Genomic DNA, 56,661 nt, shown 5'->3' with positions numbered 1-56,661 from the left:
CTCGCCCGAGGCCATGAAGACGATGGCGAAGTCGGCGAGATCGGCATGGCTGATGAAATGCTTGGTGCCGTTCAGGACCCAGTCGCCGCCGTCCTGCACGGCGGTGGCCTTCATGCCGCGCAGGTCCGACCCGGCGCCCGGCTCGGTCATCGCCAGGCAGTCCCATTTCTCGCCACGGATGCAAGGGAACAGATACTTTTCGCGCTGCTCGGGCGTTCCGGCCAAAAGGATGTTGGAGGGCCGCGCCACGCAGGTCCAGTGCAACGCATAGTTGGCGCGGCCGAGTTCCTTTTCGTAGAGCAGCCAGGTCACCGTATCCAAGCCCGCGCCGCCGACGTCCGCCGGCATGTTGGCGGCGTATAGGCCGGCTTCGATCGCCTTGGCCTTGATCTCCTCGATCAGCTCGCGGCGCAGCACGCCGGTGCGTTCCACCTCGCGTTCATGCGGGTAAAGCTCGTTCTCGACGAAGGCACGCGTCGTCTCGACGATGAGCTTCTGTTCCTCCGACAGCCCGAAATCCATGGGGTCAGCCTTTCTTCTTGCCGGTTTTTTTCTTCGGCTTTTCGGCTTTCTTCACCGGCTTGCCCGCCTTGGCCTTCTCGGCCGCCTTGGAGGCGGCCGGCTTCTTCGCCGCCAGCTTGGCCAGCTGCTTGGTATAGTCCTTGTGCAAGGCGCCGGCGCCCCAGCCCTTGCCCTTGTTCTGTTTCGACAGCGCGTCCATGATCGCGACCAGATTGTCGTCGCGGATCTTTTCCAGTTCGCGGATCGACAGGCCATGCGCCTGGTCGTCGGACTGCGTGGCGATCAGGTCGACCAGCTCGTCGTTGAACTCCGGCACATCCATCAGCTTGGTCCATGGCCACTTAAGGCACGGGCCGAACTGCGCCATGAAGTGGCGCATGCCCGCCTCGCCGCCGGCGACGCGATAGACCTGGAACATGCCCATCTGCGCCCAGCGCAGGCCGAAGCCGTAGCGCATGATGTCGTCGAGTTCCTCGACCGTGCAGATGCCGTCCTTGATCAGCCACAGCGCCTCGCGCCATGCGGCTTCGAGGAGGCGGTCGCCGACGAAAGCCTCGATCTCCTTGCGGATGACGACAGGCTTCATGCCGATCGAGGCATAGATCTCCTTGGCGACTTCGATTGCCTCGGGAAAGGTCTGCTCGCCGCCGACGATCTCGACCAGCGGCAAGAGATAGACCGGGTTGAACGGATGGCCGACGACCAGCCGCTCCGGATGCTTCTTCATTGCTACCTGCATGTCGGTCGGCTTGATGCCGGAGGTCGACGAGCCAACAATGGCGTTGGCCGGCGCATGGGCGTCGATCTCGGCCAGCACGCGGTGCTTGAGGTCGAGCCGTTCCGGCACGCTTTCCTGGATGAAATCGGCATCGGCCACCGCCTCGGCGATGGTCTTGGCAAAGGTCAGCCTGCCCTCTTTCGGCAGGCCGCCGGGCACCATCTGCTTGTAGGCGCGGCGCGCGCCCTTCATCACTTCGCTGACCTTGCGCGACGCCTCGGGATCGGGATCGAAGATCGACACGTCAATGCCGTTGAGCAGCAGCCGCGCCACCCAGCCGGCGCCGATGACACCGCCACCGATGGCGGCTGCCTTGTTGATGATGCTCATGCGGAAGCTCCGGTTCTTGTCGTGGCGGTTGTGGGATCGATGAGGGGCACGCGCTCGCCAGCGCGAATCACAGCAGGGTCGTAGGCCCTGCGGGCAAAGACTTCGAGCACGAAGGGTCGGAAGAATTCGATCGGCAGCGTGTCATAGTCGGGGTCGAAGCTCGACTGGTCCCAGCGTTCGCAGAACTGGTCGCAGTCGCCGAAATAGGCATGGCCGGCGAAGCGATCGCGGGCGTGGCGGTTGCCGCCGAGATGATGGGCATAATAGAGCCGCTGGAAGTCGCCGTGCTTCTCCACCACCCAGGTGCATTGCTCGCGCACGAAGGGCTTCAGGATTGAAGCGGCGTACTCATCGTGATTGTAGGGTGCGTAGATGTCGCCGATGTCGTGCAAAAGCGCGCAGGCGATCCAGTCGGTGTCCGCGCCATCGCGCCAGGCGCGCGTCGCCGCCTGCAGCGAATGGCCGAGCCGGGTGATCTTGTAGCCGGACAGCCCCTCATCGAGCTGGACCAGCGCGGCGAGCAGCCGCTCGCCGGTTCGGGCCGCGTAGTCGATTTCATGCGCGGTCAGGAACTCGTAGTCGTCCCGGTCGCCATCCTTCATCGCGGTGAATTTTACTGTTGCCATGCCGACCTCCCAGCACTTCGGTCTAAGCAGCGATGGGCGCCCGCTTGGTCAGGTTCAGCTTCTTGCGCACTTCCTCGGGTCCAAGGATCCTGGCGCCCAGATTGGTGACGATGCTGGCGGCACGCTCGACCAATTGCGCATTTGTCGCTAGCACGCCTTTGTCGAGCCACAGATTGTCTTCCAGCCCGACACGGACATTGCCGCCGGCCAGCACTGCGGCGGCGGCATAGGCCATCTGGTTGCGGCCGATAGCGAAGGCCGACCAGTTCCAGGTCGATGGCACATTGTTGACCATGGCCATGAAGGTGTTGAGGTCATCAGGCGCGCCCCACGGCACGCCCATGCAGAGCTGCACCAGGGCATCCGGGTTGAGTACCTTTTCCTCGACCAGCTGCTTGGCGAACCACAAATGGCCGGTGTCGAAGGCCTCGATCTCCGGCTTGACGCCGAGCGCCGTCATCATGCCGCCCATGGCGCGCAGCATGCCCGGCGTGTTGGTCATGACATAGTCGGCCTCGGCGAAATTCATGGTGCCGCAGTCGAGCGTGCAGATTTCCGGCAGGCACTGGCGCACATGTTCCATGCGGTTGGTGGCGCCGCCCATGTCGGTGCCTTTTTCATTCAGCGGCAACGGCGATTCCGGCGAGCCGAACACCATGTCGCCGCCCATGCCGGCGGTCAGGTTCAGGATGACGTCGACGTCTGCCGCGCGGATGCGCTCGGTCACTTCGCGGTAGAGATGTACGTCGCGCCTGGGCTTGCCGGTTTCGGGGTCACGGACATGGCAGTGGACGATCGCGGCACCCGCCTTGGCCGCGTCGATCGCCGAATCGGCGATCTGCTTGGGCGAGCGCGGCACATGCGGGCTGCGATCCTGCGAACCGCCGGACCCAGTCACGGCACAGGTAATGAAAACCTCACGGTTCATCGCAAGCGGCATCGAAATCCTCCCAATCAAGATTGCCACGCATGTCGCCCAAAAGTGGGAACCGGTTTGGGGACAACGACATGCACAAGAGCTGCCCCAACAATGCCTGACTTGTCGGAAACTGTTTTGCGTTTTACGAAGGGCATATGATCAAAAGCGAAAAACCATCGATCTTTCGCGCCGAGCGCTCGCCGCTCAAGGTGACGCTGCTGGTGTTTTCCGGATCGTCCATCATGTGTGTGGCGTCGGCCGTTGATCCCCTGCGCGCCGCCAACCGCATCTCCGGCGAGACCCTGTTCGATTTCAGGCTGGTCTCGGTGACCGGCGAGGCTCCAGTCACCACCTGCGGCCTGCCGGTGGCGGTCAGTGGCCGCTTCGACGCGGCTGAGCCAACCGACGTTCTTATCGTCGTCGCCGGCTTCGGCACCCAGAACTACGCGACATCGGCGCTGCTTTCAGGCTTGCGCCGGGCGGCACGGACGGCGCGCGCTTGCGGCGGCGTCGAGGCCGGCACCTGGCTGGTTGCGCGGGCCGGCCTGCTGGAAGGGCGCAGCGCCACCACCCATTGGGAAGACATGGAGGATTTTTCGTCGGCCTTCCCCGGCGTCGACGTCCGTCCGGACCGCTATGTCATCGACGGGCCGGTCTTCACTTCGGGCGGTGCCTCGCCGACCTTCGATCTGATGCTGCATCTCATTCGCACCCGCCTTGGCATGGCGGTCGCGCTCGATGTTGCCAGCGTCTTCATCTACGACCAGGCTCGTGCCGCCACCGACGCGCAGCCGCTGGTCTCGCTCGGCCGGCTCGACGGCTACGATCCGCGGCTGGCTCAAGCCATCCGATTGATGGAATCGCACGTCGACCAGCCGCTGACCATAGAAGCGGTGGCAAAACGCGCCGGCGTGACGGCGCGAACGCTGGAGAGCATTTTCCGCAAGTCGATCGGCGAGACGCCGGGTGCCTACTATCTCAGGCTGCGCCTCGGCGCTGCCCGCCGGCTGGTGGTCGATACGCGGGTGGCGATGGCCGATATTGCAGGGCGGACCGGATTTTCGTCCGCCGCGGCGTTTTCCAGAGCGTTTTCGAGAGCTTTTGGCGAGGCGCCAGTCAGAGTACGGCGCGGTTGGTGAGTATCCAGTCGGTCGCGGCGGCGAGGTCATCTACAACAGCCGTGGGCGCCGGATTGAAACGTGTTTCGTCGTTTGGGCGATACTTGCCTGTCCGCACAAGGAGCGCCGCACCAAGCCCGGCGCGCAGCGCGCCGGCGACATCGCTCTCGGCATCGTCGCCGACCATGACCGCATCGGCGGCCGAGCAGTTCATATTGGCAAGCGCCGAAAGAAAGAAGTCCGGCGACGGCTTGCCGAGCACGACAGGGCTTCGGCCACTGGCGAATTCGAGGGCGGCAACGAACGCGCCCGTGTCGAGGCTGAGCAGACCGTCTGCATCCTTGAAGGTGCGATTGGTTGCGAGCGCCACAAAATCGGCGCCGGCCACCAGTTCGCGGAACGCCCGGTTGAGCCTGGCATGATCGAAGGCTTCGCCTGCATCTCCGACGATGACGGCCCGACCATTTGCGCCGTCGAGTCCGGAAAACTCAGGCTCCAGGTTGGGATGGACGAGCAGATGCGGTGTGAGGCCGTGCCTGCGCAGCCATTCGACGGCGGCACGCGCCGGCGTCAGTAATTCCGCTTCTCCAACCTCGACGCCGAGGGCCGTAAGTTGCGCGATGATTGCCTTGTGTGGTGAGCGAGTAGTGTTGCTGACAAAGCGGAGCGGCAAGCCCGCATTGCGCAGGCGATCGATTGCCGAGACAGCGCCCGCTATCGGGGTGTCGCCATTGTAGACGACACCCAAAAGGTCCAGAAGCACCGCGCGTACCATCGGTGAAGGATGACGAAACAGGCTTCGTTCGTCAAACCACAGGGACCTTCAAGCGACATCGCGGTTTTCGTGGACAATGCGCGAGCGCATGCTCTTGGCCAGCACCGTTTCAAGTCGCGCTGCAACCGCGCGATCCCATTCGTTTGTGCGCTGCGTGCCGTCTTTCGGATGCGGCATTGCCATCAGCCGGTCGATGATCGATCCGGCCTCGCCAGGTGAGAGCAGGGCGTCGATTTCACGTTCGTTTTGCATATCGGTTCGCCTCCTTCTTCCTCTCCGCCACGAGCCAGTCTTATACGAGATACGTGACGGCTGTTTGAAGGCAAGAGCGAGGTTATTGAGGGGCGGCAAAGGGCAAAACCGTGTCGTCGGAGCCGGCCTTGCGCAAAGCCGTTCCTGCGTCTGGCCAGGCCAGCTCGCAGCTTCTACAGCCGCTTCTCGAACAGCACGGTGGTGAAACCGCTGTCCCATTCGTCATCGGGGTAGCGATCCTTCTCGACATAGCCGACAGCTTTGTAGAGCGTCTGGCTGCGCAGGTTGAACGTGTCGGTTTCCAGACGCGCCTGCCCAAATCCGGCGGCACCGATGGCCTGTTCGGCATCGGAAAGCAGCTTGCGGCCGACGCCTTGACCCTGGCGCCACGCTATCACGTGTAGGGCTTCGATGAAGTCTGCGCGCCAATGGATCAGCCCGGCGACGTCGCCGTCGATCTCGGCAACGGCAAATTCCGGCCAGCTCTGGTCGACATAGCGACCGCCAGTATCCGATTCGACGTAGCGCTGCGCCGATTCGTCAGTGATGTGCGGCAGCCATGTGCCTTCGAACGTTTCTTACAGCACCCGCTTCAACGCCGGGATATCGCTTGCCTGCGCCCGACGCACGATGATTAGATCCTCTGCCACTTTCCGTCTCCTGCCAGCCGCCGCGTGGCCTTTTCGGCGGCGCGGCACCTTGAAGTCGCCCAGGCCGACAAAGATGTGCGATCTTGGCGGCCTGCGCGAAGTGGCTGACTAGCAGGAGGCTCTTGCCGCGGCTTTCAGCCAGAGATGGTGGATGTCGGTCCAGAGATCGGGTTTCACACGTACCGGTTGACGATGTTTTCCAGCAGTTCCTGGCGGCCCGACCTTGGCTGCGGCTCGATCTTCTTCTTGACCACGCGCTCGGCGATCTCTTCCAGCGTGCGCTTGCCGGCAAGCATCGCCTTGCCCTCAGCCGTGCTCCAGCCGGCATAGCGTTCGGCCAGTGGCGCCGACAGGGCCTTGTCTTCGACCATGCGGGCCGCGGCCTTCAGGCCGCGCGCACAGGAATCCATGCCGCCGATATGACCGATCAGCAGATCCTGCGGATCGAGCGACTGGCGGCGCAGCTTGGCGTCGAAATTGGTGCCGCCGGTCTTGAAGCCCCCGGCCTGCAGAACCTGATAATAAGCCAGCGCCATTTCCGGCACGTTGTTGGGGAACTGGTCCGTGTCCCAGCCCGACTGGTAGTCGTTGCGGTTCATGTCGATCGAGCCGAAAACGCCGAGCGCATTGGCCAGCGCCAGCTCGTGCTCGAAGGAATGGCCGGCCAGGATGGCGTGGCCCTGCTCGATGTTGAGCTTGACCTCCTTCTCCAGTCCGAAGCGCTTGAGGAAGCCGTAGACGGTGGCGACATCGTAGTCGTACTGGTGCTTTGTCGGCTCCTGCGGCTTCGGCTCGATCAGGATGGTGCCCTTGAAGCCTATCTTGTGCTTGTAGTCGACGACGAGGCTGAGGAACCGGCCTGCCTGTTCCTGTTCACGCCCAAGGTCGGTGTTGAGCAGCGTCTCATAACCCTCGCGCCCGCCCCACAGCACATAGTTCTCGCCCTTCAGCCGCTTGGTGACGTCGATGCAGCTTTTCACCGTCGCCGCCGCATAGGCAAAGACATCCGGATCGGGATTGGTGGCCGCCCCCGACATGAAGCGGCGATTGGAGAACAGGTTGGCCGTGCCCCACAACAGCTTGACCCCGGTCTGCTTCATCTTGGCGGCGAAATAGTCTGCGATCTCGTCGAGGCGTGCTGCACTTTCGGAAAAATCGTTGCCCTCCGGCCGCACGTCGGCGTCGTGGAAGCAGAAATAGGGCGCGCCGAGCAGCGAGAACATCTCGAAGGCGACATCGGCCTTCAGCTTTGCCAGCTCCATCGTGTCGGTGCCGCCCGCCTTGGGGAACCACGGCCGGTCGAAGGTCTGGCCGCCGAAAGGATCGCCACCCGGCCAGGCGAAGGAATGCCAGTAGGCGACGGCAAAGCGCAGATGATCTTCCAGCCGCTTGCCAGCCACCACCTCATCGGGATTGTAGAACCGGTAGGCCAGCGGATTGGTCGAATCCGGCCCCTCGTATTTGATCTCTTTGATGTCGCCGAAAAAACCGCTGCTCATGATGTTGTCCTCTTTCGAATAGTTCGTCCTGATTACCTCAGGCGTAATTGGTTTCGTTCTTCCGCTGGCCGAAAAGGCTCATGTCAAAACCGTCAAACGAAGGAGACAGACCATGACCGACCTCAACACGATTGCCCAAAACTACATCAGTGCCTGGAACGAAAGCGACGCGAACCGCCGGGCCGAATTGCTCGAGGCGACCTTCACAGAGGACGTCAGCTATCGCGATCCGCTGATGCAGGGCGACGGCCATGAAGGCGTCGCGGCTCTGATTGACGGCGTGCAGCAGCGTTTCGCCGGCTTCCGGTTCTCGCTGAAGGGCACGCCGGACGGTTTTGCCGACAAGATCCGCTTCTCGTGGAATCTCGGCTCGGAGGGCACTCCCTCCATCATCGAAGGCACCGATATCGGCGTCATCGAGAACGGCCGCCTGAAGAGCGTTACCGGCTTTCTCGACAAGGTGCCGGCACAATAACGCCGTCCTGAAGGGCCGCGACGAGGGTGGGAAACCGCTCACGCCGTGGCCCCTTTGATGGCCGGATACAGCGCCCGGTAGCGTTGATAGGCATCCGTATAGGCGCCGCCCAGGGCTGCGTCCGGTTCGATCGTCGCATCGGTTGCTGGTGCCGTGCAGATGCTGAGCGGATCCGCACCCGTCGCCGCGATCAGCCCAAGTCGCGCCGCGCCAAAGGCAGCGCCGAAATCGCCGTCGGCGGGAATGTCGACGGGCAGGCCAAGCGCGGTGGCGATCGCTTTCAGCCAGTAGCGCGAGCGCGAACCGCCGCCGATCGCCGTCACCCGCGTCAAGGTCGTGCCGGCGGTGGCCAAGGCTTCGAGGCTGTCACGGAAGGCAAAGGCGACGCCTTCGAGGACGGCCTGCGTCAGCACGGCACGGCTCGATTCATGTGCCAAGCCTGCGAACGCGCCACGAATGGCGGAATCATTGTAAGGCGTGCGCTCGCCCGAGAGATAAGGCAGGAAGGACACACCGCTCGGGGCCTTCAGCGTATCGCCGAGTTCGGCGGTCAACTCACCGGCGCCTTTGCCCGTGATCTCCACCAGCCAATTCAGCGAATCGGTCGCCGACAGGATGACGCCCATCTGATGCCAGGTGTTCGGGAGCGCGTGGCAGAAGGTGTGGACAGCGCTTCCCGGGTTGGGCAGGTAGGAAGCATTGGCGGCAAACAGCACGCCCGAGGTGCCGAGCGAGACGAAGGCGTGGCCCGCGCCCACCGTGCCCATGCCGCAGGCCGACGCCGCATTGTCGCCGGCGCCGCCAGCGATCGGGATGCCGGCCGGCATGCCCCATTTTGCGGCAAGTTCGGCGCGCAAGGCGCCAGCCTTCTCCGTGCCCTCGACCAACGACGGCATCTGCTTTTCATCGAGCGATGTCGCGGCGAGCAGGTCAGCGCTCCAGTGCCGCTTGCCGACATCGAGCCAGGAGGTGCCGGCCGAATCCGACATTTCCGAAATATGTTCGCCCGAAAGCCAGAGCCGCAGGAAATCCTTAGGCAGCAGCACTTTTGCGACTTTAGCGAAGACAGCGGGTTCGTTGTTCTTCACCCAGGCAAGCTTCGGCGCGGTGAAGCCGGGAAACACGATGTTGCCGGTCAGCCGGCGAAAGTGTGGGTCGGCGTCAAGTGCGGCCGCCTCGGCATGGCTGCGCGTGTCGTTCCACAGGATGCAGGGCCGCAGCACCTTGTCGGTGGAATCGAGCAGGGTCGCGCCATGCATCTGACCCGACAGGCCGATGCCTTTCACCGCGGCAAGCTGCCCTGGATGGGAAGCCTTCAGTTCCGCGATTGCTTCTTCGCAGGCACGTATCCAGTGAGACGGGTCCTGTTCCGACCAGCCCGGATGCGGCCGCGATACGTCGAGCGATGCATGGCCGGAGCCGATGACGGTCTGGCCGGCATCGATCAGCAGCGCCTTGACGCCCGACGTGCCCAGATCGAGGCCGAGATACATGTTTTCCTCCCATGCCATTAATTTTTTCGGATCTCGAAAAAATCTGGCTTGGCCAGTTTTTAAGACAAGATCCGCTTCGGGTCAATTCTCTGACAAATCAGCGGTGCGTCGCGAAAGCAGCGCTGACAGCGGACTGCCGGGGCGCGCCATCGAGCGTTCTGCCGTGAGCTCCCTGGCCAGCGCACGGTCTCCGGCCCGCAGGGCGGCTTCGATCAGTGTCAGGTCGATGACGTCGCGCTGGGCATGGCTGCCGCCGAAACGGTGGGCGATCGCTCGGATCGGCCGGATCAGGCGAACAGTCTCGGCATAGTTCCCGGCGCCGAACGCCTTGATGGCGAGTGTCAGGGGATGCCCGACATCCCGGGTGAAAGCGGCGTTGTCGTCGCTGCCGCGCATGGCCTCGCGCTGTGCCTCTAGAAGGATTTGGGCAGGCGCGTCGAGCCCGGCGCCGACAAAGGCCATCATCGCGTGGGCATCGTTGAAGGCATAATTGCCTGCGCCGGCCTTGGGGGCCCAGTTGGCTGCAAGCTCTGCCCAGCGGTCGCCGGCATCGACGCCACCGAGATAGAGCCGCCATAGGATCGCCGAGGCATCGACCATGTTGAGCGCCAGTGCCGATCGCTCGCCATAGATCGGGCCGTCATAGAGTGACATGACCTCGTCGGCCTCGCCGAGGTCATAGTGGAACAGCGCCAGGTGCCACCAATTGTGCACCTTGAGGAAGCTCTCCTTCGTCCATGCTTCGGGATTGGCGCGCATCCAGGCAATGCCGTCGCTTTGCCGGCTTTGCATCTCCATGACATGGGCCACCGCATGCTGGGCCCAGCCGTCGCGCGGTTCCAGATCGACCGCGGCGCGGCCAAGCTTCTCGGCTCGTGCATAGTCACCCATCTCCTCCAGCCCGAAGGCCTGCATGCCGAGGATGGCGTGGTAGCCCGGCATGCCGCTTTGCCAGGATGGCAGGGCGCCGGCGATACGGTCGCGCAGCATGCGGGCATTGCCTGTGAAGAAGTCGATCTGATGCCCAGTCTGCAGCGCCACCACGTCAAGCGGGAAGTCGATGGCGATATCCCTGAGAATGCCGCCGGCATCATGCCAGCGCCCGTTGGCGAGATGACCAAGGGCTGTGACATGCGCCTGCTCGCGCGTGGTCGCGGCAAGCGGCAGTGCCGCCTCATGGCAAGCCTTGGCCACGGCCGTCGCCTCTCGCTCGGTGGCGAGGCCGAAGAGATAGCCCTTGAAGACGTGCGCCATAACGAAGCCGGGATCTTCCGCGATGGCGCGGTCGACGGAGGCTACGGGATCGCCGATGAAGCACTGCAGTTCTCGCATAGCCTGGCTGTAGGGCGTGAACCCCGCCTCCGTTGCGCCCGACAGTGTCAGGCCGAATGCGTCCCTGATTGCCATGCAATGTCCTCTGGTCAATCCGCGATGGGCCCTCGATCCTTAGGCCCAGCGCGATCCTAAAGCATGGGCCACAGACACGCCAACCCTGCAGTGCGCTGATCTACTCCAGTGGGTTTTGCAGTTTATCAACCATGAGGTACAGATCAGCCTTTGTAAAATCGAACGAATTGTGGCTTCATTGCGGCGCGGGCGAGGGCCTTTAAGTCGCGATCTGAGAGGGGACGCGATGCGGCACTTAGAAATGAAGCTTCCAAACAGCCGTTTGGAAGACATGTGTGAAACAATTGCTTATCTGCGGCGAAGGCCGCGCCAGATACATCCATGGTTTATTAGCGTTCTTGCAACTACGGCGCTGGCGTTGCTGCCCAATTCCGCGGCCTTCGCCGCATGCGTGCTCGTTCCGTCTCCTGGAAACGACACCTTCACATGCGACAGCGGTGATTCAGGCGGCAGCCTCACCGACAATGGCGGCGACAACGCGCTGAATTTTCCCGCCGCTGGGACCGGGCAGATATCCGGCAATGTCACCTTTGGCGTCGGCACGGACCGCATCGACATGCAGTCCGGCACCATCACCGGCACTGTCGATCAGGGCGGCGGCACGGATTTCTTCACCATTGGCGCCGGCACTGTTGCCGGCAACGTCCAGCAGGGCGCCGGCATCGACGACTTCAATATGAGTGGCGGCCAGGTCGGTTCGCTCAACCAGGGCGACGGCCTAGACACCTTCACCATGACGGGTGGGCGCATCGTCGATTTCTTCGACGATGGCGACCGTGCTGTCATGACCGGCGGCCGCATCGGCCGCGTCAACATGAAACTCGACAAAAACTATTTCAACATGTCGGGCGGAACCATCGACCGCAACCTTGTCACCGGCTTCGACCAGGACACGATCATCCTGTCGGGCGGTATCATCGGCGGCAACATCAGCGTCAGCGGCGGCAATGACAGCGTCACGGTCACCGGCGGCACGGTCGGCGGCGATATCCTGATGAGCTTTGGCGCCGACAGTTTCGTCTGGAACGGCGGCGGCATCATCTACGGCGCCGTCGATGTCGGCGGCGACAACGACACCGCCAGGCTCAGCAACCTCACCAACGCCCATCTCGGCGCCACGGATGCAATAACCGGGGGCCTCGGCACCGACGCGCTGACCCTCGACAACGTCAAGCTCGACGGCATCAGCCGGCTGCAGAACTGGGAAAGCATCATCGCCACCAACGATACCGAGCTGACGCTGGACGGCAATCTGGTGCTTGGCGACAGTGGCACCGGCACCGGCGCACTCAGCGTCGACGCCTCGAGCACGCTGTTTGGCGGCGGCGGCTTCAACGGCTCGATCCAGGCCTTTACGGCAGGCCAGTTGGCGCAGGTCACCAATGCCGGGCGCATCGACCTGACCAATGGCGGCTCCGGCGCGACCGACCGTCTGACGATTTCCGGCAACTATACCGGCATCGGTGGCCTGCTGTTCATCCAGACCGAGCTTGGCGATGATTCCTCCGCATCGGACAGGCTGGTGCTGTCAGGCGGGACGGCGTCCGGCTCGACCGGCATCTCGGTGATCAATCTCGGCGGCGGCGGCGCCGAGACCACGCAGGATGGCATCATGGTCGTCCAGGCGGTCAACGGCGCCACGACAGGCGCCACCACCTTCGCCCTCGACACGCAGGTCGCGGCCGGTGCCTTCGAATATTATCTGTTCAAGGGCGGCGTCAGCGCCGGCAGCGAAGAGAACTGGTATCTGCGCTCGACAGTGACGACGCCGACCCCACCGGCACCGGCACCGCCGGCGGTCGAACCGCCACCGCCGCCGGAACCTGGCACGCCGCCGCCGGAACCTGAACCGCCTGCGGTCGAGCCACCGCCACCGCCGCCGTCAGCGCTGCCGCCGACGCCGCCGCCGACCGAGGGCGACATCAACACCCCGCCGGTCGACCCGACGCCGCCGGTGCAGGCCAGCGATCCGGAACCCGCGCCGCCGCCCCCGCCGCCAGCGGCGCCACCGGCAGATCCACCGCCGCCGCCACCGGTGGTGCCAACCCAAGCCCCTGCGCTTCCAGCGCCGACGCCGCCTATTGGCCCGGCACCTGTACAGCCGGCGCCGCCGACGCCCGGAGCGACGGCCGTGCAAGCAGCCGCGATACCGCTCTATCGCATCGAGGTGCCGGTCTATTCGGCCCTGCCGCCGGTGGCCGAGCATCTGGCGATGGCAACGCTCGGCACCTTCCATGAACGGCGCGGCGAGCAAAGCCTGTTGTCGAACGCTGAACTGTCGCCGGTCTGGGGCCGCATTTTCGGCCAGGACACTGAGATGGGATGGTCGGGAACGGTGTCGCCGTCCTTCGACGGCACTCTGTTCGGCTTCCAAGGCGGCTTCGACCTGTTCGGCCGCGAGACTGCGTCAGGCGGGATCGATCGTGCCGGCCTGTTCGTCGCCTATGCCAGCATGAAGGGCGACGTGCGCGGCCAGGCGCTGGGATGGAACAATCTGTCCGTCGGCAGCATCGATCTCGACGGCACCAGCGTCGGCGGCTACTGGACCCGTATTGGCCAGGGCGGCTGGTACTTGGACGGCGTCGTCATGGCGACCTTCTTCGGCGGCAACGCAACCTCTTCACGCGACGTCGGCATCGACGTCGACGGCACCGGTGTCACCGCTTCGCTGGAGGGCGGCTATCCCATTGCTCTGGCGCAAGGCTGGACGCTTGAACCGCAGGCGCAACTGGTCTGGCAGCATTTGTCGCTCGACGACACCACGGACCGTTTCTCGTCGGTTTCCTTCGATCCCGACGACAGCGTCGCCGGCCGGCTGGGCGTGCGGCTGCAGGGCGAGACTGTTATCAACGGCATGGCGCTGCAGCCTTACCTCAAAGCCAATATCTGGCATGATTTCGGCGGCACCAGCCACGTCAATTTCGACACCACCGACATCTCGACCGAGGGTAGATCGACCTCGTTCGAGGTCGGCGGCGGCCTTGTTGCCAAGGTGACGGACAAGGTCAGCATCTTCGCCACCGGCGACTACACCACCAATCTCGGCGGCGACCAGCGCCGCATTCTCGAGGGCAATCTCGGCGTCAGCGTCAAATGGTGATGCTGACAAAGGCCCCGAAACTGTCGTTCGGGACCTTGGTTAAAAAGAGAGAGTAATTCCGGACAACTTTTCCTGGAATTGCTTCTAATTGCCCGAACGCATCGCCACTGTGGCGATGCCGGCGCCGACCAGCAGCGTGCCACCGGTGCGGTTGAAGATGCGGATTGCCTTGGGATTGCGCACGACGTTGCGGGCGCGCGCCGCGATCAGCGCATAGCCGAAGGCATTGGCGAAAGCGAGCGCCAGGAAGGTCGTCTCGAAGATCAGCATCTGCGTCCAGAAATCGGCGTGCCGGTCGAGGAACTGCGGCAGGAAGGCGACGAAGAAGGTGATGCTTTTCGGGTTGAGCGCGGTGACCAGCCAGGCATGCGCCATCATCTTTGCCGACGACACCGCGTCGGTGCGCGGTTCGGCTTTCAGCGCCCCACCGGCGCGAAACAGTTTCACGCCGAGATAGATCAGATAGCCGGCGCCGATCAGCTTCAGGATGGTGAAGACGGTCGCCGAAGCGGCCAGCAGCGCACCGATGCCCAGCATCGACAATGTCATCGCGGTGAAGTCGCCAAGCGCCACGCCGACTGCCATCGGCAGAGCAGTGCGCCAGCCCTGGCCCAGCGCGTAGGACACGACCAGAAGGATGGTCGGACCCGGAATGATGAGAAGGATCGTCGATGCGGCAGCGAAGGCGGCCCAGTTTTCGAAGGACATGCTCGTCTCCTTTGAGCGTAAAGAAGAGGATAAATCCTTGGCGCCGGGAGAATGTAAAGGGGCGATTTCCCTAATTTCGCCAACGGCAGATCGGTGTCAGTTCGCCCCGCTCGACGTGCCCACGATATCGGCCAGGCTGACATTGGCATTGAGAACGGTTGCCGCTGCGACAATGGCTGCGGCAAAAAGCTTGATGTCGGTTTTTAAGGTCTTGCACATGGATCCCCCTCGGTAGCTGCCTGAGAGGGGTAGGAAACGCCGGCGCCTTGAATATGACCTGACGGAAGTCTTTCTGTGCAGCAGCCCTTTGGTCGACGGCCGGGCGGCAGGTCGAACGCCCAGCAAGGCAACGCGCCAACGCAGGCAGTACAAGGCCTTCACGCTTTATCAACCATGAATGATGAAAATGGGTTCTATCCGGCCGGACCGTGCTTCCCGCCGACAGCGTAGGGTTGGGTATATGCTTGAGTTGCCGCCAGGTCTGACGCCGTCGCGAAACGGCGACGCAATCGAAACCGATCATCAACTTTCCCGCCGCGCCATCCTGTCCGGGGCAGGCGCGCTGGCGCTGCTCAGCGCCGCCGGTTGTTCGACCTCGGGCGGCGGCCTGCCGGCGCTGGAACTCGACGACACGGTCACCAGTTCACTGCGGCCGATCCGGCCGAGCATCAGCGTCGACAAGCACATCACCAGCCCGGACCTTATGTATGCCTCGCTGACGGATGGCGGCTTCAACGTGCCGGAAGTGCCCTATCTCAAGGTCAAGCCGGAATTCCGCCGCCAGATCGTCGTCGACACGACGGGCGAGGCGCCCGGCACCATCGTCGTCCATCTGCAGGAGCGCATGCTCTATCTCGTCCAGCCGGGTGGTGATGCCATCCGCTACGGCGTCGGCATCGGCAAGGACGGTTTCCGCTGGTCCGGCCGCGCCAACATCCAGTACGGCAGGGAATGGCCGACCTGGACGCCGCCGCCCGAGATGATCGCCCGCAAGCCGGAACTCGTGAAATGGCAGGCCGGCCAGCCTGGCGGCCTCACCAACCCGCTTGGTGCCCGCGCGCTCTACATCTACCAGGACGGCAAGGACACCGGCTATCGGATCCACGGCTCGCCTGAATGGTGGAGCATCGGCCAGGCGATGTCGTCGGGCTGCGTGCGCCTGATCAACCAGGACATCATCGACCTCTACAGCCGCGTCTCCAGGAAGAACCCGGTCGTCGTCATGTGACTTGCCGGCCGCCTGCGCGGCCGCCTTCATCTTTTGCATGGGCATGATCCCGAAAACCGGTTGCGGTTTTTCGCGATCACGCTCTGGTTTCTCCCGTTGCGCGATGCCGCAAGACAGGCGAATGTGCCTGCGAATTCATCGCTCGGGAGACGTCAGGAATGGCCGGAACTTTTGTTATCGCGCAGGGCGGCGGCCCAACCGCCGTCATCAACCAGACGGTGGTCGGGGCGACGCTGGAGATCCGCAAGCGGCATCCCGGCGCCAAGGTGCTGGGCTCCATCCACGGCGTGCGCGGCATCCGTGACGGCAATTATGTCGACCTCTCCGCCATTCCCGAAGACCGGCTGCGGCTGATTGCCGGCACGCCAAGTGCAGCCCTTGGCTCGACGCGCGACAAGCCGGATGCCGCCTATTGTGACGTGATCCTCAACGGCCTCAAGAAGGCCGGCGCCGATGCCTTCATTTATATCGGCGGCAACGACACGTCGGGCACGCAACAGATCCTGACCGACGCCGCCGGCGGCAAGATCGCCTTCGTCCATGCGCCGAAAACCATCGACAATGATCTTGAGGAAAACGACCACACGCCGGGCTTCATCTCGGCGGCCGAATTCGTCGCCGGCGCCTTCCTGTCCGTCGACCTCGATTTCCGCGCTCTGCCTGGCATCTATGTCGGCATCGTCATGGGCCGGCATGCCGGCTTCCTCACGGCTGCCGCTGCGGCCTGGCAACTCGACCCCGACAGCGGCCCGCACCTCGTCTATGTGCCGGAACGGCCGTTCTCGGCCGCCGGCTTCATCGACGACGTGCGCGCGACGCTCGATCGCCACAAGCGCTGCATCGTAGCGGTGTCGGAAGGTGTCAGCACCGCCGACGGCAAGGCGCTGGTCGAAAGCCTGGTGCCGCCGGAGAAGCTGGAGCGCGACGCGCATGGCAACGTCAAGCTGTCGGGCAGCGACCTGCCGGCAGCGCTCGAACGCGCGCTGGCCGAAGGCTTGCCCGGCAAGCGGGCCCGCGTCGATGCGCTCGGTTACATGCCGCGCGGCTATATCGGCGCCATCAGCGCGGTCGACGCGCAGGAGGCCTTCGATGCCGGCGCCTTCGCTGTCACCGTCGCCGAACAGGGCGGCGGCTCGGTGGCGCTGCAATATGACGGCACAAAGACGGTGTTGAAGAAGGTGCCGCTGAAGAACGTCGCCGGCAAGACCCGCCACATGCCCGACGATTTCATGAAGCCCGATGTCAATCAGCTGTCGGATGCCGGCATGGCCTACCTCAGGCGGCTGGTGCCGGAAAAGTACAAGGTCGGGAAGCCATTCGTCTGATGCAGGCATCACAGGTGATGCCCGGCTCACACGTGATGCCGGACTGGTTCAGCAAGAGCATCGTCGACGAAAAGACGACGATGCTGACCGAGCCGTTCGTGCATGGCTACGTCCGCGCCAACATGTGGCATCTGCGCGGCCGTGATGTCGACCTGCTGGTCGATACCGGCATGGGCATCTGTCCACTGGCGCCGCAGATCGAAACGCCGGCCGGCAAGCCGCTGCTGGTCGTCGCCACGCACATCCATCTCGACCATGTCGGCTCGCTGCACGAATTCCCGTTGCGGGCGGGGCCAAGGATGAGTGCAGCGCAGTTCGAGAGCATGGATGACGCCGCGACCTACGCCTACATGTTCCGCGATCTCGAAGGTGCCGTCTCCAAACTGCCTGCGCCGGACTGGAAGGCCGCCGACTATGCGATACCATCCGCGCCGCTGACACGGACGCTTGACGAGGGCGATGTGGTCGATCTCGGCGATCGTCAGTTTCGCGTGCTGCACCTGCCCGGTCATTCGCCGGATTCGATCGCGCTGTTCGACGAGGCCGATGGCCTGTTCTTCAGCGGCGACGCCATCTACGACGACACGCTGATCGACGACCTGCCGGATTCGGACCGAACAGCCTATCGCCGCACGATGAAGCGCCTGCTCGACCTGCCGGTCCGCATCGGCCATGGCGGTCATGGGACGAGCTTCGACGGCAAGCGCATGCGCGAGATTGCAACGGCCTATCTCGGGTGAACCGGCGGGGGCTGAAGCCCCGCGAGGCCGGGAAGGCCGTCTCGCCTGTCGCTTGACGACATTGTGACGGGCCGCCACCCGGAAATTAAATCTTCGTAAGGTCGCCTGAAAACCCTAAATCGGGCCAATCCATACCCTAGATGCAGGGCTGTCGATCCGGTCGGTTGCCATGCCAGGCGAGACGGGCAATCGCGACCCTCGACACGCCGGATGGCCAGTTTCCAAGGGAGACGGCCACAGCGCTGGATCAACTCTCGCCCGGACAAACGACCATGTCAGATATCCTTCGCAGACATCGCGTCGCGGCCTTGCTGGGCGCTGCGCTGATCATATGCCCCTTTGTCGTGTCTTTCGCTCAAAGTGCGAGCAACGCCGTTCCGACAACCCAGACACCTGTCGCCGGCATCACGGCTCCCAACGGCTCGTTCGCCCCGATCGTGGCCGCCGACAAACCGGCGGTGGTAACGGTCACCACAGTCATGAAGGCACAGCCGGAAAGCACGGACGACGGCATGCCGCTCGAGAATTCGCCGTTCGACGAATATTTCCGCCAGTTCTTCGGCGACCAGGGCATGCCCTCGCCAAGGACACCGCCGCAGGAACAGGCGCAGCGCGCCGAGGCACTCGGCTCAGGCTTCATCGTCGCTGCCGATGGCACCATCGTCACCAACAACCACGTCATCGATGGCGCCTCTTCGATCAAGGTGACTCTCGACGACGGTACCGAGCTTCCCGCCAAGCTCGTCGGCCGCGATGCCAAGAACGATCTCGCCGTGCTCAAGATCAAAGCCGACAAGCCGTTGCCGACCGTCAAATGGGGTGACTCCGACAGGCTGATGACCGGCGACCAGGTGCTGGCGATCGGCAATCCGTTCGGCATCGGCACCACGGTCACCGCGGGCATTGTCTCAGCGCGCGGCCGTGATCTGCACAGCGGCCCGTTCGACGACTTCATCCAGATCGACGCGCCGATCAATCATGGCAATTCCGGCGGTCCGCTGGTCGATGTGAACGGCAATGTCGTCGGCATCAACGCGGCGATCTATTCGCCCAATGGCGGCAGCGTTGGCGTCGGCTTCGCCATTCCATCCGACCAAGCCCAGAAGGTGGTCGCCAAGCTGATGAAGGACGGTTCCATCCAATACGGCTATCTCGGCGTCGAGATCCAGCCGGTGACGCCGGATGTGGCGAGCGCCATCGGGCTCGATCATCCTGGCGGCGCGCTGGTTTCGCAGGTCAATGACGGCTCGCCTGCCGCCAGCGCCGGGGTCGAGACCGGCGATGTCATCACCGGCTTCGCCGGACAGGATGTGAAGGATCCCAAGGATCTGTCGCGGGCAGTCGCCGACGTGGCGCCCGGCGCCCGGGAATCGCTTGAGGTCTGGCGCAAGGGCAAGGCGGTCCAGATTTCCGTCGATGTCGGCCGCAACAGCGACGATGTGAAGACCGCGTCGGTGACCGACGGGTCCGGTGCGCCCAGCGCCGGGCAAGGCAATCGAGTCCCCGCGATAGGACTTGGCCTGATGGACATCACGCCCGACATTCGCCAGCAGATGAACCTCGCCGACACTCAGCACGGCGCGGTGGTTGCCAGCGTCAATCCCGACAAGGCGGCCGCGGCTTCCGGAATCCAGGCCGGCGACATCATTATTGCCGTCAATCAGGTGCCGGTGAAGAGCGCCAGGCAGGTCACCCAGGCGATTGCCCAAGCCGGCAAGTCCGGCAGGAAATCGGTGCTGTTGCTGTTGGAGCGCGACGGCGGCCAGATTTATGTCGCGGTGCCGTTTGCCAATGGCTGAGACTTAGCGCTCAATCGAGCGATCGGCGGGATCGGTGACGACGATCCCGTCGATCCGGTCCGTCAAGATTTCAGTTGCCCGCCACGGTATCTTCGAGAAAACTGCATGAGGGCTGACACATGGCCTGATGCAGGGGGATTGCCGCAATGGTCACCCGAGGTTTCCTTTCAGGACGGCGCCCGCCGACCGACGGCGACGCGCGCATCCCTCCAGGGCAATATCTCGAGCAGGGATTTCCTGTCCTGTCAGCCGGCCCGACGCCGCGAGTGCGCACCGAGGACTGGTCGTTCACGCTGAAGCACGGGCCGCGGCCGATCAAGAAATGGAACTGGGCCGAGTTCAACGCCCTGCCATTGACCAAGATGACACGCGACATCCATTGCGTGACCGCGTGGACCAAGTTCGACACGCCATGGCAAGGCGTGCTGATCGACGATATTCTCGCCGATGCCGGCATCGCGCCGCCGACCGCCTTCACGCTGGCGCATTCGTTCGACGGTTACACCACCAACGTACCGACCAAGGACCTCGAAGCCGGCAAGGCGATGGTCGCGCTGTTTTACGAAGGCAAGCCGATCACGTCGGACCATGGCGGCCCGGCTCGGTTGCTGGTGCCGCATCTCTATTTCTGGAAATCGGCCAAATGGCTGAACGGCCTCCAGTTCACCGAGCGCGATGAGCCGGGTTTCTGGGAATTGCGCGGCTATCACATCTATGGCGATCCATGGCGTGAGCAGCGCTACACGAACGATCCATGAGCGACGCGCAAGCGCCGCAATCGCCATGGCAAACGGCCGGGATCGTCCGTATCGAAAGGCGCACGCCGCGCGTCACCAGCTTCTTTTTCCAGCCATCGCGGCCGTTCACCTACCGGGCCGGTCAGCATGTCGACGTCAGGCTGACAGCGCCGGACGGCTATCAAGCGCGCCGCTCCTATTCGATTGCCTCCGCGCCGGAGACGGACGGGGTGATCGAACTGGCGATCGAGAAACTCGACGATGGCGAGGTCTCTCCATTCTTCCACGAGATTGCGGCAGTTGGCGACGAAATCGAACTGCGCGGACCACTCGGCGGGCACTTCATCTGGCCCGATGACGATGGCGGGCCGCTCTTGCTGGTCGGCGGCGGCTCGGGCATCGTGCCTTTGATGTCGATGGTTCGTCATCGCGTCGCGCGCAATTCGACGGTGCCCGTCGCCCTCGTCTTTTCAGCCCGGGTCTGGGACGAAGTGGTCTTTCGTGACGAGCTGATTGCCCTCGACGATCGCAAGGACGGCTTCGACCTCGTGCTGACGCTGACGCGCGAAGCCGCGCGCCGTCCAGCCGATTATTCGCGGCGGGTGGATGTCGCCATGGTGGTGCAATCCATGGCTCGGTTGCCCGGACCGCCTGATGTCGCCTTCGTCTGCGGCTCCAACGCCTTCGTTTCCGCCGCCGCCCAGGCGCTGATGGATGCCGGCGTTGCGGCGGAAATCATCCGGACCGAACGCTACGGAGTTTGAACGGACACGGCCCTTCCGAGAGGTTTCTCGTAGCCGCCGTTCCGAGGCTCGGCATTCCGGGGCGGTCACGCCTCGATTTCGAGCGCCGAAAGCGGCTTTGAGCAACAGGCGAGGATGAAGCCGTCGTCGATCTCGTGGTCGAGGATGCCGCCATTGTGGCTCATCTCGACGGCGCCCGTGACCTTCTTCACCTTGCAGGTTCCGCACAGGCCGAACTCGCAGGCGGCGGGAATCCGCACGCCCGAAGCCCGCGCCGTCTGCAGCACGGTCTGGCCGGCGACGCATTCGGCGTCGACATCCGAAAGCGCGAAGCGGATCGGCGTCGCGGCTTCGACGGTGACGGCGGCGCCGTCTTCCGCCGGCGACGTGAATGGTGCCGGGATCTCCTCCACGACAGGCGCCGCAAAGCTCTCCTGATGGTACTTCGTCATGTCGAAGCCGGCAGAGTCCAGCATGCCGCGCACGGCGCGCATGAAGGGATCGGGGCCGCAGCAGAAGATTTCGCGCTCGCGGAAATCGGGCGCCAGCAATGGCAGCCGGATCGCATCGATGCGGCCCATATGGCCGAACCAGCCCTCGCGGCTCGACCGCTCCTCGATCATGAAGCCGAGCGACAGGCCGGGCATACGGCTGCCGAGCAGCTCGAGCTCCTTGCGGAAAATGATTTCTTCGGGGCGCCGCGCGCAATTGACGAAGCCGACATCGGTCCATGGCGCGCAGTCGTTCAGCCAGCGCAGCATCGACATCATCGGCGTCACGCCGGAGCCGGCCGAAATGAACAGATACTTGGCCGCCGGGTGGCTGTGCAGCGAAAAGTCGCCGGTCGGCCCATAGGCCTTCACATGCGAACCGGGCGTCAGATGGTCGAACATCCAGCGTGTACCGATGCTGCCCGCTTGCGCCTTGATCGTCACCGCGATCGAGAACGGCCGCGATGGCGAAGACGACAGCGTGTAGGTGCGCATCAGCGGCCCATCGGCGGTCGGCAGTTCCAGCGTCACGAACTGGCCCGGCTTGTAGCGGAACCAGGTCTGGTTGTCGGAGCGGAAGGTGAAGGTCTTCACATCAGGCGCTTCGTCACTGACGCCGATCACTTCCAGCACCTGGAGCCTGTCGTTCCAGGGCGTCATCTGGTCGAGATGGCGATAGAGGCCAAGGTCCGTCATCGCATTCATCCTCTTGTCCCTTTTATTCCGTGCGTGTCGTGATCCCAAAACCGCTGCGCACTCTTGGGCGACATGCACCAAGGCGCGTCGCGTCGAAACGGGTTCATGCGACGCGCTTCAGGTCTTGTTTCCTTGCATGTCGTTGTCTCAAAACCGGGGGCCATTTTTGAGCGACATGCACTAGGCAACGCTGCGCAGCGCCGGCCGGCCGCCTTCGGCAAGCCGCGGACCGATGAACGACGCGTACCATTCGACGAACTGGATCACGCCGCCCTCATGCAGCTCCGAATAGGGGCCTGGCTCGTAGGCGGGCGATAGGATGCCGAAGGCGTTTTCCTCGACGATGCGGCGGTCCTGGTCGTTGGTCTCGGTCCAGACATGGGTGAGTTCGGCGAGATCGTAGTCGACGCCTTCGACCGCATCCTTGTGGACGAGCCATTTGGTCGTCACCGCCGTTTCCGTGGCGCTGATCGGCAGCACGCGAAACGTCACCGCGTGGTCGATGAGGATGTGGTTCCATGTCGTCGGATAGTGATAGTGCATCAAGGTGCCGATCCGGTCGGCGGAGACGGTGTCGGAGAGGTTCTTCTTCACCGCCCGCTTGCCGTTCATGGTGTAGCTGACGGCGTCGCGCAGCAGCGGCGCGCGGGTGGCGCGGTACTGTCCGGCCGCATCGATGCGGAATTTGCTCGGCAGGCCGGCCGCTTCGCATTTCGCCCAGTGCGCAAGCATTTCCGGGTCGCTGTCGGCCCCCTGCACGCCGGTCACCGTCGGTGCCTCTGGGAAAGTTTTGCAAAGCTCCGGGTGATTGCCGGCGCAATGGTAGCACTCGCGGTTGTTTTCCCAGACCAGCTTCCAGTTGCCCTTCTCGACAATGGTCGACTCGAACGCCACCTTGGCCTCGCGCAGCCGGTGCGGCAAAAGGTAGGGCTCGATCATAGCCCGCATCGGTGCGAAATCCGCCGGCTCCTTGCCCAGGCAGATGAAGATGTAGCCGCCGACACTTTCACAGGCGATGGGCTTCAGGCCGAACTGGCTCTTGTCGAACCCGTCCGCCATCTGCCGGGCAAACAACAGCCTTCCGTCCAGCTCATAGGTCCACTGGTGATAGGGGCAGACCAGCTTTGCCGCCGTGCCCTTGTCTGAATTGCAGACTCGGCTGCCGCGATGGCGGCAGGAATTGTGAAAGGCGTTGATATTGCCCTTCTGGTCGCGGACAAGGACGACCGGATAATCGCCGATCTGCGCGGTAATGTAGCTGCCCGGCTTGGGCAGCTCGCAATCATGGCCGATGAACAGCCAGTCGCGATACCAGATCAGCTCCATGTCGAGCTTGAAATAGTCGGGATCGGTGTAAAAAGGCTGCTCGAGCGAGAAGCCGTTCCTGCGGCCCTGCAGCAGCCTCAGCATATCGTTGCGCGCGTCCATGTCCTGTCCTCATAGCCAAGGACTGAACTGGTGGTGATGGAGGAAGGATCGGACGCAGGCCGGCGAAGCGCCGGACATGCACTATCCACCTCTTGACCGCCCACCGCGATCAGTCGAGTTCAAATATCTCGGGCTGGTTTCCGGGCTCTGGAGTGTCCTTGCGGACGGTCGCGACACCTTCCCAGGCGTTTGCCCAGTGGTCTCCCGTTGCGACTTGAACTCCACCACCGTTGCGGGGGCAGCGCCGGATTCTGACCGGCTTCCCAATTCTCCGCTTCGTCGTCACGAAGCGGCACCTGAGATGACATGATCTAATCACGATCGCGGGCGCGCCATCGGCATGAAAACGACATCGTATCCATGCGGCGCGACACGCATGCGAAACGTTCCGGCCGGCTATTGCGGAGCCGAAATCCGATCTCCTAGGCAGCCATCGCCGGCTGCAATCTCTTCGAATCCGACCCCTTGCCGGGGCCTAAGAAAGGTTAACGGTTTCGAAAAGTGACTATTAGCAACTTCTAAAATCGAACCGAACGGTTCGTTTCTGTTGACGGTGCGTGCAGGACGGTGTGAACGCTGGGCCTCCGACACAGTTGGTGATCGGGGTGCCAATTTTACATAACTATTTGATATCAAGAAGAAAAACAACTGGTGTGGACGCTCTTGGCACAATTTCAAGTGGCAGATTCTTGGTCCACGCGGAACAACTTCGTGATTGGAAATGGCTGGATGGCTTTCCCACATCGGGGCGGTCCGAACGACGCGATTTCATCCCAAGACACGCCGCTAGACGGACGGGAAAAATACTGGAGTACCTAAAATGAAAAAGATCATTCTCACTGCCGCCGCCGTTCTGGCCATTTCCGGCAGCGCCTTTGCTAACGGTAGCGACCACTATGGTTCGAACGCCCCGGTAGCCACTGCTGTCGACAGCTCGCAGACCGCTTCGATCAAGAAGTCGGAACCGGCTGCTCAGACGCCTGTCCAGGGCAGCGACCGTAATCTCTTCGGCCACTAACGCCGATTCCCAGAAGGCGGCGGGCTCGCCCGCCGCCCTGGCAAAATCCAGAAATTCAGGAGAGCTAAAATGAACAAGATCCTTATTGCTGCCGCCGCCGTTCTGGCCATTTCCGGCAGCGCTTTCGCCGGAAGCGACAACTTTGGCTCCAAGGGCGCCAATCAGCCTGCCGCCTCGGTGGACAGCTCGTACACGGCTTCAACCAAGAAGTCCGAGCCGGCTGCGCAGACGCCTGTCACCCATGGCAGCGATCGCAACCTGTTCGGCAACAACTGACATCCGAAACTAGCATCCGACGGCGAGGCGGCGGGTCAGCCTGCCGCCTCGAATTCGAAAATACCGGAGTATCAAAAATGAAAAAGATTGTTCTTACTGCCGCCGCTCTTCTGATTGCCGCCGGCAGCGCCTATGCTGGCAACGACAATGTTGGCGGCACCGACATCAACAAGCAGGCGACCGTCAACGTCGACGCCTCGCATACGGGCTCGATCCGCAACAGCGATTCGCCCGTTTACAAGTTGCTCAACTCGTCGGGTGACGTACAGAAGTCTGCCCCTCAGGGCAGCGACCGGAACCTCTTCGGTCGCTAACTAACAGCCGAAGCTGATCTCCAAACAAAGAGCGGCGGACCTGTGCCCGCCGCTCTTTGTTTTTCATGTGGCCTCAGGCAGCCTTTGCTTCCGGCTGACGGAGCGAGAAGGAGTGCCCGTCCGCGTCGAAGATGTGAAGGTCGCTGGCGTCCGCGCTCAGCCGCAGCGTCGCCCCGCGCTTGACCTCGACATTGCCTGGCATCTTGGTCACCAGCGGCAGGTCGGCGCGGCCGATGTCGACATAGACAAGTTGGACCTCGCCGAGCTGCTCGACATAGTCCACCGTTCCCTCGAACAGATAGTCCGCGCCGCTGGCGATCATCAGGTCCTCTGGCCTGACGCCGAAGCTCACCGAGGCACCGTTTGCCGATGCCGGCGTGGCGATCGGTACGGTTGCCTTGCGGCCGCCGACATGGCTGACGACGGTCGGGTTTCCGGTCTTGTCGATGGTCGCCGGCAGGATGTTCATGGCCGGCGAGCCGATGAACTGGGCGACGAACAGATTGCCGGGCTTCTTGTAGAGGTCCATCGGGGTGCCGACCTGCTCGATATGGCCTTCCTTGAGCACCACGATGCGGTCGGCCAGCGTCATCGCCTCGACCTGGTCGTGGGTGACGTAGATCATGGTCGTGTTGGGCATCGATTCCTTGAGCTTGGCGATCTCGATGCGGGTGGCGACGCGCAACGCCGCGTCAAGGTTCGACAACGGCTCGTCGAACAGGAACACTTTCGGATTGCGCACGATGGCGCGGCCGATGGCGACGCGTTGGCGCTGGCCGCCCGACATCGCCTTGGGCAGGCGGTCGAGATATTTGGTCAGCTGTAGGATTTCGGCCGCCTGCTTCACGCGGCGGTCGATCTCGGCCTTGTTCTCTTTGCCGATCTTCATCGAGAACGCCATGTTGTCGTAGACGGTCATGTGCGGGTAGAGCGCGTAGGACTGGAACACCATGGCGATGCCGCGCTTCGATGGCGGCACGTCGTTCACGACCTCGCCGGCGATCTTGAGTTCGCCGGAGGTGATTTCCTCGAGCCCGGCGATCGACCTCAGCAAAGTCGACTTGCCGCAGCCCGACGGGCCGACAAAGACGATGAACTCGCCCGACTTTATATCGAGGTCGATGCCGTGGAGAATGTTCAGATTGCCGTAGGACTTCTTCACTTGTCTTAGCGTGACATCGGCCATTGGTTTCCTCCCAGAAATTTGAAATTCAAGTGATTTGAAATTCAGTCGATGCGTCCGAACCAGGCGCCGTAGCCGCCGAGCTGTACGGAACCGGTGCTCGCCTGCCCCGAAAATCCGTGCCCGGGCAAAGGTTGCAGCGATCGGTTGCCTAGGTCAACCTTGGCTGGCTCAGCTCCCAGATTGAAGACGCAGACGATCTGTTCGTTGCCTGCGCGGCGTGTGAAGGCGACCGTGTCGCCCGCACTTTCGATGAATGTGATGTCGCCCTTGGCCAGCGCCGGATGTGCGCGGCGGAAGGTGAGAAAGCGCCGGTAGTGCTCGAGCAGCGAGGTCTCGTTGCCCTGCTGGACATTAACCGCTTGCGACAGATGCTTGGCCGGCACCGGCAGCCAGGGCTTTGCCGAGGAGAAGCCGCCATTCGTGGCGCTGCCGTCCCACACCATCGGCGTGCGGCAGCCGTCACGGCCCTTGAATTCCGGCCAGAAGCGGATGCCGTAGGGGTCCTGCAGATCCTCGAAGCGAAGGTCGGCTTCGCCGAGGCCAAGCTCCTCGCCCTGATATATGCAGACAGAGCCGCGCAAGGACATCAGCAGCGCCGAGATGACCTTGAGATAGGCGGTCGGATCGGCTTCGCCAGCCGCCCAGCGCGAGGCCGGGCGCATCACGTCATGATTGGAAAAGGCCCAGCACGACCAGCCGTCGCTGGCGACCTTGCCGAAGGATTCCAGCACCGAGCGGACCTTGGCCGCGCTGATCTTTTCCGGCGCCAGGAAGTCGAACGAGTAGCACATGTGCACGCGCTTGCCGCCGGCCGTATAGGCCGCCACCACTTCCAGCCCGCGCTGCGAATCGCCGACTTCGCCGACCGCGGCGGTTGCCGGATATTCATCGAGCAAGGCGCGGAAGCGTTCGAGGAAGCCGAGGTTCTCGGGGCGGCTCTTGTCGTAGATATGGTCCTGATAGTTGTAGGGGTTGACCGCGGGTGCGGTCTGGTCGTTGCGCTGCTCCGGCGGCAGTGGCGGGTTGTTTTCCAGGCCCTGGCTGTGGAAGTAGAAATTGATGGTGTCGAGCCGGAAGCCGTCGACGCCGCGCTCCAGCCAGAAGCGGGTGACGTCGAGCAGCGCGTTCTGGACCTCGTGATTGTGGAAGTTGAGGTCGGGCTGTTCGGCCAGGAAGTTGTGCAGGTAATATTGCTGGCGGCTGGTGTCCCATTGCCACGCCGAGCCGCCGAAGATCGACAGCCAGTTGTTGGGCGGCGTGCCGTCCGGCCTGGCGTCCGCCCAGACATACCAGTCGGCTTTCGGATTGCCGCGGCTCGACCGGCTTTCCTTGAACCAGGGGTGGTTGTCGGCGGTGTGCGACAGCACCTCGTCGATCATCACCTTCAAGCCCAGCCTATGTGCTTCTGCGGTCAGCGCATCGAAGTCGGCCAGCGTGCCGAACATCGGATCGACGTCGCAATAGTCGGTGACGTCGTAGCCGAAATCCTTCATCGGCGACTTGAAGAACGGCGAAATCCAGATGGCGTCCGCACCGAGTCCTGCAATGTAGGGGAGCCGGCCGATGATGCCCTTCAGGTCGCCGATGCCGTCGCCATTCGAGTCCTGGTAGCTGCGCGGATAGATCTGGTAGATCACCGCACCTCGCCACCAGTCACGATCGACGGCGAGGTCAGGCTTCGAACTGGCCTTCAAAGCGGATTGCATCGTATCAGCCTCCTTTCACCGAGCCGGCAAGCAGCCCGCGGACAAAATAGCGCTGCAGCGAGAAGAACACGATCAGCGGCACGATGATGGTCACGAAAGCCGATGTCGTCAGGATCTCCCAGTCACCGCCGCGGGAGCCCAGTAGCGCGTTGAGCTTGGCGGTCAGCACGATTTGGTCTGCCTCCGTACCCAGGAAAACCATCGCCACCAGCAGATCGTTCCATACCCACAGGAATTGGAAGATGGCAAACGAAGCCAGCACCGGGAAGGACAGCGGCAGCACGATCTTGACGAAGATCTCGAAATCGCTGGCGCCGTCGATGCGTGCCGATTCCATGATTTCACGCGGCAGGCCGGCAATGTAGCTGCGCAGCAGGTAGATGGCGAAGGGCAGGCCGAAGCCGGTATGCGCCAGCCAGATGCCGAGATAGGTTTTCGACGGCATGCCGAAGAAAGCGCCAACGCCGTTGTAGAGCTTCAACAGCGGGATCAGCGACATCTGCAGCGGCACGACCAGCAGGCCGATGATGACTGCAATCAACAGCGCCCGGCCGGGAAAGCGCATCCAGGCCAGCGCATAGGCTGCAAAGGCGGCGATCAGGATCGGGATGACGGTCGCTGGGATGGTGACGGTCAGCGAATTCATGAACGATCGTCCGATGCCTTCCGAAAACAGCACGGTCTTGTAGTTGTCGGTGGTGAATTTCGGCGGTGCCGACGAGGCATAGTAGACGCGCTGGCCGCGATCGCCTTCGAAAGCCTTGGGCGACTGCATGACGAAACTGCCGTCGGCGTTGAGCTGCAGGGTCACGCCGTCGCCGAGATCGGCTGACGTGCCGGCGGGATATTGCGTCGGTGCCGCCGATTTGACGCCGAAGGCGCTGATGTTGCGGTGAGCATCGTCGCCGAAGATGTTGCCTTGAAGGACGAACTTGCCGTCCTTTTCGACTTGCGTCGAGGCGGCCGGCAGCCGGCCGGCTTCCGTCTGGGTGGAACTGGAGAACGAATTCCACCAGCCCGAGGCGATGATCTGGTCCTTGTCGCGCAGCGACGACACCAGGATGCCGAGCGTCGGCATGGTCCAGATGGCGACGAAGATGAAGACGGCAATGTGGACACCAAAGCGGCTGGCGAAGGAATTTCCGGTCGCAACGGCCATCTCAATGTCCTCCCGTCTCTTTGTTCGCCTGGCGGATGTTCCAGACCATGATCGGAATGACCGCGATCATGATGATGATGGCGATGGTGGCGCCGCGGCCGAAATCGCCGCCGCCACGGAACATCCAGTCGAACATTAGATTGGCCAGCACCTGGCTGTTCCACTGGCCGTTGGTCATGGTCAGCACGATGTCGAACACCTTGAGCACCAGAATGGTGATCGTCGTCCAGACGACGGCGATGGTGCCCCAGATCTGCGGCACCATGATCTTCCAGAAGATCTGGAACGGATTGGCGCCGTCGATGACGGCGGCTTCCAGCGTCTCTTCCGGGATGCCGCGCAAGGCGGAAGACAGGATGACCATGGCAAAGCCGGTCTGGATCCAGATCAGGATCACCATCAGGAAGAAATTGTTCCAGAACGGCAGCGATATCCAGACCTGCGGCTGACCGCCGAAATGCTGGATGATGGCGTTGAGGATGCCGATCTGGGTCTGGCCCTCGCCACGATACTCGTAGATGAATTTCCAGATCACGCTGGCGCCGACGAAGGAGATCGCCAAAGGCAGGAAGATCAGGCTCTTGGCGATCGTGCCCCACCAGATCTTGTCGGTGAGCACGGCGATGATCAGCCCGAGGAAGGTGCAGGCGGCCGGCACCACCGCCAGCCAGACAATGTTGTTGAGGATCGAGTTGCGGAACTCGCGATCGCCGAACGCCCATTCGTAGTTGGCGAAGCCGACGAAGTTTATGCCGCCGCGATCGAGGAACGACAGCCTCAGCGTCTCGACCACCGGATAGATCAGGTAGATGGTCAGGATGATCATTGCCGGACCGACGAACAGCCATGGCCGGACCAGACCTTGCCGGCGCAGATTGTCGATGGCCGCGGCGCCGGCAACGCCGCGCGACGGGAATATCAGGTCGACCAGCTTGTTAGCGCCCCAGAAATAGGCGACGCAACCGCCGACCCCGACGATGATGACGAATATGGCCGAGAAAATCTGAGCCGCCATGGGTCCCTCCCCCTGCGCATGATCCGCCAAGGAATGACCTTGGTGACGGGACCAGGCGCCGATTCAGTTGTTTGGAGCGTCATCGGCGGCGGAAACCTGTTCACATGCCGATCGCGCTTCATGTCTATGCGCTCATGGACGAAAGGCTACGGCGCGGGCCGCCGTCGGATCCGGGCCGGCAGGGCCCGGATCCAGTGCGAGAATGAAGCGCTCGGCCGTTCAGTCGCCGAGCCGGCCGGCTGCCTACTTGATGGCGTCCCAGCTCTTCTGGATGTCGGTCGCGACATCCTGCGCGGACTTGCCGCCGACCAGGTCGATCATGCCGGTCCAGAAGGCGCCGGCGCCGATCTTGCCCGGCATCAGGTCGGAACCGTCGAAGCGGAAGGTCGATGCATTGGCGAGGATTTCGCCCTGTTTCCGCAGCGCGTCGCTGGCATAGGCAGCCTTGTTGACACCCTTGAACGGCGTCACGAAACCGCCCTCGGCCATCCAGATCTCGTGAGCGAGCGGCATCTTCAGGAATTCGATGAAGGCGCGCGCGGACTTTGAGTCCTTGGTGATCATCGCCAGCGTACCGGCGCCGAGCACGGGCGTGCCCAGTTCAGGCTTGGAGGCATAGGGCGGGAAGTAGAAGAAGTCCGCATCCTGGCCGACCTTGGTGCCTTCCGGGAAGAAGGTCGGGATGAACGACGCCTGATGGTGCAGGTAGCATTTCGGCGGCACCGCGAAGAGGCCCTTCGGGCTGTCGCGGAAATCGGTCGCCGCAACCGCCTTGGCGCCGCCATCGACCATCTTGTCGTCGGTCGCGATCTTGCCGAAGATGTCGATGGCGTTGACCACCGCCGGATCATTGAACGGGATCTCGTTCTTCACCCACTTGTCGTAGACTTCCGGAGGCTGGGTACGCAGCATCAGGTCTTCGACCCAGTCGGTCGCCGGCCAGCCGGTGGCGCCGCCGGAGCCGAGGCCGATGCACCACGGCTTGCCACCGTCGGCGATAATCTTCTTTTCGAGATCAGCGAGTTCTTCCTGCGTCTTCGGCACCTTGTAGCCGGCTTCCTCGAAATTGTCCGGCGAGTACCAGACCAGCGACTTCACGTCGGCCTTGTAGGGGAAGGCGAAGAAGCCAGGCTTGCCGTCCTTGTCCTTGAATGTGCCGAGATCGACCCATGACTGGCCGGCGCCGTAATTGTCCTTGACCCATTTGGCGGTGTCGTCGCCGAGCGGCGTCAGCAGGCCCTTCGATGCCAAGTCCTGGATGAGGCCCGGCTGCGGCAGCACGGCGATGTTGGGCGGGCTGCCAGCCTGCGTGTCGATGACGATCTGCTGCTCGTAGTTCTCCGAGGAGGAGTATTTGATCTCGACGCCGGTGGCTTCCGAGAAATAGTCGAGAACGCCGCGCACGAGGCCTTCGTCCTCACCGCGCCACGGACCGAAGATCGTCAGCGTCTCGCCCTTGAGGTCGACTTTCTTGAGCTCTTCGTAGTTCGCCCAGTTGAAGCGCGGGTCCTCGCCCGGCTTGAACTTCAGTTCGGCCTGCGCGGGCGCGTTCAGGGCGAGCGTGGCAAACGCAGCACCCAGCAAAAGCATTTTCTTCATCGGTATTCCTCCCAGTGGGGTCACAAACACCGGACGGAACCTCCATTCCGCCCGCCGACGCTGCAGGACTGTGACTCAGTCAGAAAGGAACCGCAACCTTTCGAAGAGTCTTCCAAAGCGCTTTGGCTTTTTTGATCTCGCCATTGAATCGCTCGGAAGTCAAGAGGGTGACTGGCTAATCGATTTAAGTTTGGGCTTGTGACGCGCAAAAAGTGCGCTGCAGCATGCATTTATGGCAGTGCAGCAGTAATTTTTGTTTCAAACTCGTTCAAAGCGCGCCTATGCTCATCTTCATGTCGCTGCGTCTCCCGTGACGCCCAGATCCACTCGAATTAAAAGCGCTTTGAGGCGTGGAGGCCTCCTGTGAACCTCAAGCAGCTCGCCCATATGCTGGCGCTTTCGCAGACCACGGTAAGCCGTGCGCTGAACGGCTATCCCGAGGTCAACGAGGAAACGCGTCGGCGGGTGGTGGACGCCGCCAAGCGTCACGGCTATCGGCCCAACCCGAGCGCGCGCCGGCTTGCAACCGGCAAGACCGGCATGATCGGCTATGTCCTGCCGACCGGTGCGTCCGTCGACATCGATCCGCATTTCGTCGAATTCCTGTCCGGGCTCGGCGACTATGCCCGCTCGCATGAACTCGACCTGGTGCTGTCGCCGGCCGACGCCGACGACCAGGAAACGACCTACCGGCGTATCGTCGCCAACCGCCAGGTCGACGCCGTCTATATCTCCTCGCCGAGGCCCGCCGACCGCCGCGTGGCACTGGTCAACGCGCTCGGCATTCCCTTCATCGTCCATGGCCGCAGCGAAGGCTTCGATTTCGACTATCCCTTCACCGACATCGACAATGAGGGCGCCTTCCACGAAGCGGCCAGGCTTTTGATCCAGCTCGGCCACCGGCGGCTGGCGCTGATCAACGGTGACGACCGCGAGACCTTTGCCATCCATCGCGAGCGCGGCGTGCGCCGGGCGCTGGCGGCAAGCGGGCTGGCACTGGGCGACCGCCATGTCTGCTCGGTGGTCATGACCGAGGAGAACGGCTATCGCGCCACCAGGCGTTTGCTGGAGGAGGGCGACCCGCCAACGGCGATCGCCTGCTCCAGCCTGATCATGGCGCTCGGCGTCGTGCGCGCGGTGCGCGACCTCGGCCTGACCATTCCCGGCGACGTGTCGCTGATCGCCCATGACGACGTCTTCCCTTGGCTCAGGCCGGAGAATTTTTCGGTGCCGCTGTCGACGACGCGCTCGTCGATCCGACTGGCCGGCGCGCGTGTCGCCGAGCGGCTGGCGGCACGAATTTCGGGGCTGGAAGAGGGCGCTCGTGGGGAAGTCTGGCCCGTCGACCTTGTGGTCAGGGGTTCGGTCGCCGGCGCGAAAGCAATTCCAGGAAAAGTGTGAACCGTCCGGAATGGTCAAAACAAAGAGATAGAAGCCGTTCGCAGTTTCCGTAAAAATGCTCCAGGAATCAAAGCCCGATCGCTTCGCACGACCGAAGTCGACCCCTGCAAATGCGAATGCACGTGCCAAATGCCATGTGCTCCGCGGGAACCGAATCGAGACGCAGCACTCGGGGTATCCCGGCGGTGGCGGCGAAAAGACGTTGCTCGTCTGGGCGGCTTAGAAGCTTCTCGACTGCGTCCAGCCCGTCACGAGCGCCCCACGATGTGTTCGACAAGGCGATGTGCCTCCTCGGCAATCGCCAATATTGTGCCTGATTTGCGCGTGGAGGCGAAATCCAACCCAGCGAAGTAGATGCCTGGCAGCGCGGCCACGCCATCCGCATGAATGGGTTGTCCCTGCGAGTCGAGCACGCCCGGGAGATTCACCCAGCTGAAATCGCCCCGGAAGCCAGTGCACCACACCACGGTCGTGATGCCGGACTCGGCAACATCAAGAGAACGCACGGTCGGATTCGGCAGCTGTGCTGCGACAGTCTCCGCTGGATCGGGTTCCGAAACGGGGGCGTCGATTCCGGAGCGGTTGATATACTCGTCGATATAGCGTTTGACGTTGGTGGAGGCTTCATCCGCAAAACGAACATGTGCTTCGAGATCGTCGGCGAACAAGAGACGACGACCGCCTTCCTCGGCGCCTGTGAACCGGCCAAGCAGCACGATACCTCGGGCGCTGAGAGCTTGGAGGCTTAACGTGTATTCTGCCCCAAGCAGACCACGAGCTGGAATGCGTCCCGCAAGTCGAATGATTTCCTCCCGACGCACGTCGAGAAACCCGCTTTCGACGAGCCAGATCATGATGTCGCGACCTCGGTAGCGACGTGAGAGCCGTCCGACCTGGCCGGTGGCAAGGAAGACTGTTCGGCCTGCTTCTACCAACTCGTCCGCGATCTGGGCACCCGACTGTCCGCTTCCGACCACCAGCACCCCTCCGGCCGGGAGATCGGCGGCGCTGCGGTAATCCGAAGCGTCGATCTGCCGGAGGCTCAGCGGCAACGCAGCGGCCCAAGGAGGGCGCACCGGACAGTTCATATTGCCGCTTGCGACCACCACATTCCGCGCCAAAAGTGTCCCGCGCGAGGTGGTTAGCCTATACTCGCCATTCTCCTGCCCGCCGGCGAGTTCGGTCACCGTCGTGTCCGGTTCGACCGGGAGCCTGTTCCGTTTGGTGAAGTCCTCAAGGAGAGCGACGAACTGGTTGCGCGTCAGGGCACCGAACGGATCTGGGCCGTCATAGGAGTCGCCTGGCATGACGGTCTGGACGTTGGGGGTATTCATCCGGAAAGAATCCCACCGCTGTGTGCGCCAGGTCTCTCCAATGCGGCCTCTCTCCAGTATGCTATGGCGCAGGCCTCGCCGTGCCAGCGAATGGCTGACGCCCAGGCCGGCCCAGCCGGCCCCGACGACCACCGCATCAAGGACATTGGCGTTACTCGTCATGTGCCGCACGCCCTGAAGCCAGGACTGTTGAAGCGCTTCGAGGCGGCATGGTGCACGATGAACGTGACGCCTTCGCCAGCAGCCAACCGCCAAGACAGCGGTCGATGCCGCCTGAACCGATCACCGCGATCCGCATGGTCTCCCCCGGGTACGAGGGCAAGATAACACCGCTGTCGGCTCACGCCACGATCAAAATCTCGTCCGACACCGGCAGCGGTGAAACCACTGCAGGGAAGAGCCGGGGTTCCGGCATCTCAGGCCGCGGATTTGAGGTGATCGATGAAGGCGCGCAGCTTCGGCAACACCTGGCGCTTGCCGGGATGATAGAGGAAGACGCCCGGCGTCGTGGCGGCGACGCCGTCCAGCACCGGCTCGAGTTTTCCTTCGGCGATCGGACCTTCGGCAACGGGTCGAGGCGTCTGCGCCAGCCCGACGCCCTGCATGGCAGCCCCGAGCAATGTCGGATAGTCGTGTGCGATCAGCGGACCCGAGACCATCGCCTCGATCGCGCCGTTGCCGTCGACGAAGGCCCAGGGCGCTATGGCGCCGTTCGAACGGCGCAAGCGCAGGCAGGCATGGTTGCGCAAGTCGTCGACACGTTCGGGGCGGCCGTGGCGCTCGAGATAATCAGGGCTGCCGACGACCACGAACGAGAACGGCGGAGTGAGCCGCACCGCGACCATGTCGGTCGCGATGAACTGGCCGAGGCGGATGCCGGCATCGAACCCGCCGGTCGCGAGATCGACCATCTCGTCGCTCGCGGCGATCTCCAGTTCGATCTCGGGATAGGCTCGGCAGAACGATGCGATCATCGGCTCCAGGATCAACGGCACGACGGCGCGCGGCACGGATAGGCGCAGCAGGCCGGCCGGCCGTTGGCCGACGTCACGTACGGCCTCGCCGGCCGCGACGAGCTCCTCGAAAGCAGGGCCGGCACGGTCGAGGAAGCGCTGGCCGGGCTCGGTCAGGCCGACGCTCCGCGTCGTGCGGACGAACAACGCCGTGCCCATGCGCGCTTCCAGCGCGCGCACCGCCTGGCTCACGGCGGATGGCGTCACGCCGAGGTCCGCGGCGGCACGGCGGAAGTTGCGATGTCTGGCGACAGCCAGGAACGCCTCGACGCCCTCCAGCGCACCGTGTCGGACTGTGTAGTTCTGCTTCATGGGTCGTTGTGATTACAGCGGATAGTCGAATTATGGAAGCGGGCTTAGGTATTCGAATGAAGCTCGCAGACACCTTGCAGTGATCGATGGAGTTGACGGTGTGCGCGGCCACCAATCGCGCGACCGGCCTGCCAGAGCAGCTGCCTGCGTCCCGAGCGCGGTGTTCGAGGCCGCGTGACCATCTGTCGAAAGGAGGCCCAATGTCCACGGAAATCCTGTTCGAAACCCACCTCGTTCTGGGCTATGTCGCGTGGCTGCTTTGCCTCAGTGCATACGGTCTGCCGTGGCTGAGCTCGATGGACCGGGTCGCGGCGCATTGCGCCATTGCCACGCTGCACAGCTTCCGCTTCTTCGGGCTCGTCTTCATCCTTCCGGGCGTCGTGAGCCCCGATCTGCCCGCCGGCTTCGCCGTATTCGCCGCCTATGGCGACTTCGCAACAGGGGTGCTGGCCATGCTGGCGCTGCTCACGGTGAGGATGCGACAGCTCTTCTGGCCGTTCGTCGTCGCCTTCAATCTCGCAGGCACGGTCGACCTCATCCTCGACTATTACCACGCCATCCAGGTCGGCCTTCCCCAACGCGCTGGGGAACTGGGCGCCACCTACGTGATCCCGATCATCTACGTGCCGCTGCTGATGATCACGCACATCGTCGCGTTCTATTTTCTGGTGCGTCCTCGGCAAACAGTGACGTGAGTTGTCGCGGACTATTCCTTCGCCGCCTCGGCCGCCTTTATGTCCAGCAGCCCAAAGCCGAAATCATTGTCGCGTCCCTTGGGACCGAGATCTTTCGCCGTTGCCGCCAGCGCCTTCTCGATCTCGTCGGCCGTACGATCCGGTGCGGCATGGATGAGATTGGCGATGGCGCCGGTCACGATCGCCGCCGCGAACGAAGTGCCGGTGACCAGGTCCGAGCCGGCGCCACTCGGTGCCACCATCTCGACGCCGGGCGCCGAGATGAAGACATAGGCGCCGCGATTGGCCTGCGGCATCAGCCCGTCCCTGGCATCGGTGGCGGTCACCGCGATGACGCCGTCGAAGGCGGCGGGGTAACCGTAGGGTGCCTTCGGCCCGTTGTTGCCGGCGGCGGCGACCAGCACGATGCCCAGCGCCTTTGCATTGCGGCAGGCGACGCCGAGCAGATCGTTCTTCGGTCCGACAAAGCTCATGTTGATGATGCGGACGTCCTGCTCCGCCGCCCAGTCGAGCGCCGACAGGATGACGTCCATCGTCGATTTGCCGCCCTCGAAGGCGCGGGCGTGGTAGATCCTGGCGCCCGGCGCCATACCCTCCAGCGCACCGACGCCGGCGATCAGCCCGTCGACCGACGTCCCGTGATCGCGCTTTTCGATTGGCACGTCGGGCATGGCATCGAACTGCCCGGCAATGACGCCGGACAGCGCCGGATTGCTGTCATCGATGCCGGTATCGATCACCGCGATGCGGACGTTCTCGCCGCTGGCCTGTTTGGCGTCGAGGGCGATGCGGTCGAAGGCATAATTGACGATGCTGGCCGCCTGCTGAAGCGAATAGACATGGTTGGGCTCGCGCCGCTGGGTGCGGCCGTCAGCGGCCAATTGCGCCAGCACGACGCCGACGGGCCGGCCATCGGGAATGCCGAAGCGCACCAGCGTGGTACCGAGCAGTCGCGACTGCCGCTGCGAGCGCACCTCGAGGCCGAAGGACGCGGCGATCTGCTGCACGGCGCCGGCATCGCCGTCGATCGTCACCAGCACCTCGTCGGGCACGAAATCGCCAACCACCGCGCGCGGTGGCTGAACGGCAATGAGATCGGTCGGCGAGACGATCGGGCCACTTGGAGGGGGGCCGGCTTGATTGTTGGCAGGCGGCGTCGCCGGCTCCGGCAGTGGTGTTGGCATCGGTGCCGGGGGGGCGACCGGATTGGGGAACAGGTCGACGATCAGGGCCGGCAGGAAGACGGCGCCGGGTTGTGACGCGCCCGATCCGTTCTTTGCGGCGCTGCCGTCCTTGGCGCAGTCGGCTCCCGCCGCATTGCTCTCGTCGCAGTCGATTTTCGTCTGGTCGGGATTGGCCGCGTTGGTCTGCGCCGACGCAGGCACGGCGGCGATTGTCATCGCCGCCGTCAGGATTGCCGCGAATCGAATGACCGCCTCAGCCGCCATCAACCGGTTTCCTTCCCTCGATCACAGTGTCGGTGAAAGGCTGGGCGGCAATAAGGCCAATCTGCTTGGTGTAGTCGGCTGCGTTGGCGGCGGGGATACCAAGCCGGAACACCCCGTCGGCGGTCGGTCCACCGATGATCTTCAGCCCGTTGCTGCCGAGAAAGCCGGAAACGTCCGACATCCTGGCATCCGGCTTGAACTTGACCAGGGCGAACGGCATTTTCGCCAGATCGTCTTCCGCACCCGCAATCTCGAAATCCCTGCCCTTGCCGCCCGGCTGAACGAACGACTGCACCATGATCAGGGCCAGCAGAACCGCGGCCGCCGCCCAGGCGACACCGACCGGCACCGCCATGAAGCGGCCCCAGGCCTGTGCCAGCCAGGACGAGCTTGCCGGCGCGCGGGCTGGCCCGGCTTCGGCGTCGAACGCCCTGGCGAAGCGGCTTAGCGCATCGGCCGGCGGCCGTATCGCTTCGTTGGCGGCTGTCGTGCCGGAGAACTCCGCTTCGGCTTCACCAAGGGCTGCCATCGCTGTGGGATCGCTGGCCAGCCATTCCTCAACGGCTTCCAGGTCCGAGCCTTCCAGCGAGCCATTCAGATAGAACGGCAGCAGCGTCTCCATTTCGTCGCGGCGCGACATCTTTTCAGCGGCACTCATGGCCACCCCCTGTCGTAACCGGCGGCCTTGAGGGCCTCGCCGAGTTTCTTGCGGGCGTAGAACATCCGGGTCTTGACGGTCGCGACCGGAATGCCGAGCACCTCGCCGATCTCGCCCACCGATTGCCCATGATAATAGGCAAGATCGATCACCGTGCGGTGCTCTTCTGGCAAGGCGTCGACGAAGCGCCGCAAGGCGGCAGCCTTGTCTTCCTTCATGGTGACGACTTCCGGCGTGTCGGCGCTGTCGGGCACCGCGGCGGCGGCCTCGTCGTCGATCCAGTCTTCCTTCTTCTTGCGCAACGAAGACAGCGCTTTGAACCGGGCGATACCGAGCAGCCATGTCGAGACTTCGGAGCGTCCCTCGAAGCTTGGCGCCTGCCGCCACAGTTCGAGGAACACTTCGTTGGCGATATCGTCAGCCATCATTTCCGATCCCGTCTGGCGCGCCACGAAGCGATAGACCCGCGCGTGGTGACGCATGAACAGGAGCCGGACGGCGGCACGGTCGCCCTTCGCGACCCGGTCGACAAGCGCGCGATCGGTCTCCGTCGCTGCCGTCATGGCCGGTCGAGCCGCCTGGCTCCTGTCTGCTCTGTCGCTGATAGGCCCAAAAAGGTTCATCCTCCGCCAAGGAATTTTGGAGGCTAACCGAAGAGCGGGGCGGTTGCCAGCCTGGCGTAGGGCGAGCGATGCGGGTGCTTCGCGACAATCCATCTTCCCCTTAAGGGGAAGGGAGTTCGCTCAGCTCAAGAACGGCTTCGCCTTCATCGTCGCCGGCACAGGCACGCCGAGGCGGCTTAGGATGGTCGGCGCCAGTTGCAATTGGTCGAGCAATGTGACGGCCTGCGGTCCCTTGGCCGAACCGAAATAATACAGCGCGAAATCCTGCATCTCATCGTCGTGGCCACCATGGTGGCCACGATCGGTCTGGCCGTGGTCGGCGGTGACCATCACCTCGTAGCCGGCCTCGATCCAGCGCGGCAGGAAAGCAGCCAGCATGCCGTCCATCGCATAAACGGCATGGTCCATCTCGTGGCAGTCATGGCCGAAGCGGTGGCCCATCGAGTCCAGCGTGCAGGTGTGCAGGATGCCGTAGTCGATGCCGTGGCGCCTGGTCAGCATGGTCAAAGTCGCGAACAGGTCGACGTCGCTCGGCGTCATCTGGTTGCGAAGATTGTAGCCGGTCATGGTGTGGAAACGGCCATGCGTGATCGGCCCGCCCGGCTCGTCGTATTCCATGTCCTCAACCGGATCGAACGGATAGCCGCGGAAGAATTCCGACCAGTAGGAATGGGTCACCGCGCCGGTTTTGCCGCCGGCCTTGCTGACTTCGGAGAAGATGTCGGGTTGTTCGACACGGAACCGGTTTTCGTTAGACAGGATGCCGTGCACCTGCGGCGAAACCCCGGTGTGGATCGAGGCGTAGCAGCAGGCCGAGGTCGACGGCAGCACGGAGCGCATCTTCCAGACGCTCGCCTCGCCCGATTGCACCCAGCCTTCGAGATTGCCCATCAGCCGGCGCCAGTTCCTGTAGGGCACTCCGTCAAGGATGATCAGCAAAAACTTGGTCTTGAGCGCCATGGGCGGCTCCTTGCAGTCTTGTCACAAGGGTAGGGATAAAGTCCGGGCCTGACCGCCAGGCTCGTCAGGCGTTAAGCCAGCACTCGCCTAGCGCATAACCGTTTCACACTCTTCCTGGAATTGCCCTAGTTCCCCGCGCTGGCCATGCGGCGTCCTTTGATCGCCTTTTCCAGCCAGCCGATCTCCATCTCGGGGACCGATGACAGGAGAAGGTCAGTATAGGCGTCGAAGGGCGGCGCCAGCACCTTGCTCTTCGGCCCATAGCGCACCACTTCGCCGCGATACATCACCGCGATCGAATCGGCGATCGACTTCACCGTGGCGAGGTCATGGGTGATGAACAGGTAGGCGACGCTCTCCTCTTTCTGCAGCTCGAGCAGCAGCTTCAGGATGCCATTGGCGACCAGCGGGTCGAGCGCCGAGGTCACCTCGTCGCAGATGATCAGCTTCGGCTTGGCGGCGAGCGAACGGGCGATGCAGACGCGCTGTTTCTGGCCGCCGGAAAGCTCGGCCGGATAGCGGTCGGAAAAGCCCTTGCCCATCTCTATCTTGTCGAGCAGTTCGGCGACGCGCTTGTCGCGCTCGCGGCCGCGTATGCCGAAATAGAATTCGAGCGGCCGGCCGATGATGGTGCCGACGGTCTGGCGTGGGTTCATCGCCACGTCGGCCATCTGGTAGATCATCTGCAGCTGGCGCAGATCCTCCTTCGGCCGGTCGGCCAGCCGGTTTGCCAGCGGGCGTCCGTCGAAGGTGACGGTTCCCTCTTCGGGCGGCAAAAGCCCGGTGATGGCGCGCGCCAGCGTCGACTTGCCGGAGCCGGATTCGCCGACCACGGCCAGCGTCTGACCCGGATAGATGTCGACCGAGACGTTCTTCAGCACCTTGATGTGGCTGCGGCCATAGGCGGCGGTGACGTTCTTCACCGACAGGAACGGCATGGTGCCGGGATTCTGCTCGGCATGTTCGATCTCATGCACCGACACCAGCGCATTGGTGTATTCCTGGCGCGGTTCCTTGATGATCTGCCTTGTGCCGCCCCATTCGACCAGCCGGCCATGGCGCAGCACCATGATCTCGTCCGAGACCTGGGCGACGACGGCAAGGTCATGGGTGATGTAGAGCGCCGCCACATGGGTGTCGCGGATGGCATCCTTGATCGCCGCCAGCACGTCGATCTGCGTCGTCACGTCGAGCGCGGTGGTCGGCTCGTCGAAGACGATCAGATCCGGCTCGGAGCAAAGTGCCATCGCCGTCATCACGCGCTGCAACTGGCCGCCCGAGACCTGGTGCGGAAAGCGTTCGCCGATGGTTTCGGGGTTCGGCAGGCTGAGCTTCTTGAACAGCGCAACGGCGCGCTTCTCGGCCTCGGCACGCGTCGCCGTACCGTGCAGCAGGGTGGCTTCCACCACCTGGTCCATCAGTCTGTGTGCCGGGTTGAAGGCGGCCGCCGCCGACTGCGCGACATAGCAGACCTCGCGGCCGCGCAGCTTGCGGAAACCCTCCTTGCCGCCCTTGAGGATGTCGCGGCCGTTCAGGATCACCTCGCCGCCGGTGATGCGCACACCACCACGGCCATAGCCCATCGACGACAGGCCGATGGTCGACTTGCCGGCACCGGATTCGCCGATCAGGCCAAGCACCTTGCCCTTCTCCAGTGTCAGCGAGACATCGTGTACCAGCACGATGTTCTTCGGCGGTTCGCCAGGCGGAAATACAGTGGCCTCGATGCGTAGATTGCGGATGTCGAGCAGCAGGCCAGGTTTCGCTTTGCTGTCAGCCATCACCCGCGTCCTCCCTTCAGGCTTGTCGTCCGGTTGAGTACCCAGTCGGCAACCAGGTTGACGGAAATCGCCAGCAAGGCGATTGCCGCCGCAGGGATCAGGGCTGCCGCAATGCCGAAGACGATGCCGTCCTTGTTCTCCTTGACCATGCCACCCCAGTCGGCATCCGGCGGTTGCACGCCAAGGCCGAGGAAGGACAGGGTCGACAGGAACAGCACGGCATAGATGAAGCGCAGGCCGAGTTCCGAAACCAGCGGCGATAGCGCATTGGGCAGGATCTCGCGGAAAATGATCCAGGCGCTGCCTTCGCCACGCAGCTTCGCCGCCTCGACATAGTCCATGACGTTGATGTCTACGGCCACAGCCCGTGACAGACGATAAACCCGGGTCGAGTCCAGAATGCCCATCACCAGGATCAGGATCACCAGGTTGGTCGGCAGCACGGAGAGCACGACGAGGGCCATGATCAGTGTCGGGATGGACATCAACAAGTCGACAAGACGCGACAACAGCGTATCGAACCAGCCGCCGAACACCGCTGCCGAGAAGCCGAGGATGGCGCCGAGCGAGAACGACAACGCGGTAGCCAGCACCGCGATGAAAAGCGTGATGCGCGCCCCGTAGATCATGCGCGACAAGAGATCGCGGCCGAGATTGTCGGTGCCCAGCCAATGGGTCGCCGACATCGGCTCCCAGACGTCGCCGACGATTTCGCCATTGCCGTGCGGCGCGATCAACGGCGCGAAGATCGCCGCCAGCACGAACAGTGTCGTCAGCACGATGCCGATCAGCGCGGGGATGGGGATGCGTTTGATATCGAGCATATCCGCCCCCTATTTCGGATGTCTGAGACGCGGATTGGCGACGATCGCCGCGACGTCCGCAATGATGTTCAGGCTGATATAGACGGCAGCGAAGATCAGACCGACCGCCTGCACCACCGGCACGTCGCGCTTGGTGACGTGGTCTACAAGATACTGTCCCATGCCTGGGTAGACGAAGATCACCTCGACCACGACGACGCCGACGATGAGATAGGCGAGATTGAGCATGACGACGTTGATGATCGGCGCGATCGCGTTGGGGAAGGCATGCTTGCGGATGACGTTGAAGGCCGACAGGCCTTTCAGTTCCGCCGTCTCGACATAGGCCGACTGCATGACGTTGAGGATCGCCGCGCGCGTCATGCGCATCATGTGGGCCAGCACCACCAGCGTCAGCGCCGTCGCCGGCAAGGCGATCGCCTGCATGCGCTCGCCAAACGGCATGCCGTCATAGACGGTCGAGATACCGGGGAAGATCTGCCACTTCACGGCGAAGAAATAGACAAGCACATAGCCGATGAAGAATTCAGGAAACGAGGTCGAGGCCAGCGCCACTCCGGAGATCAGCTTGTCGACCCAGCCATTGCGGTAGCGCACCGCGATCAGGCCGAGGATAATCGCCAGCGGCACGGCGACGATCGCCGCCCAGAAGGCAAGGAACAGCGTGTTCCACAGCCGGCCCTTGATCGACGTCGCGATATCCTGGCCGCTCGACATGGCTGTGCCGAGATCGCCGGTCAGGACGCCGCCGAGCCAGTGGAAATACCTGACATAGGCGGGATCGTTGAGGCCTAGCTGCTCGCGCAGATTGGCGAGCGACTCCGGTGTCGCCGATTGGCCGAGGATGGCTTGCGCGACGTCGCCGGGCAGGATCTGTGTGCCGGCGAAGATCAGGACCGAAACGGCCAGCAACAGGAGAATGCCCAGCGCAACGCGCTGGGCAATTAGCTTCAGGATGGGTGAAGACATATCCGCAAAGCCGGGCTCAGGCCTGCAGCCAGCACTTCGCCAGGGCGTAGCCGTTCATCAATTCCTGATGCGGATCATCGACCCAGCCATCGACCTTGGCGCCGGTCGCGTCGATGAACTGGTTGAACATCGGCAGGATCAGGCCACCGTCGTCGCGCACCATGACGGCCATGTCGTGGTACATCTGCTTGCGCTTGGCCTCATCGAGTTCGGCGCGCGCCGCCAGCACCATCTTGTCGAAGTCCGGACGGATGAAGCGCGTGTCGTTCCAGTCCGCCGTCGACAGATAGGCTGTCGAATACATCTGGTCCTGCGTCGAGCGGCCGCCCCAGTAGGAGGCGCAGAAGGGTTGCTTGTTCCAGACCTCGTTCCAGTAGCCGTCGCCCGGCTCGCGCTTGATCTCCAGCGTGATGCCGGCCTTGGCCGCGCTCTGCTGGAAAAGCTGTGAGGCGTCGACGGCGCCGGGGAAGGCGACATCCGAAGTGCGCAGCAGCACCGAGCCGTCGTGACCAGATTTCTTGAAGTGGAACTTGGCCTTGTCGGGGTCGTACTTGCGCTGCTCGATCTCGGTGAACAGTGGATAGGACGAATTGATCGGGAAGTCGTTGCCGAGCGAGCCATAGCCGCGCAGGATCTTGTCCAGCATTTCCTCGCGGTCGATCGCCAGCTTCAGTGCCATGCGCAGGTCGGCGTTGTCGAACGGTGCCGTGTTGCAATGCATGATGAAGACGTAGTGGCCAGGGCCCGCGTGGTTGCGGATGGTGACGCCCGGCAGGCGCTTGATCAGGTCGACGATCTTCGGCTCGACGCGGTTGATCATGTTGACCTGGCCGCCCTGCAGGGCCGCCGTGCGCGCCGTGGCGTCGTTGATGACGATGACTTCGACCTGGTCGGCATGGCCCATCTTGTCGCCTTGCCAGTAGTTGGCGAAGCGCTCGCCGCCGTGGCGCACGCCTGGCTCGTTGGTCTTGACCACGTAGGGTCCGGCCGAGATGCCGGCATCGGGCTTGTCCTTGCCGCCGTTGGGCTGGACGATCAGGTGATAGTCGCTGAGCAGGTAGGGCAGGTCGGCATTGGCTTCCTTCAGCGTCAGCACGACTTCCTTGCCACTGGCCTTGATGGTCTCGATGCCCTTCATGTAGCCCAGCGCGCCGGACTTGGACTTCTCGTCCGAATGGCGCTCGAGCGTCGCGGCCACGTCTTCGGCGGTCACGGTCTTGCCGTTGTGGAATTCGACGCCGTCGCGGATCTTCAGCGTCCACACCTTGGCGTCGTCCGAAGAGCCGATCTCCTCGGCAATGCGGTTCTCGAGCTTGCCTTCCGGCGACAGCTCGACGATCATTTCGCCCCAGCACTTGCCGAAGGCGAAGGGCACCTGCGTCATCATCAGCGCCGGGTCGAGGCTGTTGGTGGATTCGCCGCCGACCAGACCGGCCTTCAGCGTGCCGCCCTTGATCGGGCCTGCCGCGCGCGCTGCACTCGAAAGCAACGAGTTGGCGAAGGGCGCGGTGACGCCGAGCGCTGCCGCCCGGCCGAGAAAATCGCGACGGCTCAGTTTGCCGGATGCGACCCGCCGGCTAAGGAATTCGAGTTCGTTTGACATGTTGAGTTCCTCACTCTGTTGGTTCGACTCTGCGGTCGTTTTTCTTGTTTCTTGTGAGAAGAATAATGACCGCAAGGGAAAGCGGTAAGCAAGACCGAATGCGACATGCCGTGGCGTAAATCGTACGTCGCATTTGGACCAACGGAATCCGTGCTCAAAGGAGCGCGCGCGGCACCTTCTCCTCGAAGTTGCGCTCGAAAACGAGAGTTTCGCCCTCATAGGCCTCGATTCGGGCACTGACGATGAAGTTTTGCGCGTCCGATCGCATCTCGGCTGTTGTTTCGGTGCGCACCGACCATCCATTTCGCGACAGGGTCTGCGTCCAGTGCGTTTTCCCCGAGGCTGACAAGGGATGGTCGGGATGGATCGTCCAGGTCTCGCGGGCGATGCTGCCATGGGCCAGGCCGTGCTCGAGATCGCGCAGCTCGCCGAAATCATCCGTTATGGAAAGCGTCACAATTCCCGTCTTCTCGTCGCGGTCGACATGACGCTCGGAATTGGCGGCGCGGATCGTTTCGGTCGCCCAGGGCGTGGCGGCTTCAGGCTCGGAGAACGTCACTTCGTCGCCTGTTGCCAGCGGGCGCAGCGGCAGGGCGAGCGTGGCGGCCGACAGAGCGAGTCGGACCGGTTCCGGCGACGGCCAGATCATCGGCCAATAGGCGTTTGACACGGCGATGCGCAGATGGTGACCGGCCGGCACGCGATAGGCACATTGATCGAGCACCACGCGCACAGACACGGTTTCGCCCGGCACCAGCGCCTCGGGGAACTCATGTGACTTGCGATGCGTCAGATTGAGCACGCCGTAGGAGATCAGCTCAGACGCACCGTCTGGATGCACGTCGCAAAGCCGGATCGCGATGTTGGCCTGCGGGCGGTCGCAGGAAAGCCGTACCTCAACTTCGGGCGCGCCGACGATGTCGATCGCCTCACGGAGTTCCGGCTGGTCGAAACACACCGACAAGGCGTCGTCGGGACGCTGGTCGCCGGGCAGTTCGGGGCCGAAGGTGAACGGGAAATACTCACCGCCGGCGAGGCCGCAGCTTTGCGGCGAGGCGACGATGGCGGGCTTGCTGCTGTCGGCGACAAGCTCGATCGATTGCGTCTTGACGGTAGACGACGGCCATTCCTGCTCCGCGACCCAGCGGCCGGGCCGCTCGGGATGCCAGCGGGCGGGGCGGACACTGTCCATGACATAGGCACGGTAGGCCGGGTCGGTCTCGACGCCGGTATCGATGCCCTTCAGCCAGCGGTCCCACCAGCGCAACGCCTCCTGCAGAAAGCCGATGGCGGGTTTGGGAGCGGCGTAATGCGGGTATTTGTGGATCCACGGCCCAACGATGCCCTTCACCGGAGACGGGATGTTGGTGACGAGGTGCGAGATCGTGTTGCGGTAGCCGTCATGCCAACCGCCGATCGACAGCACCGCGGCCTGGATGGCGGAATAATCCTCGCAGATCGAGCCGCGTTTCCAATAGGCGTCGCGATGTTGATGGCTGAGCCACAGCGGCGCCAGGAAAGGCTGGTTTTCCAGCCGGGTCAGCCACAGATCGCGCCACCGGTTGTCGCCGGCCAGCAGCGGATCCGGCGGCCTTGACGAATAGGACAGCATGGTCGAGGCCCAGCCGAAATTCTCGATCAGCAGGCAGCCGCCCTTGTAGTGGATGTCGTCGGCGTAGCGGTCGACGGTCGAACACAGGCTGATCACAGCCTTCAGCGCTGGCGGCTGCTTGGCCGCCACCTGCAGGCAGTTGAAGCCGCCCCAGGAAATGCCCATCATGCCGACATTGCCGTTGCACCAGGGCTGCGATGCCGCCCAGGCGATGACATCGCAGGCGTCCTGCAATTCCTGCTCGGAATATTCGTCGTCCATCAAGCCTTCGGAATCGCCATTGCCGCGCATGTCGACGCGGATCGACGCATAGCCGTGGCCGGCGAAATAGGGATGGGTCAGCTGATCGCGAAAGATGGTGCCGTCGCGCTTGCGATAGGGCAGGTGCTCGAGGATCGCCGCCACCGGGTCGTCGCCGGCATCTTCCGGCATCCACACCCGCGCCGACAGCCGGCAGCCGTCGGGCATGACGATCCCCATGTCCGGAAATTCGATGACCTTGCGGGGAAATTCAGTGACGGTTTTCATGCGGGACTCCAGGATCGCCAGATGATGGAGCCGGTGGGGTCGCGTCGTGGGCCAGACAACGAATTCGGCTGGTCAATCCGCGTCAATTCAGCGGAATGTCGTTTTCGGCCTTGCTCGCCTGGTAGGCGTCGGACAGGTCGTCATAGCGTGTCGAGATCTTGCCGATCCGCGTTTCCAGGCGCTGACGCTCGGCTTCGGGGAGCGACCGCACCAGCCTGCGGATCGAAAAGCTCTTCCAGTAGGCGTTCTCGGCATTGTAGCCGCCGGGATCGAGGGTGAAGACCTCCTTCAGGATCTTCAGATCATGCGGGATGGCGAAGCTGTCGCGCGAATCTTCATGGCTGAACAGATAGTAGAAATTGTCGAAGCCGGTCCAGGTGATCGCTGACAGGCAGAGCGAACAGGGTTCGTGCGTGGCGATGAAGATGGCGTCTTTCGTATCGACGCGTTCGGCCTTGGGCATTTCGTAGAAGCGCTTCAGGCAGTGCACCTCGCCATGCCAGAGCGGGTTTTCCATCTCGTTGTTGGTCTCGGCCAGCACCAGCGAACGGTCGTCCTTGCGCAGGATCGCCGCGCCGAACAGCTTGTTGCCGTGAGCAACGCCTTCTGCCGTCTTCGGCACGATGTCCTGCTCGATGACATCGAGCAGCCGGTCGATCAGGGAAATGTCGGTCATTACAGGCTCTCGTCGGGGAGATGGATCTCGTAGGCATGCGAGAAATGGAACTCTTCGAGGTTGGAGCCGTCGCCGCCACGGTCGACGATCAGGAAATCTTGAGCCTCGCCGAGCGGCGTCAGCACGCCGTGCCACAGATTGCGGGAATAGTTGATGCCCTGTCCGGGCGCGGTGAGGAAGGCGTGCGGCTCGCCCGGCCCCTCATCACCGTCATGGCAGACAACGACCAGGAATGGCCGCCGCGACAGCGGGATAAAGGCCTGGCTGCCGAAGGGGTGGCGCTCGACCATGGTCAGCTTCAGCGGCAATTCGTAAGGCGTGCCGCGCACCATCGAGATCAACACGCGGGCGTTCGGCCCAATCGCTTGCGCCGTGGCGAGGTCGTGGTAGCGCTCGGCCTTGCCGCCATTGATCGGGTAGTGATTGTCGCCGCCCATGTCGATGACGTCGCCGAATTCGGCAAAGCTCTCGCGGGTCAGCGGCCGCGCGACGATGCGGGTCACGGCGCCCGCCTTGCAATGCCGGCGCCGCCGAGCTTGGCGTGGCGGTTGACGTCCTTGTAGAGCAGATAGCGGAATTTGCCCGGGCCACCGGCGTAGCAGGCCTGCGGGCAGAAGGCGCGCAGCCACATATAGTCGCCGGCCTCGACCTCGACCCAGTCCTGGTTGAGGCGGTAGACCGCTTTGCCTTCCAGCACATAGAGCCCGTGCTCCATGACATGGGTCTCGGCGAAGGGAATGACCGCGCCGGGTTCCAGCGTCACGATGGTCATGTGCATGTCGTGGCGCAAATCGGCCGGATCGACGAAGCGTGTCGTCGCCCATCGGCCCTCGGTGCCGGGCATCGGCGTCGGCGCGATGTCCTGTTCATTGGTGAAAAAGGCTTCCGGCGCGTCGAGACCGTCGACCGCCTCGTATGCCTTGCGGATCCAGTGGAAGCGGACAGCGGCCTTGCCTTCGTTGCGAACCGTCCAGCCGCTGGCCGGCGGCAGGAAGGCGAAGCCCCCCGGCCGCAACACATGTTTCCTGCCGGCAAGCAGAACCGTCAATTCGCCCCCAACCACGAACAGGGCGCCCTCGGCGCCGGCGTCGGGTTCCGGCCGCAGGCTGCCGCCACCGGGCGCAACCTCGACGATGTATTGCGAGAACGTCTCGGCAAAACCGGACAGCGGCCGCGACAGTATCCAGACGCGGGTCTTGTCCCAGAACGGCAGGGCGCTGGTGACGATGTCCTGCATCACCCCCCTGGGGATGACGGCATAGGCCTCGGTGAAGACGGCGCGGCCGGTCAGAAGTTCGCTCTGGCCGGGATGGCCGCCATGCGGCGCGTAGTAGGTTCGGTCGGGCATCCGGATCGTATCCATGGGTTCAAGCCTATTGCGGGAGCATGTCCTTGACGCGGAGCAGCGCGATGCGCTCGACCTGTTTGCAGGCGGTCTCGAATTCAACGCCGCGGCCGTTGCCGATGCGCGCCTCGAATTCCGCCAGGATCTCCTCCTTGGTCTTGCCCTTCACCGCGATGATGAAAGGAAAGCCGAAGGTGGTGACGTAGGCGGCGTTGAGCTTGGAAAACAGTTCGCGCTCCTTGTCGGTCAGCGCGTCGAGACCGGCCGAGGCCTGTTCCCTGGTCGATTCGGCCGTCAGCCGCCTAGCCTTGGCCAGTTTGCCGGCAAGATCGGGATGGGCATTGAGCACCGAAAGCCGCTCGGTCTCGCTGGCGGAACGAAAGATGCGGCAGAGCGCGTTGTGCAGGCCGCCTGACGTGTCGTGCGCCGCACCCAGTTCCAGCTCGTAGGCACGTTCGGCGATCCACGGCGAATGCTCGAACACGCCGCCGAAGGTGTGGACGAACGTCTCGAATTCCATCTTCGACGGGCGCAGTGCCGCCGGCCGATAGGGATGGTTCTCTTGCCAGTGGCGGGCGATGTCGATGCGCCGCGCCAGCCAGACCTTGTCATGCGATTTGATATAGTCAACGAAGCGCCTCAACGCCGCCACCCGGCCCGGCCGCCCGACGAGGCGGCAGTGCAGGCCGATATTCATCATCCGCGGCCGGCCAGCCTTGCCCTCGGCATAGAGCGTGTCGAAACTGTCCTTCAGATAGGCAAAAAACTGGTCGCCCGAATTGAACCCTTGCGGCGTGGCGAAACGCATGTCGTTGGCGTCGAGCGTGTAGGGGATGATGAGCTGCGCCCCATCCGCGTGCTCGAACCAGTAGGGCAGTTCGTCGTCATAGGTATCCGACACATAGTCGAAGCCGCCTTCTTCGGCCACGAGCCGCACGGTGTTGACCGATGTGCGGCCGGTATACCAGCCGGTCGGACGCTGGCCGGTCACCTCGTAATGCAGGCGGATCGCCGCTTCGAGATCACGGCGCTCGTCATCGGCGCTGTGGTCGCGGTAGTCGATCCATTTCAGCCCGTGCGAGGCGATCTCCCAGCCGGCCTCCTGCATCGCCGTGACCTGGTCGGGCGAGCGCGCAAGTGCTGAGGCGACGCCGTAGCAGGTCACCGGCACCTCGGCCTCGGTGAACAGGCGATGCAGCCGCCAGAAGCCGGCGCGGGCACCGTATTCGTAGATCGATTCCATGTTCCAATGGCGCTGGCCCACCCACGGTGCCGCGCCAACGATTTCCGACAGGAAGGCTTCCGACGCCTTGTCGCCGTGAAGGACGCAGTTCTCGCCGCCCTCTTCATAGTTGACGACGAACTGCACGGCGACATGCGCACCGCCTGGCCATTTCGGATCCGGCGGGTTGGCTCCATAGCCGCGCATGTCTCTGATGTAACGCATCGTTCCTCCCGCCGGACATCGCCCGCAGTATGATCAGGATATCGAAAGGGCTGCTTGCGCATTCCCCCGAAAATTTTTGAAAGTGTTTTTGTCGCACTCCGCTCGACCGGGACTTATGCATCGCCTTTAATTGGCGCACAATTCATCAGTAATGTTCGACTGTACCGGAATGGGAGGCGGCCAGTGGGAGAAACGTCGAAAGCCGATGGCGGGCGTCTGACGACCCACGTCCTCGACACGGCGACCGGCAAGCCGGCGGCGGGATTGTCGATTGCGCTCTATCACCTCGACGGCGATGGGCGGATACATCTGAAGACCGTGGTGACCAATGCCGATGGCCGTTGCGACGCACCGCTGCTTGCCGGTGCCGAGTTCCGAGCCGGCGAATACGAACTGGTCTTCGCCGCCGGCGACTATTTGCGCCAGCAGGGGTTGAACCTGCCGAAACCGGCCTTTCTCGACCTGATACCAATCCGTTTCGGCATGGCCGAAGCGGTGCACTATCATGTGCCGCTGCTCGTCTCGCCCTATGGCTATTCGACCTACAGGGGGAGCTGAAGCATGGCCAAGGTCAGCATCCGCAACGAGATCCGTTTCATTCTCAATGGCAGGGATGTCGTGCTTTCATCGGTGGCATCAGACGCCACCTTGCTCGACTGGCTGCGGCTCGACCGTTCGCTGCGCGGCACCAAGGAAGGCTGCGCCGAGGGCGATTGCGGCGCCTGCACCGTGCTGGTCGGCAAGCTCTCGGCCGGTGGGCTGGTCTACGAAAGTGTCAACGCCTGCATCCGCTTCCTCGGCTCGCTGGACGGCACCCATGTCGTGACCGTCGAGCATTTGCGCGGCCTTCCCGGCCAGTTGCACCCGGTGCAGCAGGCGATGGTCGATTTCCACGGCTCGCAATGCGGCTTCTGCACGCCGGGCTTCGTTATGTCGCTCTATGGCCTGTGGATGAAATCATCAGACCCATCGAACGCAGCCATCGAAAAGGCTCTGCAAGGCAATCTCTGCCGCTGCACCGGCTACGAGGCGATCATGCGCGCGGCCCGCGCCATCTCCAGCTACGGCAAGGTGGCGAAGGACCCGCTGGCGGTGGAGCGCAAGGCGATCACCGCGAGGCTGGAGGCGATGCATGACGGCGCACGGGTCGAGATCGGCTCGGCCGAGAAGCGGCTGATCGTGCCGGCTGATGTCGACGATTTCGCCGCCCTGCTGGACAAGGAACCTGGCGCTACCATCGTTGCCGGCTCGACCGATGTCGGCCTGTGGGTGACCAAGCACATGCGCGATATCTCACCGGTGATCTTCATCGGCGATCTCGACGGGCTTGGCACCATCGCCGAAGACAAGGGCGTCATCACCATCGGCGCCGGCGTCACCTACACCGAGGCGTTCGCGACGCTCGCCAAACGTATCCCGGCGCTGGGGCCACTGTTCGATCGTATCGGTGGCGAACAGGTGCGCAACATGGGCACCATCGGCGGCAACATCGCCAATGGTTCGCCGATCGGCGATACGCCGCCACCCTTGATTGCGCTCGGCGCGCGGCTGACGCTGCGAAAGGGCAAGAAGCGGCGGACGATCCCGCTGGAAACCTTCTTCATTGCCTATGGCAAGCAGGACCGGCTGCCCGGTGAATTCGTCGAGGCGGTGCACGTTCCCATCCCCGCCAAGGGCACGAAATTCGCCGTCCACAAGATCACCAAGCGCCGCGACGAGGACATCACGGCGGCACTCGGTGCCTTCTTCCTGACACTGGCCAAGGATGGCACGGTCGCGGATGTGCGCATCGCCTACGGCGGCATGGCGGCGACGCCAAAGCGGGCGTCGGCTGTCGAAAAGGCGCTGCGTGGCAAGCCGTGGACCGAACAGACGGTCGAGGCAGCGATGGCCGAATATGCCGAGGATTTCACCCCGCTCACCGACATGCGGGCCTCGGCCGAGTATCGGGCGCTGGCGGCGCGCAATCTGTTGCTGCGCTTCTTCGCCGAGACCAGCGGCACCAGGGAACCGATCCAAGTTTCGAGGCACGAGGCGGCATGATGAACAGGCACGCCACCCCCAACCCCAGGGCTGAAAAGATCGCCGGCGGCGTCGCCACCGACCAACGCCACGATTCCGCCCACAAGCATGTCGACGGCACTGCGGTCTATATCGATGACATGCCGGAACCGGCCGGCACGCTGCATGTCGGCCTTGGCCTGTCCAAGGTGGCGCATGGCATTCTGAAAAACGTCGACCTTTCGGCGGTGCGGGCCGCACCGGGTGTCGTCGATGTGCTGACCTATGCCGACGTGCCAGGCGAGAACGACGTATCGCCCAGCAACATGCATGACGATCCGGTCCTCGCCCAGGACAAGGTGCAGTTCTTCGGTCAGCCGATCTTTGCGGTGATTGCCGAGACCCGCGACGAGGCACGCCGCGCCGCGCGACTGGCAAAGATCGACTATGACGAGCTTCCAGCGGTCATCGATATCTGGGATCTCGATCCGGTGAAGGACAGGCAGGTTACCACGCCGCTGACTCTCAGGCGTGGCGATGCCGCCGCTGCTATTCAAGCCGCGCCACGCCGCATCAAGAACCGCATGTGGCTTGGCGGCCAGGACCACTTCTATCTCGAAGGCCAGGTTTCGCTGGCCATCCCCGGTGAGGACGATGAGGTGATCGTCTATTGCTCGACCCAGGGGCCGAGCGAGACGCAGCATCTTGTCGCCCATGCGCTTGGCGTGCCAAGCAATGCCGTGACGGTGGAAGTCCGTCGCATGGGCGGTGGCTTCGGCGGCAAGGAAACGCAGGCCAATCAATGCGCCGCGATCGCCGCGATCGCTGCCAAGAAGCACAAGCGCGCGGTCAAGATCCGGCTCGACCGCGACGAGGACATGACCGCCACCGGCAAGCGGCACGATTTCGCCATCGATTATGAAGTCGGCTTCGATGACGAGGGCAACATCCTCGGCGTCGACTTCACCTTCGCCTTGCGCTGCGGCTTCTCCGCCGACCTGTCGGGCCCGGTTGGCGATCGCGCCCTGTTCCACTGCGACAACGCCTATTTCTATCCGAGCGTGCTGGCCAAATCGGCGCCGCTCTACACCAACACCGTTTCCAACACCGCCTTCCGCGGCTTCGGCGGTCCACAAGGCATGGTCGGTGCCGAGCGCGTCATCGACGAGGTCGCCTTCGCTGTCGGCAAGGATCCGCTCGAAATTCGCAAGCTGAATTTCTACGACCCGATGGAGGCGATCGGCAGCCGCAATGTCACGCCCTATCACCAGAAGGTCGAGGACAACATCATCCACCGCATCGTCGCGGACTTGGAGGAAAGTGCCGGCTATGCACGGCGCCGCCGCGAAATATCGGCCTTCAATGCCAACAGCCGCTTCATCAAGCGCGGCCTGGCGCTGACGCCGGTCAAGTTCGGCATCTCCTTCACCAAGACCGAGTCCAACCAGGCCGGCGCGCTGGTGCATGTCTATGCCGACGGCTCCGTGCACATGAACCATGGCGGCACCGAAATGGGGCAGGGCCTGCACCTCAAGGTGGCGCAGGTCGTGGCGGAAGAATTCCAGATCGATCTCGACCGGGTGAAGATCACTGCCACCACCACGGCCAAGGTGCCGAACACGGCGCCGACGGCGGCGTCCTCGGGCGCCGACCTCAACGGCATGGCGGCGCAAAATGCCGCCCGGCAGATCCGCCAGCGGCTGACAGACTTCGCCGCAGAGAAATATCAGGTCCCGCTCGACCAGGTGGTGTTCCTGCCCAACCGGGTGCGCGTCGGCAACCAGGAAGTCAGCTTCAACGATCTGGTCAAGCAGGCGTATGTTGCACGCGTGCAGCTCTCGGCTGCCGGCTTCTACAAGACGCCGAAAATCCACTGGGACCGCAGCAAGGGCCAGGGCCACGCCTTCTACTACTTCGCCTATGGCGCGGCCTGCGCCGAAGTGTCGGTCGACACACTGACCGGCGAATATGTCGTCGAGCGCGCCGATATCCTGCACGATTGCGGCCGCTCGCTGAACCGGGCGATCGACATCGGCCAGGTCGAAGGCGGCTTCATCCAGGGCATGGGCTGGCTGACAACGGAGGAACTGTGGTGGGATGACAAGGGCCGGCTGCGTACGCACGCGCCGTCAACCTACAAGATCCCGCTCGCGTCGGATCGTCCGAAGATTTTCAACGTGGCGCTGACCGACTGGTCGCAAGCCTATGAGCCGACCATCCATCGTTCCAAGGCGGTTGGCGAGCCGCCCTTGCCTCACGGCATGGCGGTTCTGCATGCGCTGTCGGATGCGGTGGCCAGCGTCGCCGACCACAGGATCTGTCCCCGCCTCGATGCTCCGGCAACGCCGGAACGGGTGCTGATGGCGATCGAGCGGCTGAAGAACGAGGTCAAGGCCAGCGCCTGAATCCGGCAAAGCGTGCAATTCAAGCCGAAAAAGCCTATATTTCCCAATCGGGAACGAGAGCGATGAACTCGAAAGTGCAAAGCCTGAAAGCCCTTCTCAGCGCTGCCGGCCGGGTTGCCCTGGTCGAAGTGGCCGGCACCAAAGGCTCGACGCCACGCGAGAAAGGCGCCTTCATGCTCGTCTCGCAAGCGGCAATCTTTGGCACGATCGGCGGCGGCCAGCTCGAGTATATGGCCATCGACAAGGCACGGCAGATGCTGGGGTCTTCACCGGCCAGCCAAGGCCGTCGGGACAAGCAAGCCCGCATCGAGGTCGACGAGGTCTGCGCGACCCTCGACGTGCCCCTCGGCCCCGAGATCGGCCAATGCTGCGGCGGCCGCGTCGAAGTGTTGATCCGGCTCGTCGATGCGGCGTTGGCGCAGGAGCTGGTCGCAGCCGCGGAAGCCGAAGAGGCGCACCTTCCCTATGTCTACATCTTCGGCGGCGGCCATGTCGGCCAGGCGCTGGCCTCCGCGGTGGCCCTTCTTCCTGTGCATGCCGTCGTCATCGAGACGCGGGCCGAGGCTCTGGATGGCATGCCGGAAACCGTCGAGACGCGGCTGACGCCGATGCCGGAAGCGATGGTGCGCGATGCTCCGGCCGGCAGCGCTTTCGCTATCCTCACCCATGACCATGCGCTGGATTTCCTGGTCGTCGCCGAAGCGCTGAAGCGCGACGACACCGCCTATGTCGGCATGATAGGCTCGAAGACCAAGAAAGCGACGTTCAGGAACTGGTTCCTGAAATCGGCGGACGGCAGCGAAGTCGAATTCGCCCGCCTCGTCTCGCCGATCGGCGGCGATTCCGTGAGGGACAAGCGCCCGCCCGTCATCGCAGCGCTCGCGGCCGCCGAGATCATGACGGCGCTGGTTGTC

General features: G+C 63.4%; 52 protein-coding genes and 1 riboswitch (2 of these 53 running past the window's edge). Of the genes, 18 read left to right on the top strand and 34 right to left on the bottom strand.

Annotated features, from left to right (window positions below; translation table 11 throughout):
• The 4 genes in view from AC1RZR_RS03235 to bcoG are tightly spaced (at most 22 nt apart) and all read right to left on the bottom strand, a layout consistent with a single transcriptional unit that may run on beyond the window.
• On the bottom strand, window positions 1-522 hold the beginning of the coding sequence (locus tag AC1RZR_RS03235; RefSeq protein WP_477268033.1) for an acyl-CoA dehydrogenase family protein. It extends 642 nt beyond the left edge of the window; only the first 522 of its 1,164 coding nucleotides appear in the window; it begins with the start codon at window positions 520-522; the stop codon falls past the left edge of the window.
• Between the two features lie 4 nt (window positions 523-526).
• Window positions 527-1,630, bottom strand: a complete 1,104-nt coding sequence (locus tag AC1RZR_RS03230; protein ID WP_481827622.1) for a carnitine 3-dehydrogenase — start codon at window positions 1,628-1,630, stop codon at window positions 527-529.
• Window positions 1,627-2,256 (bottom strand): HD domain-containing protein, encoded by a 630-nt coding sequence (locus tag AC1RZR_RS03225; protein ID WP_481827621.1) that lies wholly within the window; start codon window positions 2,254-2,256, stop codon window positions 1,627-1,629. Before AC1RZR_RS03225 ends, AC1RZR_RS03230 begins: the two co-directional genes overlap by 4 nt.
• 22 nt (window positions 2,257-2,278) lie before the next feature.
• Window positions 2,279-3,196, bottom strand: a complete 918-nt coding sequence (gene bcoG / locus AC1RZR_RS03220) for a 3-dehydrocarnitine:acetyl-CoA trimethylamine transferase BcoG (protein ID WP_477268026.1) — start codon at window positions 3,194-3,196, stop codon at window positions 2,279-2,281.
• Between the two features lie 134 nt (window positions 3,197-3,330).
• On the opposite strand from bcoG, the gene AC1RZR_RS03215 reads away from it, so the two are divergent.
• Window positions 3,331-4,314, top strand: a complete 984-nt coding sequence (locus AC1RZR_RS03215) for a GlxA family transcriptional regulator (RefSeq protein WP_477268024.1) — start codon at window positions 3,331-3,333, stop codon at window positions 4,312-4,314.
• Here AC1RZR_RS03215 and AC1RZR_RS03210 read toward each other — a convergent pair.
• The 4 genes from AC1RZR_RS03210 to xylA all read right to left on the bottom strand — a co-directional run bounded on the left by AC1RZR_RS03210 (window position 4,292) and on the right by xylA (window position 7,469).
• Entirely contained in the window at window positions 4,292-5,056 is a 765-nt protein-coding gene (locus AC1RZR_RS03210) for a TIGR01458 family HAD-type hydrolase (RefSeq protein WP_477268022.1), read from the bottom strand. The genes AC1RZR_RS03215 and AC1RZR_RS03210 overlap by 23 nt on opposite strands.
• 60 nt (window positions 5,057-5,116) lie before the next feature.
• Entirely contained in the window at window positions 5,117-5,320 is a 204-nt protein-coding gene (locus AC1RZR_RS03205) for a hypothetical protein (protein ID WP_457151085.1), read from the bottom strand.
• 173 nt (window positions 5,321-5,493) lie between these two features.
• The gene (locus AC1RZR_RS03200; protein WP_481829007.1) at window positions 5,494-5,868 is read right to left on the bottom strand and encodes a GNAT family N-acetyltransferase; all 375 of its coding nucleotides are present in this window, start codon (window positions 5,866-5,868) and stop codon (window positions 5,494-5,496) included.
• Window positions 5,869-6,143: 275 nt separating this feature from the next.
• Window positions 6,144-7,469: a xylose isomerase gene (gene xylA / locus AC1RZR_RS03195; protein WP_481827620.1), complete on the bottom strand. Its 1,326-nt coding sequence runs from the start codon at window positions 7,467-7,469 to the stop codon at window positions 6,144-6,146.
• Window positions 7,470-7,581: 112 nt separating this feature from the next.
• Here xylA and AC1RZR_RS03190 point away from each other — a divergent pair, with 112 nt between their 5' ends.
• Entirely contained in the window at window positions 7,582-7,944 is a 363-nt protein-coding gene (locus AC1RZR_RS03190; RefSeq protein ID WP_481827619.1) for a nuclear transport factor 2 family protein, read from the top strand.
• Window positions 7,945-7,982: 38 nt separating this feature from the next.
• Here AC1RZR_RS03190 and xylB read toward each other — a convergent pair whose 3' ends face one another.
• Together xylB and AC1RZR_RS03180 are read right to left on the bottom strand one after the other, a co-directional pair.
• A complete protein-coding gene (gene xylB / locus AC1RZR_RS03185) occupies window positions 7,983-9,437 on the bottom strand; it encodes a xylulokinase (RefSeq protein WP_481829006.1) in 1,455 nt (484 codons plus the stop codon).
• Between the two features lie 81 nt (window positions 9,438-9,518).
• Window positions 9,519-10,844: a tetratricopeptide repeat protein gene (locus tag AC1RZR_RS03180; protein ID WP_481827618.1), complete on the bottom strand. Its 1,326-nt coding sequence runs from the start codon at window positions 10,842-10,844 to the stop codon at window positions 9,519-9,521.
• A gap of 226 nt (window positions 10,845-11,070) precedes the next feature.
• Here AC1RZR_RS03180 and AC1RZR_RS03175 point away from each other — a divergent pair, with 226 nt between their 5' ends.
• Window positions 11,071-13,944 (top strand): autotransporter family protein, encoded by a 2,874-nt coding sequence (locus tag AC1RZR_RS03175; protein ID WP_481827617.1) that lies wholly within the window; start codon window positions 11,071-11,073, stop codon window positions 13,942-13,944.
• 84 nt (window positions 13,945-14,028) lie between these two features.
• Here AC1RZR_RS03175 and AC1RZR_RS03170 read toward each other — a convergent pair whose 3' ends face one another.
• The gene (locus tag AC1RZR_RS03170) at window positions 14,029-14,652 is read right to left on the bottom strand and encodes a LysE family translocator (protein ID WP_111545008.1); all 624 of its coding nucleotides are present in this window, start codon (window positions 14,650-14,652) and stop codon (window positions 14,029-14,031) included.
• Window positions 14,653-14,748: 96 nt separating this feature from the next.
• Complete coding sequence (locus tag AC1RZR_RS03165) at window positions 14,749-14,871, bottom strand: hypothetical protein (protein ID WP_481827616.1); 123 nt, start codon at window positions 14,869-14,871, stop codon at window positions 14,749-14,751.
• Between the two features lie 241 nt (window positions 14,872-15,112).
• On the opposite strand from AC1RZR_RS03165, the gene AC1RZR_RS03160 reads away from it, so the two are divergent.
• From AC1RZR_RS03160 to AC1RZR_RS03135, 6 genes are all read left to right on the top strand, one after another.
• Window positions 15,113-15,880 (top strand): L,D-transpeptidase, encoded by a 768-nt coding sequence (locus tag AC1RZR_RS03160; RefSeq protein ID WP_481827615.1) that lies wholly within the window; start codon window positions 15,113-15,115, stop codon window positions 15,878-15,880.
• A gap of 158 nt (window positions 15,881-16,038) precedes the next feature.
• The gene (locus tag AC1RZR_RS03155) at window positions 16,039-17,205 is read left to right on the top strand and encodes a diphosphate--fructose-6-phosphate 1-phosphotransferase (RefSeq protein ID WP_379101181.1); all 1,167 of its coding nucleotides are present in this window, start codon (window positions 16,039-16,041) and stop codon (window positions 17,203-17,205) included.
• A gap of 35 nt (window positions 17,206-17,240) precedes the next feature.
• Window positions 17,241-17,945 (top strand): MBL fold metallo-hydrolase, encoded by a 705-nt coding sequence (locus AC1RZR_RS03150; protein ID WP_477269774.1) that lies wholly within the window; start codon window positions 17,241-17,243, stop codon window positions 17,943-17,945.
• 272 nt (window positions 17,946-18,217) lie between these two features.
• Window positions 18,218-19,744, top strand: coding sequence for a DegQ family serine endoprotease (locus AC1RZR_RS03145; RefSeq protein ID WP_481827614.1), 1,527 nt, complete (start codon window positions 18,218-18,220; stop codon window positions 19,742-19,744).
• Between the two features lie 146 nt (window positions 19,745-19,890).
• Window positions 19,891-20,502, top strand: a complete 612-nt coding sequence (locus AC1RZR_RS03140) for a molybdopterin-dependent oxidoreductase (RefSeq protein ID WP_477268004.1) — start codon at window positions 19,891-19,893, stop codon at window positions 20,500-20,502.
• Window positions 20,499-21,245 (top strand): FAD-binding oxidoreductase, encoded by a 747-nt coding sequence (locus tag AC1RZR_RS03135; protein WP_481827613.1) that lies wholly within the window; start codon window positions 20,499-20,501, stop codon window positions 21,243-21,245. Before AC1RZR_RS03140 ends, AC1RZR_RS03135 begins: the two co-directional genes overlap by 4 nt.
• A 65-nt stretch (window positions 21,246-21,310) precedes the next feature.
• Here AC1RZR_RS03135 and AC1RZR_RS03130 read toward each other — a convergent pair whose 3' ends face one another.
• Together AC1RZR_RS03130 and AC1RZR_RS03125 are read right to left on the bottom strand one after the other, a co-directional pair.
• Complete coding sequence (locus AC1RZR_RS03130) at window positions 21,311-22,411, bottom strand: FAD-binding oxidoreductase (RefSeq protein WP_481827612.1); 1,101 nt, start codon at window positions 22,409-22,411, stop codon at window positions 21,311-21,313.
• A gap of 180 nt (window positions 22,412-22,591) precedes the next feature.
• Complete coding sequence (locus AC1RZR_RS03125; RefSeq protein ID WP_481827611.1) at window positions 22,592-23,839, bottom strand: aromatic ring-hydroxylating oxygenase subunit alpha; 1,248 nt, start codon at window positions 23,837-23,839, stop codon at window positions 22,592-22,594.
• Between the two features lie 114 nt (window positions 23,840-23,953).
• Window positions 23,954-24,154: riboswitch (cobalamin riboswitch) on the bottom strand.
• A 505-nt stretch (window positions 24,155-24,659) separates the two neighbouring features.
• Here AC1RZR_RS03125 and AC1RZR_RS03120 point away from each other — a divergent pair.
• The 3 genes from AC1RZR_RS03120 (at window position 24,660) to AC1RZR_RS03110 (ending at window position 25,447) form a co-directional block, all read left to right on the top strand.
• On the top strand, window positions 24,660-24,857 hold the full coding sequence (locus tag AC1RZR_RS03120; protein WP_481827610.1) for a DUF680 domain-containing protein: 198 nt from the start codon (window positions 24,660-24,662) through the stop codon (window positions 24,855-24,857).
• Window positions 24,858-24,926: 69 nt separating this feature from the next.
• Entirely contained in the window at window positions 24,927-25,133 is a 207-nt protein-coding gene (locus AC1RZR_RS03115) for a DUF680 domain-containing protein (protein WP_477267993.1), read from the top strand.
• Window positions 25,134-25,210: 77 nt separating this feature from the next.
• Window positions 25,211-25,447: a DUF680 domain-containing protein gene (locus AC1RZR_RS03110; RefSeq protein ID WP_477267991.1), complete on the top strand. Its 237-nt coding sequence runs from the start codon at window positions 25,211-25,213 to the stop codon at window positions 25,445-25,447.
• A 73-nt stretch (window positions 25,448-25,520) separates the two neighbouring features.
• Here AC1RZR_RS03110 and AC1RZR_RS03105 read toward each other — a convergent pair whose 3' ends face one another.
• The 5 genes from AC1RZR_RS03105 to AC1RZR_RS03085 form a co-directional block, all read right to left on the bottom strand.
• Window positions 25,521-26,633, bottom strand: a complete 1,113-nt coding sequence (locus AC1RZR_RS03105) for an ABC transporter ATP-binding protein (protein WP_477267989.1) — start codon at window positions 26,631-26,633, stop codon at window positions 25,521-25,523.
• 41 nt (window positions 26,634-26,674) lie between these two features.
• Window positions 26,675-28,339: a beta-galactosidase BglA gene (bglA, locus tag AC1RZR_RS03100; RefSeq protein ID WP_477267987.1), complete on the bottom strand. Its 1,665-nt coding sequence runs from the start codon at window positions 28,337-28,339 to the stop codon at window positions 26,675-26,677.
• A gap of 4 nt (window positions 28,340-28,343) precedes the next feature.
• Window positions 28,344-29,498 (bottom strand): carbohydrate ABC transporter permease, encoded by a 1,155-nt coding sequence (locus AC1RZR_RS03095; RefSeq protein WP_477267986.1) that lies wholly within the window; start codon window positions 29,496-29,498, stop codon window positions 28,344-28,346.
• 1 nt (window position 29,499) lies between these two features.
• Window positions 29,500-30,513, bottom strand: a complete 1,014-nt coding sequence (locus AC1RZR_RS03090) for a carbohydrate ABC transporter permease (protein WP_481827609.1) — start codon at window positions 30,511-30,513, stop codon at window positions 29,500-29,502.
• Between the two features lie 243 nt (window positions 30,514-30,756).
• Entirely contained in the window at window positions 30,757-32,112 is a 1,356-nt protein-coding gene (locus AC1RZR_RS03085) for an ABC transporter substrate-binding protein (protein ID WP_477267981.1), read from the bottom strand.
• Between the two features lie 363 nt (window positions 32,113-32,475).
• On the opposite strand from AC1RZR_RS03085, the gene AC1RZR_RS03080 reads away from it, so the two are divergent.
• A complete protein-coding gene (locus tag AC1RZR_RS03080) occupies window positions 32,476-33,513 on the top strand; it encodes a substrate-binding domain-containing protein (protein WP_481827608.1) in 1,038 nt (345 codons plus the stop codon).
• A 248-nt stretch (window positions 33,514-33,761) separates the two neighbouring features.
• Here the strand turns inward: AC1RZR_RS03080 and AC1RZR_RS03075 are convergent, their stop codons facing one another.
• The gene (locus AC1RZR_RS03075; RefSeq protein ID WP_481827607.1) at window positions 33,762-35,009 is read right to left on the bottom strand and encodes a flavin-containing monooxygenase; all 1,248 of its coding nucleotides are present in this window, start codon (window positions 35,007-35,009) and stop codon (window positions 33,762-33,764) included.
• 254 nt (window positions 35,010-35,263) lie between these two features.
• Window positions 35,264-36,172, bottom strand: a complete 909-nt coding sequence (locus AC1RZR_RS03070) for a LysR family transcriptional regulator (RefSeq protein WP_481827606.1) — start codon at window positions 36,170-36,172, stop codon at window positions 35,264-35,266.
• A 200-nt stretch (window positions 36,173-36,372) separates the two neighbouring features.
• Between AC1RZR_RS03070 and AC1RZR_RS03065 the strand changes: the two genes are divergently transcribed.
• The gene (locus AC1RZR_RS03065; RefSeq protein WP_481827605.1) at window positions 36,373-36,867 is read left to right on the top strand and encodes a DUF8737 domain-containing protein; all 495 of its coding nucleotides are present in this window, start codon (window positions 36,373-36,375) and stop codon (window positions 36,865-36,867) included.
• An 11-nt stretch (window positions 36,868-36,878) separates the two neighbouring features.
• On the opposite strand, the gene AC1RZR_RS03060 is transcribed toward AC1RZR_RS03065, so the two are convergent.
• The 13 genes from AC1RZR_RS03060 to puuE all read right to left on the bottom strand — a co-directional run bounded on the left by AC1RZR_RS03060 (window position 36,879) and on the right by puuE (window position 51,341).
• A complete protein-coding gene (locus tag AC1RZR_RS03060) occupies window positions 36,879-38,315 on the bottom strand; it encodes a S8 family serine peptidase (protein ID WP_481827604.1) in 1,437 nt (478 codons plus the stop codon).
• Window positions 38,305-38,973, bottom strand: a complete 669-nt coding sequence (locus tag AC1RZR_RS03055; protein ID WP_481827603.1) for an anti-sigma factor — start codon at window positions 38,971-38,973, stop codon at window positions 38,305-38,307. The genes AC1RZR_RS03060 and AC1RZR_RS03055 overlap by 11 nt, the downstream gene beginning before the upstream one ends.
• Window positions 38,970-39,536, bottom strand: a complete 567-nt coding sequence (locus tag AC1RZR_RS03050) for a sigma-70 family RNA polymerase sigma factor (protein ID WP_481827602.1) — start codon at window positions 39,534-39,536, stop codon at window positions 38,970-38,972. The genes AC1RZR_RS03055 and AC1RZR_RS03050 overlap by 4 nt, the downstream gene beginning before the upstream one ends.
• Window positions 39,537-39,716: 180 nt before the next feature.
• A complete protein-coding gene (locus AC1RZR_RS03045) occupies window positions 39,717-40,556 on the bottom strand; it encodes an alkaline phosphatase family protein (RefSeq protein WP_481827601.1) in 840 nt (279 codons plus the stop codon).
• Window positions 40,557-40,681: 125 nt separating this feature from the next.
• Entirely contained in the window at window positions 40,682-42,337 is a 1,656-nt protein-coding gene (locus AC1RZR_RS03040) for an ABC transporter ATP-binding protein (RefSeq protein WP_481827600.1), read from the bottom strand.
• Window positions 42,337-43,161, bottom strand: coding sequence for an ABC transporter permease (locus AC1RZR_RS03035; protein ID WP_477272102.1), 825 nt, complete (start codon window positions 43,159-43,161; stop codon window positions 42,337-42,339). The genes AC1RZR_RS03040 and AC1RZR_RS03035 overlap by 1 nt, the downstream gene beginning before the upstream one ends.
• A gap of 9 nt (window positions 43,162-43,170) precedes the next feature.
• A complete protein-coding gene (locus AC1RZR_RS03030; protein ID WP_481827599.1) occupies window positions 43,171-44,130 on the bottom strand; it encodes an ABC transporter permease in 960 nt (319 codons plus the stop codon).
• Window positions 44,131-44,146: 16 nt separating this feature from the next.
• Window positions 44,147-45,733 (bottom strand): ABC transporter substrate-binding protein, encoded by a 1,587-nt coding sequence (locus tag AC1RZR_RS03025; protein WP_477272106.1) that lies wholly within the window; start codon window positions 45,731-45,733, stop codon window positions 44,147-44,149.
• Window positions 45,734-45,887: 154 nt separating this feature from the next.
• The gene (locus AC1RZR_RS03020) at window positions 45,888-47,873 is read right to left on the bottom strand and encodes a CocE/NonD family hydrolase (RefSeq protein ID WP_481827598.1); all 1,986 of its coding nucleotides are present in this window, start codon (window positions 47,871-47,873) and stop codon (window positions 45,888-45,890) included.
• Between the two features lie 82 nt (window positions 47,874-47,955).
• The gene (locus AC1RZR_RS03015; protein ID WP_481827597.1) at window positions 47,956-48,549 is read right to left on the bottom strand and encodes a nucleoside deaminase; all 594 of its coding nucleotides are present in this window, start codon (window positions 48,547-48,549) and stop codon (window positions 47,956-47,958) included.
• Window positions 48,549-49,052, bottom strand: coding sequence for an ureidoglycolate lyase (locus tag AC1RZR_RS03010; protein WP_481827596.1), 504 nt, complete (start codon window positions 49,050-49,052; stop codon window positions 48,549-48,551). Before AC1RZR_RS03010 ends, AC1RZR_RS03015 begins: the two co-directional genes overlap by 1 nt.
• A complete protein-coding gene (locus tag AC1RZR_RS03005; RefSeq protein WP_481827595.1) occupies window positions 49,049-49,912 on the bottom strand; it encodes a bifunctional allantoicase/(S)-ureidoglycine aminohydrolase in 864 nt (287 codons plus the stop codon). The genes AC1RZR_RS03010 and AC1RZR_RS03005 overlap by 4 nt, the downstream gene beginning before the upstream one ends.
• A 10-nt stretch (window positions 49,913-49,922) precedes the next feature.
• Complete coding sequence (gene puuE, locus AC1RZR_RS03000; protein ID WP_481827594.1) at window positions 49,923-51,341, bottom strand: allantoinase PuuE; 1,419 nt, start codon at window positions 51,339-51,341, stop codon at window positions 49,923-49,925.
• 183 nt (window positions 51,342-51,524) lie between these two features.
• Here puuE and uraH point away from each other — a divergent pair, with 183 nt between their 5' ends.
• The 4 genes from uraH to xdhC all read left to right on the top strand — a co-directional run.
• A complete protein-coding gene (gene uraH, locus AC1RZR_RS02995) occupies window positions 51,525-51,899 on the top strand; it encodes a hydroxyisourate hydrolase (RefSeq protein ID WP_481827593.1) in 375 nt (124 codons plus the stop codon).
• Between the two features lie 3 nt (window positions 51,900-51,902).
• The gene (gene xdhA / locus AC1RZR_RS02990) at window positions 51,903-53,384 is read left to right on the top strand and encodes a xanthine dehydrogenase small subunit (protein ID WP_481827592.1); all 1,482 of its coding nucleotides are present in this window, start codon (window positions 51,903-51,905) and stop codon (window positions 53,382-53,384) included.
• Entirely contained in the window at window positions 53,384-55,747 is a 2,364-nt protein-coding gene (gene xdhB, locus AC1RZR_RS02985; RefSeq protein ID WP_481829005.1) for a xanthine dehydrogenase molybdopterin binding subunit, read from the top strand. The genes xdhA and xdhB overlap by 1 nt, the downstream gene beginning before the upstream one ends.
• 62 nt (window positions 55,748-55,809) lie before the next feature.
• Window positions 55,810-56,661, top strand: partial view of a xanthine dehydrogenase accessory protein XdhC gene (gene xdhC, locus AC1RZR_RS02980; RefSeq protein WP_481827591.1) — the 5' portion only. The gene runs 57 nt beyond the window's last position; the window shows 852 of its 909 coding nt (coding positions 1-852); it begins with the start codon at window positions 55,810-55,812; its stop codon lies beyond the right edge, outside the window.

The sequence above is a fragment of the Mesorhizobium bavaricum genome (genome assembly GCF_056781655.1).
Note: the sequence above shows the minus strand (reverse complement) of the source record. Positions and strands in the feature narration are given on the sequence as shown.

Excerpts from the sequence above, each read along its gene's own strand:
- AC1RZR_RS03155 (WP_379101181.1), top strand. The coding sequence starts at position 16,039 with ATGGCCGGAACTTTTGTTATCGCGCAGGGCGGCGGCCCAACCGCCGTC.
- AC1RZR_RS03225 (WP_481827621.1), bottom strand. The coding sequence starts at position 2,256 with ATGGCAACAGTAAAATTCACCGCGATGAAGGATGGCGACCGGGACGAC.
- bglA (WP_477267987.1), bottom strand. The coding sequence starts at position 28,339 with ATGCAATCCGCTTTGAAGGCCAGTTCGAAGCCTGACCTCGCCGTCGAT.
- AC1RZR_RS03115 (WP_477267993.1), top strand. The coding sequence starts at position 24,927 with ATGAACAAGATCCTTATTGCTGCCGCCGCCGTTCTGGCCATTTCCGGC.
- AC1RZR_RS03045 (WP_481827601.1), bottom strand. The coding sequence starts at position 40,556 with ATGGCGCTCAAGACCAAGTTTTTGCTGATCATCCTTGACGGAGTGCCC.
- AC1RZR_RS03065 (WP_481827605.1), top strand. The coding sequence starts at position 36,373 with ATGTCCACGGAAATCCTGTTCGAAACCCACCTCGTTCTGGGCTATGTC.
- AC1RZR_RS03110 (WP_477267991.1), top strand. The coding sequence starts at position 25,211 with ATGAAAAAGATTGTTCTTACTGCCGCCGCTCTTCTGATTGCCGCCGGC.
- AC1RZR_RS03070 (WP_481827606.1), bottom strand. The coding sequence starts at position 36,172 with ATGAAGCAGAACTACACAGTCCGACACGGTGCGCTGGAGGGCGTCGAG.
- AC1RZR_RS03005 (WP_481827595.1), bottom strand. The coding sequence starts at position 49,912 with ATGGATACGATCCGGATGCCCGACCGAACCTACTACGCGCCGCATGGC.
- AC1RZR_RS03035 (WP_477272102.1), bottom strand. The coding sequence starts at position 43,161 with ATGCTCGATATCAAACGCATCCCCATCCCCGCGCTGATCGGCATCGTG.
- AC1RZR_RS03125 (WP_481827611.1), bottom strand. The coding sequence starts at position 23,839 with ATGGACGCGCGCAACGATATGCTGAGGCTGCTGCAGGGCCGCAGGAAC.
- AC1RZR_RS03205 (WP_457151085.1), bottom strand. The coding sequence starts at position 5,320 with ATGCAAAACGAACGTGAAATCGACGCCCTGCTCTCACCTGGCGAGGCC.
- AC1RZR_RS03180 (WP_481827618.1), bottom strand. The coding sequence starts at position 10,844 with ATGGCAATCAGGGACGCATTCGGCCTGACACTGTCGGGCGCAACGGAG.
- AC1RZR_RS03145 (WP_481827614.1), top strand. The coding sequence starts at position 18,218 with ATGTCAGATATCCTTCGCAGACATCGCGTCGCGGCCTTGCTGGGCGCT.
- AC1RZR_RS03105 (WP_477267989.1), bottom strand. The coding sequence starts at position 26,633 with ATGGCCGATGTCACGCTAAGACAAGTGAAGAAGTCCTACGGCAATCTG.
- AC1RZR_RS03030 (WP_481827599.1), bottom strand. The coding sequence starts at position 44,130 with ATGTCTTCACCCATCCTGAAGCTAATTGCCCAGCGCGTTGCGCTGGGC.
- xdhA (WP_481827592.1), top strand. The coding sequence starts at position 51,903 with ATGGCCAAGGTCAGCATCCGCAACGAGATCCGTTTCATTCTCAATGGC.
- AC1RZR_RS03175 (WP_481827617.1), top strand. The coding sequence starts at position 11,071 with ATGCGGCACTTAGAAATGAAGCTTCCAAACAGCCGTTTGGAAGACATG.
- AC1RZR_RS03015 (WP_481827597.1), bottom strand. The coding sequence starts at position 48,549 with ATGACCGACATTTCCCTGATCGACCGGCTGCTCGATGTCATCGAGCAG.
- AC1RZR_RS03215 (WP_477268024.1), top strand. The coding sequence starts at position 3,331 with ATGATCAAAAGCGAAAAACCATCGATCTTTCGCGCCGAGCGCTCGCCG.
- AC1RZR_RS03160 (WP_481827615.1), top strand. The coding sequence starts at position 15,113 with ATGCTTGAGTTGCCGCCAGGTCTGACGCCGTCGCGAAACGGCGACGCA.
- AC1RZR_RS03230 (WP_481827622.1), bottom strand. The coding sequence starts at position 1,630 with ATGAGCATCATCAACAAGGCAGCCGCCATCGGTGGCGGTGTCATCGGC.
- AC1RZR_RS03095 (WP_477267986.1), bottom strand. The coding sequence starts at position 29,498 with ATGGCCGTTGCGACCGGAAATTCCTTCGCCAGCCGCTTTGGTGTCCAC.
- xdhB (WP_481829005.1), top strand. The coding sequence starts at position 53,384 with ATGAACAGGCACGCCACCCCCAACCCCAGGGCTGAAAAGATCGCCGGC.
- puuE (WP_481827594.1), bottom strand. The coding sequence starts at position 51,341 with ATGCGTTACATCAGAGACATGCGCGGCTATGGAGCCAACCCGCCGGAT.
- AC1RZR_RS03135 (WP_481827613.1), top strand. The coding sequence starts at position 20,499 with ATGAGCGACGCGCAAGCGCCGCAATCGCCATGGCAAACGGCCGGGATC.
- AC1RZR_RS03060 (WP_481827604.1), bottom strand. The coding sequence starts at position 38,315 with ATGGCGGCTGAGGCGGTCATTCGATTCGCGGCAATCCTGACGGCGGCG.
- AC1RZR_RS03190 (WP_481827619.1), top strand. The coding sequence starts at position 7,582 with ATGACCGACCTCAACACGATTGCCCAAAACTACATCAGTGCCTGGAAC.
- xylA (WP_481827620.1), bottom strand. The coding sequence starts at position 7,469 with ATGAGCAGCGGTTTTTTCGGCGACATCAAAGAGATCAAATACGAGGGG.
- AC1RZR_RS03140 (WP_477268004.1), top strand. The coding sequence starts at position 19,891 with ATGGTCACCCGAGGTTTCCTTTCAGGACGGCGCCCGCCGACCGACGGC.
- AC1RZR_RS03085 (WP_477267981.1), bottom strand. The coding sequence starts at position 32,112 with ATGAAGAAAATGCTTTTGCTGGGTGCTGCGTTTGCCACGCTCGCCCTG.
- AC1RZR_RS03055 (WP_481827603.1), bottom strand. The coding sequence starts at position 38,973 with ATGAGTGCCGCTGAAAAGATGTCGCGCCGCGACGAAATGGAGACGCTG.
- AC1RZR_RS03050 (WP_481827602.1), bottom strand. The coding sequence starts at position 39,536 with ATGACGGCAGCGACGGAGACCGATCGCGCGCTTGTCGACCGGGTCGCG.
- AC1RZR_RS03025 (WP_477272106.1), bottom strand. The coding sequence starts at position 45,733 with ATGTCAAACGAACTCGAATTCCTTAGCCGGCGGGTCGCATCCGGCAAA.
- AC1RZR_RS03020 (WP_481827598.1), bottom strand. The coding sequence starts at position 47,873 with ATGAAAACCGTCACTGAATTTCCCCGCAAGGTCATCGAATTTCCGGAC.
- AC1RZR_RS03170 (WP_111545008.1), bottom strand. The coding sequence starts at position 14,652 with ATGTCCTTCGAAAACTGGGCCGCCTTCGCTGCCGCATCGACGATCCTT.
- AC1RZR_RS03150 (WP_477269774.1), top strand. The coding sequence starts at position 17,241 with ATGCCGGACTGGTTCAGCAAGAGCATCGTCGACGAAAAGACGACGATG.
- AC1RZR_RS03130 (WP_481827612.1), bottom strand. The coding sequence starts at position 22,411 with ATGACGGACCTTGGCCTCTATCGCCATCTCGACCAGATGACGCCCTGG.
- AC1RZR_RS03075 (WP_481827607.1), bottom strand. The coding sequence starts at position 35,009 with ATGACGAGTAACGCCAATGTCCTTGATGCGGTGGTCGTCGGGGCCGGC.
- AC1RZR_RS03120 (WP_481827610.1), top strand. The coding sequence starts at position 24,660 with ATGAAAAAGATCATTCTCACTGCCGCCGCCGTTCTGGCCATTTCCGGC.
- AC1RZR_RS03040 (WP_481827600.1), bottom strand. The coding sequence starts at position 42,337 with ATGGCTGACAGCAAAGCGAAACCTGGCCTGCTGCTCGACATCCGCAAT.
- AC1RZR_RS03090 (WP_481827609.1), bottom strand. The coding sequence starts at position 30,513 with ATGGCGGCTCAGATTTTCTCGGCCATATTCGTCATCATCGTCGGGGTC.
- bcoG (WP_477268026.1), bottom strand. The coding sequence starts at position 3,196 with ATGCCGCTTGCGATGAACCGTGAGGTTTTCATTACCTGTGCCGTGACT.
- AC1RZR_RS03165 (WP_481827616.1), bottom strand. The coding sequence starts at position 14,871 with ATGTGCAAGACCTTAAAAACCGACATCAAGCTTTTTGCCGCAGCCATT.
- xylB (WP_481829006.1), bottom strand. The coding sequence starts at position 9,437 with ATGTATCTCGGCCTCGATCTGGGCACGTCGGGCGTCAAGGCGCTGCTG.